Origin of the sequence: Pseudomonas sp. Pdm06, assembly GCF_014851795.1 — a bacterium.
In the GTDB taxonomy this organism is placed as follows: domain Bacteria; phylum Pseudomonadota; class Gammaproteobacteria; order Pseudomonadales; family Pseudomonadaceae; genus Aquipseudomonas; species Aquipseudomonas fluorescens_AA.
Map to the genome: position 1 here is coordinate 55,374 of NZ_JACVAH010000015.1, position 55,521 is coordinate 110,894.

The window sequence follows — 55,521 nt, forward strand, 5'->3', positions numbered from 1 at the left end:
CCAGGACAGTCTGCCGGCCAACATCCGCGTCCAGCAGTTCTTCATGCAGCCCGGCAGCCTGTTACACAGTGCATCCGCTCAACAGAGTTACGTCAGCAGCAACTACAGCCATGCGGCCCGGGACATCAACGCCGCCGGCTTGAACCTGGTGGCGCAACTGGTGGCGAGCGCCCCGGAACATCCGGATCGCCTGAGCCTGAGCTGCAACCCGGACATCACCCTAGACCTGCTGCCGATGATCGCCAAGCGCCGGGCGGCCGGGGAGACCATTCTCCTGGTCGGCCAGGTGCACAACGATTTGCCCTACATGCCGGGCGACGCGGAAGTCGGCATCGACGCTTTCGACCTGTTGATCGACGAGAAGGACAGCCACACGCTGTTTTCCACGCCGAACATGCCAGTGGGTTTCCAGGACCATCTGATAGGCCTGCATGCCAGTACCCTGGTGCGCGACGGCGGGACGCTGCAGGTCGGCATCGGCGCCATGGGCGACGCGTTGACGGCGGCGCTGCTGGCGCGTCAGGCCGATAACGCCGGTTACCAGGCGTTGCTGGCGGACCTGAACCTTAGCCAGTGGGCGCAACTGATCGAGCGCGAGGGCGGGGTCGAGCCGTTTGCCAAAGGGCTGTACGGTTGCAGTGAAATGTTCGTCAACGGTTTGCTGGTGCTGGCCGAGGCCGGGATCATCCGGCGCAAGGTCTACCCCGACGAGCCGACCCAGGAACGAGCGAACGCCGGAACCCTCGACGAGGCGGCACAACCCGACGGCATCTGCATACACGGCGGCTTCTTCCTCGGCCCGCGCAGTTTTTACGAGCGCCTGCGCGAGTTGCCGCAGAGCCGTCGTCTCGAATTCAACATGACGCGCATCAGTTACATCAACGAGCTCTACGGCCAGGAGCCGCTCAAGCGCCTGCAGCGCCTCGATGCCCGCTTCATCAATACCGTCTTCACCATGACCCTGATGGGGGCCGGGGTGGCCGATCAGTTGGAGGACGGGCGGGTGCTCAGCGGCGTGGGCGGGCAATACAACTTCGTTGCCCAGGGCCATGCGCTGGAGGGCGGTCGCTCGATCCTGCTGCTGCGCAGTTGGCGCGAGGCCGGGGGCGAGATCAGCTCGAACATCGTCTGGGAGTACGGCCATTGCACGATCCCCCGGCACCTGCGCGACATCGTGGTGACCGAATACGGCATCGCCGACCTGCGCGGCAAGACCGACGCCGCGGTGATCGAGGCGTTGCTGAACATCAGCGACTCACGCTTCCAGCCCAGGCTGATCGAGCAGGCGCAGAAGGCTGGCAAATTGCCGAAGGATTTCCGCCTCGATCCGCGGTTCGCCGACAACACGTCGGAGCGGTTGCAGGCAATCCAGGCTCGGCATCCGAATCTGTTTCCCGAATACCCGCTGGGCTGTGATTTCGACGGGGTCGAGCGGGACCTGTTGCGGGCGCTGAACTGGCTCAAGAGCAAATTCAAGCTCACCGAGATCCTGGAGTTGGGCAAAGCCGCGCTGGATGCGCCAGAGCCCTGGGAATATGCCGGGCATCTGGAGCGGATGCAGCTGACCAGCCCTGAAGGGCTGAAGGAGGAGCTGTTCCAGCGGTTGCTGCTGGCCGGGCTCAAGGCTACTGCACAACAACAATCAACCTGAAACCCCTGTGGGAGCGAGCTTGCTCGCGATGGCGGTCTGTCAGACACCTTTTATGTAACAGATACACCGCTATCGCGAGCAAGCTCGCTCCCACAGGGGGGATTGGGTCAGTCGATGAAGGTCACGACCCCACCCGCCAGCGACTGCACCCGGGCCAACGACTCGACGCGATAACCCTGGGCATCCAGTTCCGCGCGGCCGCCCTGGAACGACTTCTCGATCACGATCCCCAGCCCGGCGACGGTGGCGCCGGCCTGCTTGATGATGGAAATCAGCGCCTGGGAGGCTTTGCCGTTGGCCAGGAAGTCATCGATGATCAGCACCCGATCGCTGCTGGTCAGGTGACGCGGGCTGATGGCGACGGTGCTTTCGGTTTTCTTGGTAAACGAATACACGGTGGCCGACAGCAGGTTCTCCGTCAGGGTCAGGGATTGTTGCTTGCGGGCGAAGATCACCGGTACGCCAAGGTTCAGCCCGGTCATGATCGCCGGGGCAATGCCCGAGGCTTCGATGGTGACGATCTTGGTGATGCCCGAATCCTTGAACAGCGTGGCGAATTCGTCGCCGATCAGCTTCATCAATTGCGGGTCGATCTGGTGGTTCAGGAAAGCGTCGACTTTCAGGACCTGATCGGAAAGCACGATGCCTTGTTCACGAATTTTCTGGTGCAGGGCTTCCATGAAGCCTCCTCTGATGACGCCTTCAGCGCCTGAAGTCGTTGAAAAAAAGTAGTCGATTCTAGCGCTTTAGCATCGCGCGTATATCCGCCAGGGCACTGTTGCCGCGAACGACTTTGACTTCCGTCGGCGTGTCGTCGTTGCCTTCCCAGGCCAGGTCGTCCGGCGGCAGCTCATCGAGAAAGCGGCTGGGGGCGCAGTCGATCACTTCGCCGTACTGCTTGCGTTTGGCGGCGAAGGTAAAGGCCAGCGTCTGGCGTGCCCGGGTAATGCCGACATAGGCCAGGCGCCGTTCTTCCTCGATGGTGTCGGCCTCGATGCTGGAGCGGTGCGGCAGGATTTCCTCTTCCATGCCCATGATGAACACGTAGGGAAATTCCAGGCCCTTGGAGGCGTGAAGGGTCATCATCTGCACGCCTTCGGCGCCGTCTTCCTCTTCCTGCTGGCGCTCGAGCATGTCCCGCAAGACGAGTTTGCCGATGGCGTCCTCGACCGTCATCTCGCCGTCTTCGTCCTTTTCCAGGGTGTTCTTCAACGCCTCGATCAGGAACCAGACGTTACCCATGCGGTAATCGGCGGCCTTGTCGCTGGAGCTGTTGGTGCGCAGCCAGTTCTCGTAGTCGATGTCCATGACCATGCTGCGCAGCGCCGAGATCGGATCTTCCCCGGCGCACTGCTCACGTACCTTGTCCATGAAACGCTTGAAGCGCGCCAGGCGATCGGTGAAGCGGCTGTCCAGATGTTCGCCCAGGCCGATTTCATCGGTGGCGGCGTACATCGAGATCTTGCGCTCGGTGGCGTAGTTGCCGAGTTTTTCCAGGGTGGTCGACCCGATTTCCCGGCGCGGCACGTTGATCACCCGCAGGAAGGCGTTGTCGTCGTCCGGGTTCACGATCAGGCGGAAGTAGGCCATCAGGTCCTTCACCTCCTGGCGCCCGAAGAAGCTGTTGCCCCCCGACAGGCGATAGGGGATCTGGTGATGCTGCAATTTCAGCTCGATCAGCTTGGCCTGGTAGTTGCCGCGGTACAGGATCGCAAAGTCGCTGTACGGCCGGTCGGTGCGCAGGTGCAGGCTGAGGATTTCCATGGCCACGCGCTCGGCTTCGGCGTCTTCGTTGCGGCAACGGATCACGCGGATCTCGTCGCCGTGGCCCATCTCGCTCCACAGTTGTTTTTCGAACTCGTGGGGGTTGTTGGAAATCAGCACGTTGGCGCAGCGCAGGATGCGGCTGGTGGAGCGGTAGTTCTGCTCCAGCATCACCACTTTGAGCGACGGGTAGTCGTCCTTGAGCAACATCAGGTTTTCCGGCCGCGCGCCGCGCCAGGCATAGATCGACTGGTCATCGTCGCCCACCACGGTGAACTGGTTGCGTTTGCCGATCAGCAGCTTCACCAGCAAATACTGGCTGGCGTTGGTGTCCTGGTATTCATCCACCAGCAGGTAGCGGACCTTGTTCTGCCATTTTTCGAGAATGTCGGCGTGGTCCTGGAACAGCTTGACCGGCAACAGGATCAGGTCGTCGAAGTCCACCGCATTGAACGCCTTGAGGGTACGCTGGTAGTGGGTGTAGACGATGGCGGCGGTCTGTTCCTTGGGGTTGCGGGCGTTCTCCAGGGCTTCGGCGGGCAGGATCAGGTCGTTTTTCCACGAACCGATCATGTTCTTGATCTCGTCCACGCCGTCGTCGCCCGAGTATTCCTTTTGCATGATGTCGGTCATCAAGGCCTTGACGTCGGTCTCGTCGAAAATCGAGAAGCCCGGTTTGTAGCCCAGCCGCGCGTGCTCCTTTCGGATGATGTTCAGGCCCAGGTTGTGGAAGGTACACACCGTCAGGCCGCGGCCTTCGCCGGCGCGCAACAGGCCGCCGACCCGCTCTTTCATTTCTCGGGCGGCCTTGTTGGTGAACGTCATGGCGACGATATATTGGGCGCGGATGCCGCAATTCTGGATCAGGTGCGCGATCTTGCGGGTGATTACGCTGGTCTTGCCGGAGCCTGCACCGGCGAGCACCAAAAGAGGGCCGCCGACATAGTTCACGGCTTCTTGCTGCCGGGGATTGAGTCGGGACATGACAGAGTCAGGGAGTCGTTTGCGAAATGGGCCGGCATTTTAACAGGCTCTGAGAATTGTGCTGCTCTGTCCGACTTGTGACGCACACAGGATTGTCATTTGCCGCTTCTGCCACTTTCACGCAGGATGTGGAACCAATTGGGTCCCGCGCAGCATTTCGAGCGGGAAAAACCACCGAAAGCGCGTGTTTGAGAACCGTTGGCATTGGTCATTGCCCATCGGCAGGTCATAATGCCCGGCGCCTACCACCTTGCAGAGTCTAGGGAGTCAGCTTGTCAACGCCTGTCGAACCCTTGCGTTTGCTGTTATTGGCCCAAGAGCCAGAGTGGTCAGCAATACTGCGCGAGTGCCTGGTGCCCATGGGGCCCTCGGTCGTGTTGATCAGCGCCCCGAGCTGGGAGTCCGTCAGCAGCCTGTTCGAAGACAATCGCAACGCGGTGTTGCTGACTGTTGCGGCGTTGCAGCCGACGCCGGGCCGTTGCAGCCTGCCGACCATCCTGTTGCTCGAGCACGAGCCGGCGGTTGCCCCCGACGGTGCCAGCGACTGGTTGGTGCGCGATGTCCTCGACAGCGCGACCCTGCGCCGTTGCCTGCGCCATGTGCGCGAGCGCGGCGTGCTGGAAAACACCCTGCAGCGCCTCGCCGAGCAGGATCCATTGACAGGCATCGCCAATCGCCAGGGTTTCCAGACATTGCTGGCGGCGCGCCTGGCGGAAAACGACGGCCGAGGCCTGGCGCTCGGTCACCTGGACCTGGACAACTTTCGCCACGCCAACGACGCCCTCGGTCACCAGGCCGGCGACCGTTTGATCCTGCAAGTGGTATCGCGGCTCAAGGGGTCGCTCGAAGCCGGCGATCAATTGGCGCGGTTGGGCAGTGATGAATTTGCCTTGCTGATCGACACCCGCCGCGCACCGCAGCGGGCCGAATGGATGGCCGAGCGTATTACCGAAGCCTTGGCCGAACCCTATTGGGTGGACGGCGAAAGCCTGCTGATCGGTTGCAGCCTGGGCGTCGCCCATGCTCGCGCCCAGGCTGGCGCCGATCCGCTGATGTGGCATGCCCACATCGCCATGCAGCAGGCCAAGAGCACCCAGGGCTGCACCTTTCATATCTTCAACGAGCGCATCAATCGCAATGCCCGCAGCCTTGCCGACCTGGAAAGCGAACTGCGTCGGGCACTGCGCCGTGACGAGCTGGAATTGCATTACCAGCCGCGGCTGGACCTCGATGGCGGCCACATCGTCGGCCTCGAAGCCCTGGTGCGTTGGCGCCATGGCGAACGCGGCTTGCTGCCACCGAGTGAGTTCGTGCCGCTGGCCGAGCAGAGCGGTCTGATCGTGCCGTTGGGCTACTGGGTGATTTCCCGGGCACTGCGGGACATGCAGGCCCTGCGCGAACGGGGGCTGGCGCCGTTGCACATGGCGGTCAACCTGTCGTTCCGGCAGTTCCAGGACAGCCAGTTGCTGCCGACCTTGAGCCGACTGATTGCCGAGCGGGGTGTCGAGGCGCAATGGCTGGAGTTCGAACTCACCGAAACCGCCGTCATGCGCCGCAGCGAACTGGTCAAGCAGACCATGGATGCCCTGGGTCGCCTTGGGGTGCGCTTCTCCCTGGACGACTTCGGCACCGGGTTCTCCTCGTTCGTGCACCTCAACAGCCTGCCGATCGCCTTGCTCAAGATCGACAAGAGCTTCGTCGGCGGCATGGAGCAGCGCGAAGAGAACCGCAAACTGGTGCACGCCATGATCAACCTGGCCCACAACCTTAATCTGGAGGTGGTGGCCGAAGGTGTGGAAACCCAGGAACAACTGGACCTGCTACGCGGTTTCGGTTGCGACCAGGTGCAGGGCTTCCTGATCAGCAAGCCGTTGCCGTTGCCGGAATTGGTTGAGTATTTGACGTTCGAGGGTGATCAGCACTCCACACACGACGTCGTGGTCTGACACAAACCCTTGTGGGAGCGAGCTTGCTCGCGATAGCGGTGTGTCAGTCAAAATAGATGTGACAGACCTATCGCCATCGCGAGCAAGCTCGCTCCCACAAAGGCATGGATTTCACTTGGCCTGAATGGCTTCGAAACCGGGCTGCCCAGCCTCACTGCGAATCATCCGCTTCATCTTCCATTCAAACGCCAGGGTCAGGCTCACGGCCGCGCAGGCCAGCCCCAGGGCCAGGCCCCACCAGACACCGGTCGGTCCCCAGTTCAAGTGGAACGCCATCCACCACGCCGACGGTGCGCCGATCAGCCAATAGCAACCCAGGCCCACCAGGAAGGTGGTCTTGGCGTCCTTGAGCCCGCGAATGCAGCCCATGGCGATGGTTTGCGTGCCGTCGAACAGCTCGAACCACGCCGCCACCGCCAACAGGCTCACGGCCAGGTTGATCACGTCGCGGAACGCCGGGTCATCGTGGTCCAGGAACAAGCCGATCAATTGATGGGGCAGCAGCCAGAACACCATGGCGAACGCCAGCATCGCGGCCGCACCAAAGCCAATGCCGACCCGACCGGCCAGGCGCGCCCTCAACAGCTGCCCGGCGCCGTAGTGCTGGCCGATGCGCATGGTGATGGCGTAGGACATTCCGGCCGGCACCATGAACGCCACCGAGACGATTTGCAGGGCGATCTGGTGGGCCGCCAACGGCGTGCTGCCCATGGTGCCCATGCACAGCGCGGCGAACGCGAACAGCCCGACTTCCACCGCATAGGTGCCACCGATCGGCAGGCCCAGGCGCCACAGCTCCTTGAGGTATTGGCGATTGGGCCGCGACAGCCCATCCAGCAGCGGATAGGCACGGTAGGCCGGGTGCCGATGGATGTGCCAGGCCAGGGCCAGGGCCATGCAGTTGGCGACAATGGCCGTGACCAGGCCGATGCCCATCAGGCCGAGTTTTGGCAGGCCGAACATGCCGGTGATGAGCGCGTAGTTGAGCAGGAAGTTGGCCACTGTGCCGCCGAGGCTGATCACCATGACCGGCGTGGCCCGGCCGATGGCGCTGGTGAAGCCGCGCAAGGCCATGAAGCTCAGGTAGCCGGGCAGGGCGAACGGCAGCGCCAGCAGGAACTGGCCGGCGGACAACACGTTGGTTTCGGTCTGGCCGAACATCAGCAGTACGGGCTTGAGATTCCACAGCAGCAACCCGGCCATCAGCGCCATCAACCAGGCCAGCCAAAGCCCGGCCTGGGTCAGCCGGGTGGCGCCTTCGACATCGCCCGCGCCCTGGCGGATCGCGACCAGGGTGCCCACCGCAGCGATCACGCCGATGCAGAAGATCGACACGAACGAATAGGTGGCCGCTCCGAGCCCGCCCCCGGCGAGGGCTTCGGGGCTCAGGCGCGCCATCATCACGGTGTCGGTGAGCACCATGAGCATGTGCGCCAACTGCGAGGCAATCAACGGCCCCGCCAGCCGCAGGATGGCCCAGAGTTCGGTACGCACCGGATGCCGCATGATCATCACGCTCCATGTTCAAACAAGGCAGTAAAGCGACGATTCTCGGCGCTCTCGGCGGATTGCACAAAAGGATAAAAAAGATCGCTGGCATGATTAAAACTCATGCTGGATGGGTTTCTGGTAGGGTTTGCAGACCACGCCATGGAGCTTTTACGATGTCCCGTCGTCTTCCTCCTCTTTATGCGTTGCGGGCATTCGAAGCCGCGGCGCGCTATAGCTCGTTCACCCGGGCCGCCGAAGAGCTGTCGATCACCCAGAGCGCCGTCAGCCGGCACATCCGCACGCTGGAAGATCACTTTGCCTGCCGGCTGTTCCTGCGCAGCGGCCGCAACCTGCAGTTGACCGAGGCGGCGCGGTTGTTGCTGCCGGGCGTGCGCGAGGGTTTCATGGCGCTGGAGCGGGCCTGCCACACCTTGCATGGCGAAGACGGCATCCTGCGCATGAAAGCGCCTTCCACGCTGACCATGCGTTGGTTGTTGGCGCGCCTGAGTCGCTTCCGGCATTTGCAGCCCGGCAACGAGGTGCAACTGACCAGTGCCTGGATGGACATCGACTCGGTGGACTTCAACGTCGAGCCCTTCGATTGCGCCGTATTGCTGGGCAACGGGCATTTTCCGGCGGATTGGGAGGCCAGTTTGCTGTTCCCCGAGGAATTGATCCCGGTGGGCGCGCCGAACCTGTTGAACGATCAGCCCTGGGATGTGGCGCGGCTGGCCAGTGCTGAACTGCTGCATCCGACGCCGGATCGCCGGGACTGGCGCAACTGGCTGCAACGCATGGGCCTGTCCGACAAGGTTTCGCTCAAGGGTGGACAGGTGTTCGATACCCTGGAGTTGGGCATGATCGCGGCCGCACGTGGCTATGGAGTCTCCATGGGCGACCTGCTGATGGTGGCCGAGGACGTTGCCCAAGGGCGCCTGAGCCTGCCATGGCCGACGGCTGTCGCCAGTGGTGAACACTATTACCTGGTCTGGCCGAAAACCCGGCCGGGAGGTGAACGTTTGCGCCGGCTCAGCGACTTCCTTCAAGGCGAGGTCAAGGCCATGCAACTGCCTGATGTACAACGTCTAAGCTGAAACGTTGAAGTTGGCGAGCTAGCCACTTGGCACTAATCCGTGCAAACCGCTCAAGTATTTGGCTTTGCCGCCGAATCCGTGAACATGGAACCCTCGTTCAGAAAGGGTCTACTTATACCTCACCCGAATAAAATGCCGAGCGTGCGACGTGATCAGGATGATCCAGTCTCTCGGCCAGGAGCCGTCATGTCTCAACCCCGCGCCCGGATCGCCTCACAGCTAGGCCTTGCCCTTGCCGTGATACTGGCGATCGTGATCTCCGGCAGTACCGTCTTCGCCTTGCGTTCGCTGGACGCTGCCAACCTTGCCACCCGTGAAGAGCACTTGGCCAGCGAAGCGCGCCTGATGGCCGATCAGCTCAATACGTTCCACGGCACGTTGCGCGAGAGTACCCAGCGCCTGGCCGGTCTGTTCGAAAAGCGCTTCAGCGCGGGCCTGAGTGTGCATCCGGACCAGCCGGTGACGGTGGCGGGCGTACAAACCCCAGGCTTGAACCTGGGTAGCGAAGTGTTGAACAACAACTTCAAGGAAGTGGATGACTTCAAAGCGATGACCGCTGGGGTCGCCACGGTATTCGTGCGCAGCGGCGACGATTTCATCCGAGTCAGTACCTCCGTCAGCAAACAGGACGGTACGCGGGCCATCGGCACCGTGCTCGACCGCGCCGGCCCCGCCTACGGTCCGGTGATCAGCGGGCAGAGCTACATTGGTCGGGCCCTGCTTTTCGGGCGCTTCTACATGTCGCAGTACACGCCTGTACGTGACAACAGCGGCAAGATCATTGCCGTGCTGTACGTGGGCTTCGACTACACCGATGCGCAGAACGCGCAGTTCGAAAACCTCAAGCGCTTCCGCATCGGCCAGACCGGCTCCCTGGCGCTGCTGGACGAACAAAACAAATGGCTGGTGCCGCCCGCCGGCGTGCAGGCGCTGGACAACGCTACCACCGCTATCACCGGCTTGATCAAAAAGCCGGGCAAGGGTGCGTTCTGGGCCGATACCGCCGAAGATTTCTACAGCGTTGCCGTACCGTTCGAGGGTGGGCCGTGGGCGGTGGTGGCGAGCATGCCGAAAACCGAGATCCGCGCCGTGACCTGGAGCGTCGGTACGCAACTGGCCATTGGCAGCCTGCTGGCGATGCTGTTGGCGGTCGGTTCGGCAATGTGGTTGTTGCGTAGCAAACTGGCGCCACTGGGGGATCTGGTGCGCCAGGCCGAAGCGTTGGGCGCCGGCGACCTGAGCGTGCGCCTGAACGTGTCGAGCCATGACGAAATCGGTCAGTTGGCCCGTGCCTTCAATCAGATGAGCCAGGCCCTGTCGACCATGGTCGAGCACATCCGCAAGGCCTCCCAGGAGGTGAACAGCCGCGCCCAGGCCCTGTCCGGGTTGTCCAGCGGGGCGTACGAAGGCATGGAGCAACAATCCGGCGAAATCACCAGCATGGCCGGTGCGGTGGAAGAGTTCAGTGCGACCTCCTTGAACATTGCCGACAACATGGGCAACACCGAGCGTCTGGCTCAGGAAAACGCCCAGCAAACCCGCATTGGCCGGACCTCGATGGATGAAGCGTCGTCGTCCCTGGAGCAAATTGCCGGCGCGCTGAACAGCACGGCCACGGTCATCAATACCCTGGGCCAGCGTTCCCAGGAAATCGGCGGCATCGTGGGGGTCATCACCTCGATTGCCGAACAGACCAACCTGTTGGCCTTGAACGCCGCCATTGAAGCTGCCCGGGCCGGCGAGCAGGGCCGTGGTTTTGCCGTGGTGGCCGATGAAGTCCGCAGCCTGGCGTCCCGTACCCGCCAGGCCACTGACGAAATCTCCGGCATGATCAACAGCATCCAGCAGGAAACCGGCAATGCCATCAGCACCATGGAACAGGGCAACCTGTTGATGCAGGAAGGCCTGTCGCGCAACGCCAATGTGGCCTCGGCCCTGGCGCGAATCGACGAGCAGAGCCGTTCGGCTGGCCAGCAATTCGCGGCGATCACCACCGCCACCCAGGAACAAAGCAGCACCGCGACCCTGCTCAGCAGCAACCTGCAAAGCATCGCCATGGCCAACAGTGAACAGCGCCAGGTGGTCTCGAACCTGGCGGTCACCGCCAAGGAGCTGGAAAAACTGGCCCAGGACCTGCGCCAAGAGGTTGATCGGTTCCGCTGAAGCCTCCTCTCACAAGCCCGCTCCCAGAGATTCCCGGTGGGAGCGGGCTTGCTCGCGATGACGGCTGCGCAGCCAACATCACTTCAATCTGACCCACCGCTATCGCGAGCAAGCTCGCTCCCACAAATCGCTGTCGATCATGTAACCGTGATTTTTTAAGGGTATTGCTGTTTTTAAGCTTGCTGAAACGTTTCTTCAAGTCTATAAAAACCGCACAACTCCAATAAAAGGTCGCGTCCATGACTCCGCTCAAACTCCTCGTTACCCTTGGCGCCTTGGGCGCTGCCTCCCAGGCGATGGCTTGGGATTACGTCCTGCTGGATACCGATAAAGCCGCCCAACCCTGGCAAATCACCAGCCAGCAGCTCGGCGTGAAAACCGACAAACCTTTCTCCGTGACGATGCGCACCCTGCACGGTGGCCGGCAAGAGGGCGTCAGCATCGTTGATATCGACAACGGCACCCTGAAGCTTTCAGTCGTCCCGACCCGTGGCATGAATGTGTTGCAGGCGTCGGTCGGGAATGTGCGCATGGGGTGGGATTCGCCGGTCAAGGAAGTGGTCAATCCGGCGTTCATCGAGCTCAACGGCCGAGGCGGCTTGGGTTGGCTCGAAGGCTTCAACGAGTTGGTCACCCGCTGCGGCTACGAATGGGTCGGCCATCCCGGCATGGACAATGGCGAGCTGCTGACCCTGCATGGTCGCGCCGCCAATATTCCGGCCAACAAAGTCACCTTGCACATCGATGAAAAACCGCCCTACGCCATCACCCTGCGGGGCGAGTTGAAGGAGCAGGCGTTCAAGAAGGTCGATTTCTCGGTGCAGACCGAACTGGTCACCGAGCCTGGCAGCGTGACGTTCGCACTCAGCGACACGCTGACCAACAACGGCGATTACCCGAAGGAATACCAAGCGCTCTACCACAGCAATTTCAGCACGCCTTTCCTGGAGCAGGGCGCTCGTTTCGCGGCACCGGTCAAGCAGGTCTCGCCGTTCAACGACAAGGCCAAGGGCGACTTGCCCGATTGGCAAACCTACCGAGCCCCGACCAAGGATTACGACGAAACCGTCTATAACGTCGTGCCCTACGCTGACGCCAAGGGCGATACGCTCACGGTCCTGCACAACAAGGCCGGCAGCCTCGGTGTGTCGGTAGGCTTCAACACCAGCACGCTGCCGGTGTTTTCCCTGTGGAAAAACACCGATACCCAAGGCCAGGGCTACGTGACCGGGTTGGAACCAGGCACCAGTTTTTCCTATAACCGCCGGTATCAGCGGCCACTGGGCCTGGTGCCCACGATCGGGCCGAAAGAGCACAAGCAATTCCAGATCCACTACAGCCTGTTGGCAGACAAGGGCGCAGTGGATAAGGCGCTCAAGCGCATCGATGCGATCCAGAACGGTCAAAAAACCGAGGTCCGGGAAACACCGTTGGTAGACCTGAGCAAACCGTAAAACGGTTCACGCCGTAGCCGGCCGATACTGCAACGCTTCGGCCAGATGCTCGCGGCGAATGTTCCCCGCTTGCTCCAGGTCCGCCAGTGTCCGGGCGACCTTGAGCAAGCGGTGGGCGGCGCGCAGCGACAGGGTCAGCCGCTCGCAGGCGGTTTCCAGCCAGGTTTCATCGGTTGTGGATAACTTGCAATGCCGGCGCAACCCCGGTAGATCGAGGAAGGCGTTGGCGCAGCCCTGGCGGCGGTGCTGGCGCTCCCGGGCTTCGGCTACGCGCTCGGCGACCGTGGCCGTATCGTCCCCGGGTTCGAGCCTGGGGTTCAATGCCGTGGCTTCCCGGGCGACGGTCAAGTGCAGGTCGATACGGTCCAGCAGCGGGCCGGAGAGTTTGTTGCGGTAGCGCTGCACCATATCCGGTGTGCAGGCGCAACGGCCGCTGGGCTCGCCAAGATAGCCACAGGGGCAGGGGTTCATCGCCGCCACCAACTGGAAACGGGCAGGGAAGCGTACTCGGTCCCGGGCGCGCGAGACCACGATGTGCCCTGACTCCAGCGGTTCTCTCAAGACCTCCAGCACCTTGCGGTCGAACTCCGGCAGCTCATCCAGAAACAGCACGCCATGATGGGCGAGGGTGATCTCCCCTGGCTGCGGTTTTGACCCGCCACCCACCAGCGCCGGACCGGAAGCCGAATGGTGCGGCTGGCGAAACGGGCGTTGCGGCCAGTGGCTCAACGGCACGCAACTGGCCACCGACTGGATGGCCGCGACCTCCAGGGCCTCGCTCTCGGCCAGTGGCGGCAACAGCCCTGGCAAACGGCTCGCCAGCAAGGTCTTGCCGGTACCCGGTGGCCCGCTGAACAGCAGGTTGTGGGCCCCCGCGGCGGCAATCAGCAAGGCCCGCTTGGCCCCGGCCTGGCCTTGTACTTCATTCAGGTCGGGGTAGGGCTTGCTGGCCGAGAGCAGCCCATTGGAGACGAACGGCTCGACCGGCGTGTGGCCGTTGAAATGCGCCACCGCTTCGAGCAGGTGATCCACGGCGATCACCTTCAGCCCCGAGGCCAGGCAGGCTTCCTCGGCATTGGCCCGTGGTACCACCAGCATGCGCCCGGCCTTGCGCGCCGCCAGCGCCGCAGGCAATACCCCACGCACCGGACGTACCGCGCCGGACAAGGCCAGTTCACCAAGGCATTCCACGTCGTCCAGCGTCAGGGTCGGCACTTGCACGCTGGCCGACAGGATCCCCAAGGCGATGGCCAGGTCGAAGCGGCCGCCGTCCTTTGGCAGGTCTGCCGGCGCCAGGTTCAGGGTGATGCGCCGCGCCGGAAAATTCAGCCCCGAGTTGATGATCGCGCTGCGCACCCGATCCTTGCTTTCCTTTACCGCCGCCTCCGGCAGGCCAACCATCGTCAGCGACGGCAAGCCATTGGCCAGGTGGACTTCAACGGTAACGGCAGGAGCCTCGACCCCCACTTGGGCGCGGCTGTGGACAATGGCGAGCGACATGAATCGTTCCTTGAGTGAATGGGAGGCCGCGTCCTGCGACTTTTGAAGGGTAGTCGTGGGGATGAACTTGGGCGCAGCAATTGAGGGGAGAAAATTTGGCAGGATGTTTCGACTGCCAGTGACAGCCGAGGCGGCAAGCGCGATACGGTTCAGCCGATGCCATCCTTCACCCGCCCAGGCGAAATGCCCGGGACCGGCCTAGACTCCGACTTGCCCAGTCGGCACTTGGCGGTATCAACGGCACAGGGAGGAAGTGGCCATGAACGATCTGCTGGCTCTGTTAACTGACAAGCGCTTCATGCCCCATGGGCACTGCTACATGTGGCGGCCGGATCTGCTGTGGACCAATGTCATTGCCGATGGTTTGATCACCCTGTCCTACGTCACCATTCCCTTCACGCTCCTGTACTTTATCCACAAGCGCAAGGACGTGCCGTTCGACTGGATGCTGGCGGCCTTTGGCGTATTTATCCTGGCCTGCGGGACCAGCCACGTGATGGAAATCCTGACCATTTGGCAGCCTTATTACTGGTTGTCGGCGCTGGTCAAGGTGATCACCGCGATAGCTTCGGTGATTACTGCCATCCTGCTGGTCCGGCTGGTGCCGGCGGCCCTGAAGATCCCCAGCCCGCAGCAATTGGCCAAGGTCAACGAAGAGTTGCGCGAGGCGCAGGCCGAACTGGTGACCACCGCGCGCCGGGCCGGCATGGCGGAGATCGCCACCAATGTGCTGCACAACGTGGGCAATGTGCTCAATAGCGTCAACGTGTCAGCCCAGGTCCTCTACGAGAAGGTGCACACCTCCAAGGGGCCCGGGGTGGCCAAGGTCGTCCAGTTGATGAAGGAGCATCCCGACGACCTCGGCGACTTCATCAGCAGTGATCCGAAAGGGCGCGCACTACCGGACTATCTCGACAAGCTGGCCGACGCGCTGGCCATCGAGCAGCAAGGCATGATCGCCGAGTTGGCGCAGTTGACCCGCCGAATCGACCACATCAAGGAAATCGTCGCCACCCAGCAATCCTATGCCGGCAATGCCAGCGTTCTGGAGCCGGGCTCGTTGCGAGAGCTGGTCGAGGATGTCGTGCGCATTTGCGATGTGTCCCTGGCCCGTCACCATATCTCGCTGATCAAGGAGTTCAGCGATGTCCCGCAGATGCCACTGGACAAGCACCGAGTGCTGCAGATTCTGGTCAATCTGATCAACAACGCCAAGCAGGCGCTGGACGCGGGTGTGAACCGGCCGCCGCAGATCGTCCTGCGCCTGAAGGTCGTTGACGATGGGCGCGTGCGGGTCGAGGTCGAGGACAATGGCGAGGGGATTGCGCAGGACAATCTTGCGCGGGTGTTCGAGCACGGCTTCACCACGCGTGTCGACGGTCACGGCTTTGGTTTGCACAGCTGCATTCTGGCGGCGCACGAGATGGGCGGCGAGCTGACGGCGCAGAGCGCGGGGCCGGGCAAGGGCGCGCTCTTTATCCTGGAGCTGCCGCTGGCACTGACCCCGGCTCCCTCTCAGCGGGCGGCGGGTGGTTGAACAGGCCCTACACCTCCCTCAGCAATTGATCGGCGATACGAATGCTCAGTGCGGCCCCAGTCAGCGTGGGGTTCACGCAGGACGATGACGGCATCACGCTGGTCCCGGCGATAAACAGGTTGGCGTGGTCGTGGCTACGGCAGTCGCGGTCAACCACCGAGTTCTTCGGATCGTCGCCCATGATGGTGGTGCCCATGATGTGCTGACGGTTCTGGAAGTTGACGTCGGTGCTGAGGATGTCGGCGTCGAGCAGGTGGGCGAACTGCTTGAGGTCCTCCAAGGCCTTTTCCTTACCCGCGTGCCAGTAGTCGGGAACGCTGTAGTAGATCTCCGGTACCGGCAGGCCAATCGCGTCGAAGCGAGTCTTGCTCGGGGTGACGCGGTTTTCCGGCAGCGGCAGGGTTTCGAAGTCCACTGCCCAGTTCAAGGAGCGCGCCGACTGCAGGCGGATCTGTTCGTCGAGCTTGGAGCCCAACACTCCCTTGGCGATCAAGTTGGTGGTGATCTGCGAGGTGGGCACCGTGTTGCGAACCTTGATCTTGTAGCTCGGGTAGTCCTTGCGGAATGCGCCGTCGCGGCTGTTCAGGTAGACCAGCAACTGGGTCGGTCCCTCGCCGGGCCACATGTCCTCCTTGGTCATCACGTTCATGCTCACACCCGTGTGGTCCATCAGGTTGCGACCGACCTGATCGGAAGTATTGGCGATGCCGTTGGGGTATTTCTCGGACGTGGACATCAGTAGCAGCTTCGGCGATTCGATGCCATAGGCCGCCAGCACGAAGTACCGGGCGGTCAGGCGATGCTGGGTCTTGTCGGGGCGCATGTACCAGATCGCGCTGATCTTGCCATCGTCGCCGGCCTCGATCCGGTACACCACCGAGTTGTCCAGGACCTTGGCGCCATGGCGCTCGGCCTCGTCGATATGCATCGAGCCGTCGTACTTGGCGGCAATCGGGCAGACCGGGTTGCAGTTGTTGTTGCCCGCGCACGGTGGGCGTTTGCCATAGGGGCGGGTGGCGCGGCCATTGGGTTCGAGGATCGGGTTATAGCCGCCCTTGCTCAACAGGCTCGAGAGGCGCTTGAACATGTAGCTGGGCTTCAGGCCTTCCATCGGGTAGGGAATCGAGCGCGGTGGATAAGCCGCACCACCCTGGCCACTTTCATCCTGGCCGTCGACTCCGGACACGCCCAGCTCGGTCTCGGCGCGGGCGTAGAAGGGTTCCAATTCGTCATAGCTGATCGGCCAGTCACGCCCGCGTCCGTAGAGGGAGTTGAGGCGGAAGTCGTTGGGCAGCATGCGCCACAGCGAGGAACCGAAGTGCCAAGTGGTGCCGCCGACTACCCGCAGGTAGGAGGTGTTGTATTTCACCGGGCCGACCTGCTGCAGGTAGTCGCCATAGGTGGAAGGTGCATGAGGCAGGCTCGGATAGGGCGAGCCGGCACCCTGCAGCTTGGCGTTGGCCAGCGAGAGCTTGACCGGCGCATTGCGGAAGGTCTCGACGATGTCACGGCGGTTCACCCGTGGGCCCGCTTCGAGGACGATCACGGATTTGTTCGCCTTGGCCAGCTCGCTGGCAATCAAGCCACCCATCACGCCGGAGCCGATGACGACCACATCGGCGTCGTAAACAACGCTGCTCATAGTTTGAAATCCTGCGTGTCGGCTGGCTTGGCGCCCCAGGATTCGGGGCCGCCACCGTAGGTTGGAATGATGAGAATGCCGTGGGTCGGTCGATACATCAGCGCCTCGGAGTAACTGATCAGTTCGGCATCGGCGAGCTCGCCGACGATGCCCAAGTACCAGGCCGAGATGATGCTGGTGGCCGTCGCTTTCAACGATGGGTCCGGGTTGGCCTGGGCCAGGTATTCATCCACATGCTTGAAGCCCTGCCCATCGACCAGTTGCTTGAGGGCGCCGACATTGCCGCTGAAGTTCGGTGCGCGCCGGCTCAGGGCGCGGTAGTAGCGCGCCGCCAGGACCGGGTTGACCGGACGGCTGACAAGGAATTGCGACAGGGCGATAAAGTCCTGGTCGCCCTCGGCCATCACCGATTGCCAGGGGCCGAGGCCTCCGGCCAGGGCCACCAGGCCCAGGGTGACCGATCCGCGCAGCAGGCTGCGGCGTGACAGTCGGGCGGTGGGGGTTGATGAAGCGGGCATGTGGGTGTCGGTCATTGAAGTTTCCATTGCTCAGGCCTCCTGCAGCCGGCGACGAGCCTTGAGTCTGTAAAGCCCCAGGAGGATCAGCAGGCCGATCACAACCAGTGCCGGTACGCTGTAGCGCGCCAGCACGGCGATGGGGGCCTTGGGTCCGCCTTCGCGTACCTGTGCCACATCGGCGGCAGTCACGTTCAAGCCGGCGTTGCCGTAGCGGGACAGGACGTAGTTGCTGACGTCGGCGATCTGCTGGTCGTCGAGGCGATCGGTGAACAGCGCGCCCGGACCGAAGGCCGGCATGTCGATTGCCACGCCGTCGACTTCGCGATGCACGCCGTAGACGATGGTCGCGATCAGGTTGTCGCGGCGGCTGGTCGCGGTGTTGTGGAACAGTGACGGATACTCACGAGTGCCCTCGCCGTTGGCCTGGTGACAGTTGGCGCAGGTGCCGCTGAAGATGTGCCAGCCCGGATTGTCCTGCGGCTTGCCGCCGCGCAGGCTGAGTTCGTCGTTCGACGCCTGGCCGAAGGTATGGCGGGCCTGGCGTTCGCCGGTGGCGATTGGCTGGGTCTGCAGCAAGTAGGTGGCGATGGCCTTGAGGTCCTCCTCGCCGAGGTACTGCAGGCTGTGCTCGACCGCCTCGGCCATGGGCCCGGCAGCTTGCGCCTTGCCCTCCACATGGCCGCTGCGCAGGTAGGCAACGAGCTCATCGCTCGACCAGGCGCCGATACCGCTGGTCTTGTCCGAGGTGATGTTCGGGGCGTACCAGGCCCCCAATGAGCCACCGGAAAGCGCCTTGGCGTTATCCGCCGCCATCAGGACATTGCGTGGGGTATGGCAGGTGTCGCAGTGGGCCAGTGCATTGACCAGGTAGTCGCCGCGATTGACCTGCGCGGACTTGCCCGGATCCGCCTCGAAGCGTTTCTGGCTATGGAACAAGGCGTTCCAGCCGAGCATCGAGGCGCGGATATTGAACGGAAAGTCGAGCTCGGTCTTGGGGCTGGGCGTATCCACCGGCGCGACTTCATCCATGAAGTACTGGTACAGGGCGGCGACGTCGCTGTCGGTCATCTTTGCGTAGGAGGTGTAGGGCATCGCTGGGTACAGGTGGGTGCCGTCCGGGGTTACACCGTCGCGCACGGCGCGGGCGAAGTCTGCCTGCGTGTACTGGCCGATGCCGGCGCTCCTGGAAGGGGTGATGTTGGTCGAGTAGAGGGTGCCCATCGGCGAGTTGAGTGGGTAACCGCCGGCAAAGGGCTTGCCACCGACGGTGCTATGGCAGGCCACGCAATCGGCGGCCACCGCCAGCCGCTTGCCGGGCGAAGCGCTGGTGTCGAGTGTCTCGCCGTGGGTCGCCAGGCTGACCGTCATCAGGACCAGGCCGCCCGCGAGCATATTCATCATGGACTTCACCTTGCCCACGCCGGGCAATGGCTGATCCCTCCTCTGCGGATACATGTGTCACTCCTCATGGATTTCGACGCGTGGCCTTTGGCTCGGCTCGTTAAATTTTCATAGTTGTACGATGTCTTGCGTTGCGATAAAGATTTCACATGATGTAACATTTTGCAACGATTATGGCTAAGAGCTACTATCTGTTTGTTTTTATTGAACGGCTCTAGTACGGGCTTTTCAGAAATTGATGAGCAAAATCATCGTCAGCGAGACGGGCAAGAAAGAAAGGAAAATGCTTCATCCGGATTGAGGGTGAACAGAGGGGTGTGGCTTACATTTTCGTGATGTTGTACGACGTCGTGACGAGAAAACCATCAAGCGGCACGCCAACGATGCCCGGTCGGCAGACGAACCCGAGCGGCGATGGAATCAGGACACAGGCCCTTAACCTGGCGTTACGCGGGGCAGGGAAATGCACACATGACCGGGCTGCTGGACCAGCATCCCATGAGGATCCACCGATGAACTGGCTCAACGACGCAAAACTATCGACCAAATTGATCACCTCGTTTTTCCTCTGCGCCCTGATAACGCTCGCCGTGGGCATGCTTGGCGTCAGTGGGGTTTCCGCGCTGTCGACGCGTTTGCAGGGAGTGTTCAACAACAACCTGGTCTCGGTCGCCAATACGTCGCAGACCAAGACCAAGGCGGTCGGCCAGACGCGCGACATGTACCGGCTGTATGTCGCTACCGCCGGCAATGCTCCGCAGAGCATGAAGGATGAGTTTCTCGCTTCGATGAAAGCCAATCAGTTGGCCAGCGAAAAGGCTTTCGCCGATTACCGCAAAGGCAATCTGGCTGAAGACGAGCGCATCGCCGGCGATCAGATGGCCCGCGATTGGCCGGTCTACCAGGCCATTGTGCAGCAGTACGTGGCGATGATGGCGGCTGGCGACCTGGAAAACGGCCGCACCCTGTTGCTCGGTGACTTGCAGAAGACTTATCGCAAGGTGATGGACCAGTTGACCATCATGATCGACTCCAATGACCGTCAGATCAGCGAAGACGCCAAGGCCGCCACGCAGCAGGAGGTGACGGCCAAGACCGTGTTGTACAGCGGCATCGTCGTGGCGTTTATCGCTGCGCTGCTGTTGGGCATGTTTATCAGTCGCCTGATCAGTCGACCGATTGCCGTGGCGGTCGATTGCGCACAACGCATCGCCCAGGGCGACCTCACTCAGCACATCACCAGCAACAGTCGCGACGAGGCCGGCCAGTTGCTCAAGGCCCTGGGTGACATGCAGACGAGTTTGAAGACCACCATCCAGCAGATTGCCAGCGCTTCGGACCAATTGGCTTCCGCCGCCGAGGAGCTGACGGCGGTCACCGATGATGGCAGTCGTGCCTTGATCCGACAGAATGATGAAATCCAGCAGGCTGCCACGGCCGTGACCGAGATGACTTCCGCGGTCGAGGAAGTGGCCCGCAACGCGGTCTCCACTTCACAGGCTTCGCAATCGACCAGCTCACAAGCCAGCGAAGGGCGTGATCAGGCCCGTAGCGCGGTGCAGGCGATCAATACGGCAACCCAGGAAATCACCGCGTCCACCGGGCTGGTCAGGGATCTTGCCGTGCAGGTGCGCGATATTGGCAAGGTGCTGGATGTGATCCGCGGGATCGCTGAACAGACCAACCTGTTGGCGCTCAACGCGGCCATCGAGGCGGCACGCGCCGGGGAGCAGGGCCGCGGTTTTGCCGTGGTGGCCGATGAGGTTCGCGCCCTGGCGGCCCGCACCCAGGCGTCAACCGGTGAAATCGAGAGCATGATCCACGCGGTACAGGACCGTGCCGACAGTGCGGTTGATGCGATGGGCAAGAGCCAGGCGCTGGTGACCGAGACCCAGGGCCTGGCCCGGGCCACTGGCGAGGCGCTGGAGCAGATCGCCGACGGCATCTCGCAGATCAATGACCGTAACCTGGTGATTGCCACGGCGTCCGAGGAGCAGGCCCATGTGGCCCGCGAGGTCGATCGCAACCTGGTGAATATCCAGGATCTCTCGACCCAGACTGCGGCCGGGGCGAACCAGACCAATGCTTCGAGCCAGGAGCTGTCCAACCTGGCCCTGTCATTCAATAGCCTGGTTGGCCGTTTCCGTCTCTGACCCTTCAGGTTGAATACGCCTGGGTTACCGGGCGTATGTCGCAGGCGCGCGGCTTATTCCTGGGCTGGAGCCAATCGCGCTTCCAGCTCAGCGACCTTGGCCTCCAAACTCTCGAGCCGCGCTCGGGTCCGGGCCAGCACGACCATCTGGCTGTCGAATTCTTCCCGGCTTACCAGGTCCAGCTTGCTGAAGCCGCTTTGCAGCAGGGCCTTGAACTGGCTTTCGATTTCGCTTTTGGGCAGCGGCGTGTCGCCACTCAAGATACGGGAGGCGTGGCCGCTCAGGGCGTCGAGGAGGTCTTTGGGCGCAAGCATGTGCAGGTGTCCTGGAAACGATGGCGGGCAGTGTACCACGCAGTGTCTATAGTCAATTCGTCAGCCAGGGATGCACGCTTTTCGCGCATGGAGCCGGGCGGCGCTGCACTGTTGTTGTGCGTATCGCTGCGGTTCGTGGTGCGGTGCACGTCGAGCCGGTGGCCAAGGGGCTGAAATCAGAGGGTTTGGGTGCAGATGGCAAGGTTTCTGCTTAGAGGCTGATGACCCATGCACTGATGCAGTCGCTGTGACGAATGCAGTGCAGCAGGCGGAACGGGGAGTTTCGTCAGGATCGGTTAACTGGCACCTGTCGGGCAACTTGGGCCGACGACGCGTTACAAAGCCAGGCACTGCGCTTAGACTTGAGTCGGGTTTGTTTTCCTGGGGCAAGTCCACCAATTCGGGAGAAAGTTTCATGAAGCTAGTCACTGCCATCATCAAGCCGTTCAAGTTGGACGACGTGCGCGAGTCGTTGTCCGAGATCGGCGTGCAGGGCATTACCGTTACTGAGGTCAAAGGCTTCGGTCGGCAGAAGGGCCACACCGAGCTGTATCGCGGCGCGGAGTACGTGGTCGATTTCCTGCCCAAGGTGAAGATCGATGTCGCCATTGACGACAAGGATCTGGACCGGGTGATCGAGGCAATCACCAAGGCCGCCAACACCGGCAAGATCGGTGACGGGAAGATCTTTGTGGTCAATCTGGAACAGGCTATCCGCATCCGTACCGGCGAAACCGATACCGACGCTATCTAAGCCGCCAAACCCAACGCCCCAGGAGAAAACAATATGACTCTGCGTAAATTCGCAGGGCTAGGAGCCCTGTTGTCCTTCGCAATGCCTGGCCTGGCCATGGCAGAAGAAGCGGCAGCCCCTGTCCTGAACTCCGGCGACACCGCCTGGATGCTCACGGCCACGATTCTTGTACTGTTCATGACCATCCCCGGATTGGCGCTGTTCTACGGCGGCATGGTCCGTTCGAAGAACATTCTTTCCGTGATGATGCAGTGCTTTGCCATTACCGGTCTGATCAGCATCCTGTGGGTCATCTATGGCTACAGCATCGCGTTCGACACCACCGGCATGGAGCAGGGCGTCGTCAACTTCAACTCCTTCATTGGCGGTTTCGGCAAAGCGTTCCTGGCAGGTGTCACGCCAGCCAGCCTGACCGGCCCGGCGGCGCTGTTCCCTGAAGCGGTGTTCATCACCTTCCAGATGACGTTCGCCATCATTACCCCGGCCCTGATCGTCGGTGCATTTGCCGAGCGGATGAAGTTCTCCGCCATGCTGATCTTCATGGGCGTGTGGTTCACCCTGGTGTATGCACCGATTGCGCACATGGTCTGGTCCGGCAATGGCGGCCTGATGTGGGATTGGGGCGTGCTGGACTTCGCTGGCGGCACCGTGGTGCACATCAACGCTGGTATCGCCGGCCTGGTGGCGTGCCTGGTATTGGGCAAGCGCAAAGGCTTCCCGACCACGCCAATGGCGCCGCATAACCTGGGTTACACTCTGATGGGCGCGGCCATGCTGTGGGTCGGCTGGTTCGGCTTCAACGCCGGTTCCGCTGTCGCCGCCAACGGCACTGCCGGCATGGCGATGCTGGTGACCCAGATCGCTACCGCTGCGGCGGCACTGGGCTGGATGTTTGCCGAGTGGATCACCCACGGCAAGCCAAGCGCGCTGGGCATTGCCTCGGGCGTGGTGGCCGGCCTGGTTGCAATCACCCCGGCTGCCGGCACCGTGGGCCCGATGGGCGCCCTGGTCATCGGCCTGGCGGCGGGCGTGGTGTGCTTCTTCTGCGCCACCACCCTCAAGCGCAAGCTCGGTTATGACGACTCCCTGGATGCCTTCGGCGTGCATGGCATCGGCGGTATTCTCGGCGCGATCCTGACCGGTGTGTTCGCCGCACCGGCCTTGGGTGGCTTCGGCACCGTGACCGATATCGGCGCGCAAGTGTGGATTCAATTCAAGGGCGTGGGTTTCACGGTGGTCTACACCGCGATCGTCACCTTCATCATCCTCAAGGTCCTGGACGCTGTCATGGGTCTGCGTGTCACCGAGGAAGAAGAAGCTGTGGGCCTGGATCTGGCCCAGCACAACGAGCGTGGCTACAACCTGTAAGCACACGCAACAAAAAATGCCCGGTTCGCCGGGCATTTTTTTGTCTGGAGTTTGTCATTGCTCACAAGGTACGGCGGTTTTTCCGACGCCTTTTGTTGTGGATGCGACATGGGTTTTTATACCGCCAAAGGCTTACACCGAAGCAAGAATATTAGGGCCTTTGTTTTTTCCCAGAGCGCGCTAGAATGCGCGCCGAACGTGCGGAGATCTGTATGTGGCAACAGACGCTGATAACCCTGCGGGCAAGGCCCCGGGGCTTTCATCTGGTGACGGACGAGTTGCTGGCCGGCCTGCCTGACCTCCAGGCGTGTCGTGTCGGTCTGTTGCATCTGTGGCTGCAGCATACCTCGGCCTCGTTGACCATCAACGAGAACGCCGATCCGGCGGTACGTCGAGACTTCGAACGATTTTTCAATCGGCTGATCCCACAAGGAACAGCCGGCTATGAGCACAACGACGAAGGCTTGGACGACCTCCCGGCGCACTTCAAGGCCAGTGTGCTCGGTTGCCAGCTCAGCCTGCCGGTTACGGCGGGACGGCTGGCATTGGGAACCTGGCAAGGTGTTTATCTGGGCGAGCACCGTGATCACGGCGGTGCTCGTAAAGTCCTCGCCACCTTGTACGGTGAAGGGGCATAACCGCTGATTGCCAGCGGATGTTGAATTTTTTCTGGCAGCCTTCGAACAGATGGCGAAGCTGGGCTATAACTAATCTGCTTTTCGCAAGTCATGAGGTAGAACATGAGCGACGATGATCTGGAAAACGACGACCTCGAAGTAGGCGACGAAGACGAGACCGAAGAAGGCCTTGAAGTGGCGGCTGAAGACGTTGCCGAAGACGATGGCGCCGACGTTCCGGCACCTACCGCCAAGGGCAAGGCCAAGGCCGCGGTGTCGGTCGACGAGTTGCCGAGCGTAGAGGCCAAGAACAAGGAGCGTGATGCGCTCGCCAAGGCCATGGAGGAGTTCCTGGCCAGGGGCGGTAAGGTGCAGGAAGTGGAAGCCAACGTGGTCGCTGATCCACCCAAGAAGCCTGACAACAAGTACGGCAGCCGCCCTATCTGAGTATCGGCTTCTTGCTTGCTGAAAAAGCCCGCCGTCGCTGCGGGCTTTTTCATGGGCGCAACTCTACTCCGGGCCAGGCGCAGTCCCTGTGGGAGCGAGCTTGCTCGCGATAGCGGTGGGTCTGTTGGCATTGATGTTGGATGTGCCGCCGTCATCGCGAGCAAGCTCGCTCCCACAGGTTTTTTTGGTGGGCGGGGAGCTGCGGGACACAGCCGCTCCAGGGTGGGAGCGAGCTTGCTCGCGATAGCGGTGGGTCTGTTGGCATTGATGTGGATGTGCCGTCGTCATCGCGAGCAAGCTCGCTCCCACAGGTTTCTTTGCCGGGCGGGGAACTGCGGGACACAGCCGCTCCAGGGTAGGAGCGAGCTTGCTCGCGATAGCGGTGGGTCTGTTGGCATTGATGTTGGATGTGCCGTCGTCATCGCGAGCAAGCTCGCTCCCACAGGTTTCTTTGCCGGGCGGGGAACTGCGGGACACAGCCGCTCCAGGGTGGGAGCGAGCTTGCTCGCGATAGCGGTGGGTCTGTTGGCATTGATGTTGGATGTGCCGCCGCCTTCGCGAGCAAGCTCGCTCCCACAGGTTTCTTTGTCGGGCGGGGAGCTGCGGGACATAGCCGCTCCCACAGAGGGGCTTTGGCGGCTGTGAGGCAGGGTTCAGGGTTGGCTATGCCAACCCGCCAACAGCCCCGGCAGTTCGGTCAGGCTGCGAATTTCCGCGTCCGGCGCATGGTCGGCATTCCAGGGCTTGCCTGCCGGGTTGAACCACACCGCGCGCAGGCCGGCCTGTTGGGCGCCGGCGATGTCGTCGCCCGGGTGATCGCCAACGTGCACAGCGGTCTGTGCCGTGGCGCCGCCGCGCTGCAGGGCTTCGTGGAACAATCGGGCGTCAGGCTTGGCGATGCCGATGTCTTCGGCGCACAAGGCGAACTTGAAGTAGTCCGCCAGCCCCAGGCGTCGCACGTCGGCGTTGCCATTGGTGACTACGCCGAGGGCGAAATGATTGGCCAGGATTTCCAGGGTGGGCTGCACCTCGGGAAAAATCTCCAACTGATGACGGGCGTGCAGGAACGTCTCGAAGGCCTGGTCCGCCAGTTCAGAGGCGTGCCACTGGTCGTAGCCGGCTTCCTGCAAGGCACGGAACAGCACCCGCCGGCGCAGCGCACTGATGCGATGCTTGAGGTTGGGTTCTTCGCGCAACACTTGCTCGCGAATCGAAAAAAGATGCTCCACCGGCAGCCCGCCCAGGTTCGGTGCGTTGTCGCTCAGCCATTGGCGGAGTATGGCTTCGGCGCTGGCGATTACCGGGGCGGTGTCCCACAGGGTGTCGTCCAGGTCGAAAGTGATGAGTTCGATGGTCATGATTCGTCGCCCTTGATGCGTTTGGCCCTGGGGTGGGCACTGTCATAGACCGTCGCCAGGTGCTGGAAGTCCAGGTGGGTGTAGATCTGTGTCGTCTTGATGTCCGAGTGGCCCAGCAGCTCTTGAACGGCGCGCAGGTCCTGGGAGGACTCCAGCAGATGGCTGGCGAAGGAGTGCCTGAGCATGTGTGGGTGCAGGTTCTGCCCCAACTCGCGTTCGCCCGCGGCCTTGACCCGCAGCTGAATCGCCCGCGGGCCGAGGCGCCGACCGCGTTGGCTGACGAATACCGCGTCGTCGGCGGGGTTGGCCAGGGCCCGCAGGGGCAGCCACAGCTCCAGGGCTTCACGGGCCTTGCGGCCGACAGGCAGCAGGCGGGTCTTGCTGCCCTTGCCGAGCACCTGGACCATGCCGTCGGCCAGGTCCAGTTGATCCAGGTTAAGCCCCGTCAGCTCCGAAAGCCGCAGGCCGGAAGAATAGAACAGCTCGAGAATCGCCTGGTCGCGCCGGGCCAGGAAGTCATCTTCGACGGCGCCTTCAAGCAATTGCAGGGCGCGGTCGGTGTCGAGGGTCTTCGGCAGCCGGCGTTCGCCCTTGGGCGGTGCCAGGCCGGTGGCCGGATCGTGATCGCACAGGCCTTCGCGATTGAGGTAGTGATACAGGCCGCGCACCGCCGACAACAGTCGCGCCAGGCTGCGGGAGGACTGTCCCTGTTGATGCAGGCGGGCGATCAGGCTGCGCAAGCGCTGGATGTCCAGGGCCGACCAACTGCCGATGTTCTGCTTCTGGCACCAGCCCAGCACTTTTTCCAGGTCGCGGCGATAGGCCAACAACGTGTGGGGCGACACCTGACGCTCACTGCGCAGGTGTTCGCAGTAGGCGTCCAGTTGCCGCTCCATCATCAGCGTACCGAGCGCAGCGAACCGGCGACTCTTGGCAGCACCCGGCCGGTGACTTCGGCGATGTAGCTCAAGAACAGCGTGCCCACCGAACTCTTGTAGTGCTGCGGATCGCGGCTGGCGATGGCCAGCACGCCATGCACGCCCTGGTGGGCGATGGCGACGACGGCGGTGGAGCCGATCTGCTTGCGCTGTTCTTCGCCGAACAGGAAGTCCAACTCATGTTCGCGCAGGCTGCCGCTGACGCTTTTGTTTTCCGTGAGCAGGCCGCCGATGGCCGTCTGCGCTTCGACGTGGGTCACCCAGCGGCCCACCGGCATGGCGTTGTCGCCAAACAGGATCAGGCTGACAAAGGGCACCTGGAAATCCTGGCGCAGGCTGTCTTCGACGCTCATGACCAGGTCTTCGAGGGTGCTGGCGTCCATCAGGGCCAGGATCAGCCGACGGGTCTTGTCGAAGAGCCGGTCGTTGTCCCGGGCCACGTCCATCAGGTGCGAAAGACGATGGCGCATTTCGATGTTGCGCTCGCGCAGGATTTTCATCTGGTGCTCCACCAGCGACACGGTGTCGCCGCGCCGGTGGGGGATGCGCATCGTCGCAAGCAGTTCTTCATGCTCGACGAAGAAGTCCGGATGAGCCTCCAGGTAAGCGGCCACGGCCGCGACTTCTGGAAGGCTGGGAGATTCGTCGGGCTGTGGGGCTGGAACCTGTGGCTGATCGGTCATGGGTTTGGCTCACTCAAAGACGAACTTGTCCTTCGTATACGCGCACTGCCGGGCCGGTCATCATCACCGGTTGGCCAGGGCCCGCCCATTCGATGGACAGACGCCCGCCGGGCAGGTCGATCAACAATGGTGAATCCATCCACCCCTGGCTGATCGCAGCGACGGCAGCGGCACAGGCGCCGGTACCGCAGGCCTGGGTTTCCCCGGCACCGCGCTCCCAGACGCGCAATTGTGCGCGGTGACGGTCGATGACTTGCAGGAAACCGACATTCACCCGCGCGGGGAAGCGCGGGTGGTGTTCGATTTTCGGCCCCAGCTCATGCACTGGGGCGCTGTTGATATCGGCCACTCGCAGCACGGCATGGGGGTTGCCCATGGAAACTGCCGCCAGTTCCACCGTGTTGCCATCGACTTCCAACGGATAGCTCAGGGCCTGGGCCGGCGCTTCGAATGGAATGTCCGCCGGTACCAGGCGCGGAGCGCCCATGTTGACGCCGATCTGGCCGTCGCTGCGCACATCCAGTTCGATGATGCCGCTCTTGGTCTCGACGCGGATCTGCCGCTTGGCGGTCAGGCGCTTGTCCAGCACGAAGCGGGCGAAGCAGCGCGCGCCGTTGCCGCATTGCTCCACTTCCGAGCCGTCGGCGTTGAAGATCCGATAACGGAAATCCACGTCCGGGTTGTTGGGCGCCTCGACGATCAGCAACTGGTCGAAACCGATACCGGTGTGCCGGTCTCCCCATTGCTTGGCATGCTTGGGCAGGATATGCGCGTGCTGGCTGACCAGGTCGAGGACCATGAAGTCATTGCCCAGGCCGTGCATCTTGGTAAAACGCAGCAGCATGGTTTTACTCCGGCAGCAGGCTTTCGCCGGCAAACAACTCGGCTACCGTCTCGCGGCGACGCACTTCGAATGCCTGATCACCGTCCACCAGCACCTCGGCGCAACGGCCGCGGGTGTTGTAGTTGGAACTCATGACAAACCCGTAGGCACCGGCCGAATGCACGGCCAGCAAGTCGCCTTCTTCCAGCGCCAGCTCCCGACCCTTGGCCAGGAAGTCACCGGTTTCGCAGATCGGCCCCACGATGTCGTAGGGGCGGGCCGCGGTGTCACGAGGGCGCACGGCGGTGACGTCCATCCACGCCTGGTACAGCGCCGGGCGGATCAGGTCGTTCATCGCCGCATCGACGATGGCGAAATCCTTGTGCTCGGTGTGCTTGAGGTATTCGACCTGGGTCAGCAGCACGCCGGCATTGGCCACGATATAGCGGCCGGGCTCGAACATCAGCGCCAGGTCACGGCCTTCGAGGCGCTCGCGCACCGTCTTGATGTAGTCGGCCACCAGCGGCGGCTCTTCATCGCGATAGCGCACGCCGACACCGCCACCCAGGTCGATGTGGCGCAGGTAGATGCCGCAGTCGCCGAGGCGATCGACCAGCGCCAGCAGGCGGTCGAGGGCATCGATGAACGGTTCGAGGGTGGTCAGTTGCGAGCCGATGTGGCAATCGACACCCAGCACTTCGAGGTTCGGCAGCTGGGCGGCGCGTACGTACACGTCCTCGGCGTCGGCAATGGCGATGCCGAACTTGTTTTCCTTCAGGCCGGTGGAGATGTACGGGTGGGTGCCAGCGTCGACGTCCGGGTTCACGCGCAGGGAGACCGGCGCGCGAACGCCCAGCTCGGCGGCGACAACCTGCAGGCGCTCCAGCTCATCGGTGGATTCGATGTTGAAGCAGTGCACGCCGACTTCCAGGGCACGGCGCATGTCTTCGCGGGTCTTGCCGACGCCGGAGAACACGATCTTGTCGGCGCTGCCGCCCGCGGCCAGCACACGCTCGAGCTCGCCACCGGAGACGATGTCAAAACCGGCCCCCAGGCGCGCCAGGACATTGAGCACACCCAGGTTGGAGTTGGCCTTGACGGCGAAACACACCAGGTGCGGCACCCCGTCGAGAGCATCGGCGAACGTCCGATACTGGGCTTCGATGTGGGCACGGGAATAGACGTAGGTCGGCGTGCCGAAACGTTCGGCGATCGCGGACAGGGCAATCCCTTCCGCGAACAGCTCCCCGCCACGGTAGTTAAAAGCGTCCATGGCGTTCCCTTAGTAAGTGGTGTGGGTGTCGTGCGAGTGTGTCTTGGATTGCGACGACTTGGCCTGTTCTTCAGGGGACTTGCTGTCATCAGGCAGGTACAGCGGACCTTTTTGACCACAGGCTGTCACGAGGCAGGCAACCGCGACGAGCGCAGCAAGGGAAGAGATCAGGCGCTTCATGGCGAAATCCTTGAAAATGCGTTAATTGCGCCGGAGTATACCGGCCACCCGTCAGCTTGCCTATGCAACGGGGCGCCCGTCCGGCGGCACTGTTGTCGTTGATCGGTATATCCTTTGCAATCGCCGGGCGGCGTCCGTATCTTGCGGCGCTTGAGCATGAGCAGACATTTTCGAGGTTGCCGCAAATGAGTTTGACTGAAGCCCGTTTCCACGATCTGGTCGATGCGACCCAGCAAACGCTGGAGGATGTGTTCGATGACAGTGGCCTGGACATTGACCTGGAAATCTCCGCCGGTGTACTCACCGTCAAGTTCGAAAACGGCAGCCAACTGATCTTCAGTCGCCAGGAGCCGTTGCGGCAGCTGTGGCTGGCGGCGGTCTCCGGCGGCTTTCATTTCGACTACGACGAGGAAAGCGAGCGCTGGATGTGCGACAAGAGCGAAGAGCAACTGGGCGAGATGCTCGAGCGCATCGTCAAGCAGCAGGCGGGCGTGGAACTCGAGTTCGAAGGCCTGTGACGGCGTGATCCAGACCGCCCCGCCACGGCCCCCCAAGCCGCTCTACAGCAACGTCAGCCCCGCCGTGCCGTCGCCGTGCACCAGCGTGTGCAAGCTGGATGAACAGAAGGTCTGCCTCGGCTGTTTCCGCCATGTGGAGGATATCCGCGAATGGCGCTCGGCCGATGATGAGCGCCGGCGGGTCATCTGTGCCGAGGCGCTCAAGCGCAGATCCCTGTAGGAGCTGCCGAAGGCTGCGATCTTTTGTTCTTGATCTTTGCGGTTTTCGCTTGAGGCTCAATTGCTCGGATCAAGATCGCAGCCTCGTTGCACTCGTCAGCTCCTACTGATAGTGTCCGGCTACGCCTCAATTCGTCGAGGCCCGTGAAAACCCCGCCTTTTTGTGGCGGGGTTTTGCTTTTTTTGTGCAGAAGAAAGGAGTCTGCCTGGATCATGACCGCACCTTCCATCACCCTTACCCGCCTGGACGTACAGCGTCTGGAACGCCTGATCGACAGTCTTGATGAAACGCTGCCAGGCGTGATTGCGTTGCAAACCGAACTGGATCGCGCCGAGAACGTGGTGGGCCACGAAGAAGTGCCTGCCGATGTCGTGACCATGAACTCGCGTGTGCACTGCCGCGAAGAAAGCAGCGGCAAGGACTATCACCTGACATTGGTTTATCCACAGGACGCCAATGCCGACGAAGGCCGGATCTCGATCCTGGCGCCGGTGGGCAGTGCCTTGCTGGGCCTGAAGGTCGGCCAGCACATCGACTGGCCGGCCCCGGGCGGCAAGACGTTGAAGCTGACCTTGCTGGACGTCGAATACCAGCCCGAAGCAGGCGGCGACTTCCACCTCTGAGTGCCCGGGCGCTTCAGACCAGGGCCAGCGCCTCGTTCAGGGCGCGTTCCAGGTCGGCCTTGTAGCGCAGGTACAAATTGCTTGAGCAGGCCCCGTCGTCCACCAGCCCCGAGAGGTCCAGGTCGGTGATGTAGCAGCGATAGCGCTGGGCTTCGCGGCGCTGTTCGACGATCTCCCTGGCGACCACGCGGAACAGTTGGTCGCCATGTTCCAGTTCGGAAAACTCCTGCTGATCGCAGTACAGGGTGACGTGCACCTGTCCGTGCGCCGCCTTGCCGATGATCGCCTGCACGTCATAGAACGGCTTGTTGACCGGTGTCTGTGGGGCTTGCCGCGCTTCGATCCGGCGCGCCCGGCCACCTGAAGGCAGCAACTGGTAGTACAGGGTTTCCAGGGTCAGCGGCTGGGCGGCGTCCAGCGGCAGCAGGGCGTCGCGGCGGTACAGCACCGATTGCAGAAAGCGCTGCAGCGGCACCAGCAGGCTTTGTTCGTCGTGATAGGGCAGGTGTTGTTGCCACAGCGCGTTGAATTCATCGAGCACGTACAGATCGGCTTCGTCCTCGTTGGTCCGGTAGAACACCTGGATGCACTCGGGCTGGCCCATGGGCAGGATCAGCGCCAGGTCGTGGTCTTCCAGGGCCATCGGGTCCAGGTGCAAGGGGCTGTAGGCCGTCAGTTCCTCGCCCAGGTAATCCATCAGCGCCGACAAACTGCCCAGGGCCACGTGATTGACATGACCGGGCACCAGTTCCAGCACGTGGTAATGCTGCTGGACCTGAAGCAGGTAGCGGTGATTGAGCCTGCTCAACAGCAGGGTCTGCGCCGTTTCGATCACTTCCTCGACACGCCGCGCGATGAATTGGGCGCGGTTGTGGCAGAAGCAGCGCACCTGCAAGCGCGGTTGGCGCTGGGTGACGGGCAGGTCGTTGAGGTAGTCGCGCAGGCAGTCGAGCAGGGCGTGTTCGCCGTCGAAACGGTTGACCAGCACTTCATTCCAACTGTTGAGCGTAACCTGGTCGAGGGTCAGCACCAGGTTTTCCCGGACCCCGGCGTAGCTCAGGGAGTCGGTACGCTCGGTGGTCATCAGGATATTCAGGTCGCGATGGTGCTTGAGCGGGTCGACGCCGACGTTCACCAGGATCAGCACTTCGCTGGGCACGCTGGCGCGCAGCAACTGCGCTTCATCCACCGTGACCAGGGGCAGGGCGATGGACTGTTGCAGGCTGCCCAGCAGGTTGAACAGCTCGAACTCGCTCAGGTCGCTGTCACCTGGGTGCAGCGCCAGGCGCGTGCTGCTGTCGATCACGCCGTTGCGATGGCACCAGGTCAACAGCTCCAGCAACTCGCGGCAACGCTTGATGGGCGCGAAGTTCTCCCACTCCAGGGCGTTGAGGCTGCCGTTGTACAGGCCCCACTGGTTCTGCCCCGGTTCCTTCTTGTTGGGTGACTGGACCAGCGTCAGGGTGTCTTCGGCCAAGTCCGGCGCGATACCGGGGTTGATGAACTCGACCTTGTCGGCCTTGCGCTCGAAGGCGGCATACAAGCGCCTGCCAAGCACGTTGAGATCGCGCTTGTTGATCAGGCTGACGGTTTGCTCGGTGCGGGCGAACTGGGTCAGGAAGCGGTAGCTGTGGGTGAGTTCGTTGACCAGTGCGCGCCGCTCGTGGCTGACCTGGCGGACTTTCCACTGGCTGCGGCTGTCCAGCAATGCCAGTTGACGCTGGTCCCAGCCCCATTCCCGGGCCAGTCGCTCAAGCAGTACCCGCTGCCAGCCACTGCTGCGCGCCTGGCCGGTGAGTTTGCGATTGACCTTCAGGTACAGCGCGCGGCGGATCAACTCCAGGCGTTCGGGTTCGCCACGGGCATTGAGGTATTCCTCGATGCGGCGGTAAACCAGCATGTACGGGTCCAGCTCTTCCAGGTCCAGGCGATTGGCGAACACAGCCTGTTTGAAGCGCAGGCTCAGGCAGCGCACGTTCGGGTGTTCGCTGGCATAGACCTCGGTCAGCAGCAGCTTGAGCACGGACTTGTAGGGCGATTCGATACCCTTGAACAACTGCCAGAGCCCGGCGCCGACGAATTCGCCCGGCGGAATGTAGGCCAGGTGTCCCAGGTCCAGGGTTTCATCCGCGCGAATGAAGCGCTTGGACATCAGCGTATGGGTGTACTGCTCGTAGTTCTCTTCTTCATAGACCGGCACCAGCCACCAGATCGGCGTGCGCCCGGCCAGCCAGATCGCAGTGCGGTAGAACTCGTCCAGCAGCAGGTAATGCTGGGTGGTGCCGCAATCGTCGGAGCTGAGCTGGTTGTCCCGCTCGCCCCGCACGAAACGCGCCGGGTCGATCAGGAAAAAGTGGGCTTCGGCGCCCTGGGTCGCCGCCCAGATCTCCAGCAACTGGCATTTCTTGCGCAGCTCGGCCAGTTCATCGTCGCTCAGGTCCGGCCCGTGGCACACCCACACGTCCATGTCGCTCTGGTCGGCCTGGGCCAGGGTGCCGAGGCTGCCCATCAGGAACAGGCCAAGAATCGGCCGCGGCGGGTTGCTGCCGTGCCGGGGCTTGTAGGAAAACGAACGGGTCAGCCGTTGGGCTTCGGCAAGGACGTTGGCGTCAGGCTCGTAGTTCGACAGCCCGGCGGGCGTGCTGCCGGAGACGTAGCCGGGCAGCAGCGGATGGTTGACGTGGAAAAACAGCGGCAGCAGCGTCAGTACGCCTTGCTGGCGGGGCGACAGGCCTTCGAGGGCGCGCTCCAGCCGCACGGTGTTGAGCTTGAGAAAACGTGCGCGCAATTGGCTCAGCACCTTGCGGTCGATTCCCTCGTCCAGATCGGGGCGTATTTCGTGATTGCGGGTCATGTCTGCTCAAACCGGCTTGCGGCGTCGAACGTGGGGTGATGGCAGGTTAGCGCCCGGTCTTGGGAATACTTAAGCTGAAAACAGGATTTTTGATGCCGGTTCTTTACGCCGGGCGCCAGTGCGCCTGCGGAAATCCCGTAGAGGAGATTTCCGTGGGCGGCAGGGGGATCAGGCGGCTTCTTGTTGAACGCTGAGTATCGTCAGGACGGTTTGGACATTTTGGGCGGCATCCCGTCCCAGGCTGGTCAGGTAACCACCGTCCGGCTGGGTGATCAGGTCTTTCTCGTACAAGCGTTGGGCAGCGGCAATCGCTTTAGGGGCAGCGGTCTGATGAATTTTCAGGCCTTCCTGGGAACTGTCCAGGTTGAAGAGTGCAAGGATTTCCAGTTCGGCAACCAGCTCAGGGGTAAGCGACATAAGGACTCCAGACTTTCTAGGAATTTGGTCGACAGCGTCACTAAGGTGAGCGCACTCGGCCGAGCTGTCCAGTGTCAGTGGCATGCTTTTTTTGTTTTGGGGGGCAAGAGAAGCCATTTGTCGTGGCGAGGGAGCTTGCTCCCGTTCGGCTGCGCAGCAGTCGTTAAGCTATTGGGGCCGCTTCGCGCCCCAGCGGGAGCAAGCTCCCTCGCCACAGAAGCAACTTTGCCTGTCGGTTCAGTGCTTTTCCGGCGGCAACTCGGGAAGGGCGCGCAGCGCCGTTTCGTACCACTGGGTGTCGAACGGGCGGTCTTCTTCGAGGATGGCGTCGATCTCATGGGCCAGTACATGAGCCATGAGGTTGAGGATTTCTTCGCGCTCGTAGCCCACCAGGGTCAACTTGTTGAACGTGGCCTTGGCCGCTGGCGGGTTGTCGCTTTCGATCTGGTTTTCGATGGCTTCGATCAGCGTGTTCTCGACAAAATCTTCTTCGTCGGTGTCGATATCGGTTGGCTCGCTCATGGCAGGCTCCTGTAAGAAAGGTCGCCAGTTTACCTGCATTCAGCGGCGTGATGCGCCTGGCAAGAAACCCCTCGACGGTCTATAACGCAAGGCTGCCAACCCCCCGCACGGCCTGGAGGCATTTGTAATGCTCAAGCTTTATGGTTTCTCTGTCAGTAATTATTACAACATGGTCAAGCTGGCACTGTTGGAGAAGGGCGTGCCTTTCGAAGAAGTGCAGTTCTTTGGCAACCAGACCCCGGAAGCCCTGGCCATCAGCCCGCGCGGCAAGGTGCCGGTGCTGAAGACCGAGCAGGGTTTTATCAACGAGACCAGCGTCATCCTCGAATACATCGAGCAAACCCAATCGGGTAAAGCCCTGCTGCCGACCGGCCCGTTCGAGCGCGCCCAGGTGTTGGCCTTGTGCCGGGAAATCGAGCTGTATATCGAGTTGCCGGGGCGGGCCTGCTATGGCGAGGCGTTTTTCGGCATGACGGTGGCCGATGCCATCAAGGAAAAGTCCAAGTCCGAATTGCTGCTGGGGTTTGCCTCGCTCGGCCGGCACGGCAAATTCTCGCCCTATGTGGCGGGCGACAGCCTGAGCATTGCCGACCTGTATTTCTACTACAGCCTTTCGCTGGCCTTGCAAGTGGGCAGGAAGGTCTTCGATATCGATTGGCTGGCGGACATGCCGGCGGCCAAGGCGCTGATGGAGCGCTTGGAGCAGAATCCGAACGTACGGCGGATCGCTGCGGACAGGGAGGCAGAGATGCCGGCATTTTTGGCGATGATTGCCGCCAAGAAGTGAGCTTTTCGGTGATTTGAAGTCAGCTATCGCGAGCAAGCTCGCTCTCACATTGGATCTCTATATGTTCACAAGATTTGTGTCCACTGACGATCTACTGTGGGAGCGGGCTTGCTCGCGAAGCTTTTAGCGGCTGGCGAGCAACGCCTGGCCGCGCACAACCGCTGCCTTTACCTGCGCCGGCGCGGTGCCGCCGATGTGGTCACGGGCATTGACCGAGCCTTCGAGGGTCAGCACGGCAAACACGTCCTGCTCGATCTGGTCGCTGAACCGGCGCAGTTCGTCCAGGCTCATTTCCGCCAGGTCCTTGCCGGTGTCCACGCCGTACTTCACGGCATGGCCGACAATCTCGTGGCAATCACGGAACGGCAGGCCACGGCGCACCAGGTAGTCGGCCAGGTCGGTGGCGGTGGAGAAGCCGCGCAGGGCCGCTTCGCGCATCACCGCGTGCTTGGGCTTGATGGCCGGGATCATGTCGGCGAAGGCCCGCAGCGAGTCGCGCAAGGTGTCGGCGGCGTCGAACAGCGGCTCCTTGTCTTCCTGGTTGTCCTTGTTGTAGGCCAGCGGCTGGCCTTTCATCAGGGTCAACAGGCCCATCAGTGCGCCGAACACCCGGCCGCTCTTGCCGCGCACCAGTTCCGGCACGTCGGGGTTTTTCTTTTGCGGCATGATCGAGCTGCCGGTGCAGAACCGGTCGGGCAAATCGATGAATTGGAACTGCGCGCTGGTCCACAGCACCAACTCTTCGGAGAAGCGCGACAGGTGCATCATCGCGATGCTCGCGGCGGCGCAGAATTCGATGGCGAAATCGCGGTCCGAGACGTTATCCAGCGAGTTGCCGCCCACGGCGTCGAAGCCCAGCAGTTGCGCGGTGTATTCACGATCGATCGGGTACGTGGTGCCGGCCAGCGCAGCGCTGCCCAGGGGCATGCGGTTGGTGCGCTTGCGGCAGTCCACCAGGCGCTCGTAGTCGCGGCTGAGCATTTCGAACCAGGCCAGCATGTGATGCCCAAACGTTACAGGTTGAGCGGTTTGCAGGTGCGTGAAGCCCGGCATGATGCTCTCGGCCTCGCGCTCGGCCTGTTCCAGCAGGCCTTTTTGCAGGCGCGTGATTTCGCCCAGGATCAGGTCGATTTCATCCCGCAGCCACAGGCGGATGTCGGTGGCGACCTGGTCGTTGCGGCTGCGGCCGGTGTGCAGCTTCTTGCCGGTCACGCCAATGCGGTCGGTCAGGCGTGCTTCGATGTTCATGTGCACGTCTTCAAGGTCGACGCGCCAGTCGAACTGGCCGGCCTCGATTTCCGTCTCGATGGTCTTCAGGCCATCGATGATGCTGTCGCGCTCGGCATCGGTCAGCACGCCGACCTTGGCCAGCATGGTGGCGTGGGCGATCGAGCCCATGATGTCGTGGCGATACAGGCGCTGGTCAAAGTTGACGGAGGCGGTGAAGCGGGCGACGAAGGCGTCGACGGGTTCACTGAAGCGGCCGCCCCAGGACTGATTGGTCTTGTCAGTGCTCATGAATTCGCTCGTGATCGGCTGTGGAAAAAGTAGCGGTTAAAGGCTGCGGCGGATGATAGCAGGGTTGCCGGGACTGGCGCTGGCACTGGTCGGCAGGTTTTTTCGATCGAGGCCTGGGATCCAACCGGGTTTTCGCACAACGATATTTTTCGATTGAGCAATATCGTCGTGGCAACCGTCTACAGTGGACGGTAGGACTTTTGCTTTTTCCATCCATGGCGCACCGGACACATAGAAAAAGGGGGAGCTCATATTGGTCAGATCGACAGTTAATAATCCCTACGGCAACGCCGTGCGACAACGGGCCTCGGGCATCGGTCGGCAAGCGCTGGTAAAGATAGGCAACCGCCTCGCGGCACTTTTTGGCCCTCGAGCGAGTCTTAGCGTGGATCGCGGTGACGGATGTCACTTCCCCTGTCTACGCTATCCTTGTGCGAGACTCACGCAGGAATCCAGCGCAATATGAATGTCCTGATCGTTGATGACGAACCACTGGCCCGCGAGCGCCTGAGCCGAATGGTTGGCGAGCTCGAGGGTTACAGTGTCCTGGAGCCGAGCGCCACCAATGGCGACGAGGCATTGGCCCTTATTGACAGCCACAAGCCGGATATCGTGCTGCTCGACATTCGCATGCCTGGCCTGGACGGCCTGCAGGTGGCGGCGAAGTTGTGCGAACGAGAGTCGCCGCCCGCCGTGGTGTTCTGTACCACCCGGGACGACTTTCCGCCCGAGGTGTTGCAGGCCGGTGCCGTGGGCTACCTGGTCAAGCCGGTGGCGTCCGAGGCGTTGCTCGAAGCCTTGCGCAAGGCCGAGCGACCCAACCGCGTGCAACTGGCGGCGCTGACCCGTCCGGCCGCCGAAAGCGGCAGTGGCCCACGCAGCCACATCAGTGCGCGCACCCGCAAAGGCATCGAGCTGATCCCCTTGAACCAGGTGGTCTACTTCATTGCCGACCATAAATACGTGACCTTGCGCCATGAGAGTGGCGAGGTGTTGCTGGACGAGCCCCTCAAGGCCCTTGAAGACGAGTTCGGCGAACGCTTCGTACGCATCCACCGCAACGCCCTCGTGGCCCGCGAGCGCATCGAGCGTCTGCAACGCACCCCCCTTGGGCATTTCCAGCTGTTCCTCAAAGGTCTCAATGGCGACGCGCTGATTGTCAGCCGGCGGCACGTGGCCGGCGTGCGCAAGATGATGCAGCAGCTTTAAGCCAGGCGGTCCAAGGCGTTCAAGGCGTTTCATTTCCAGGATCTGGCGGCCAGGGAGGCCTTGGGGTCGTGATTCAAATCAAAGCGGTTTTGACTGAGCTGTTATTATCTGCCGTATCTTTTAAGTACGGATTGATCCATGTCCCCTCGCGAGATCCGCATCGCCACCCGTAAAAGTGCCTTGGCCCTCTGGCAGGCCGAATACGTCAAAGCCCGCCTGGAAGCGGCCCATCCCGGCCTGATCGTGACCCTGGTGCCCATGGTCAGTCGCGGTGACAAGCTGCTGGACTCGCCGCTGTCGAAAATCGGCGGCAAGGGCCTGTTCGTCAAAGAGCTGGAAACCGCGCTGCTGGACAACGAAGCCGACATCGCCGTGCATTCGATGAAAGACGTGCCCATGGACTTTCCCGAAGGCCTGGGCCTGTTTTGCATCTGCGAGCGGGAAGACCCGCGCGACGCGTTCGTCTCCAACACGTTTTCCAGCCTTGAGGCGTTGCCTGCCGGGAGCGTGGTCGGCACGTCCAGCCTGCGTCGCCAGGCTCAATTGCTGACGCGTCGTCCGGACCTGCAAATCCGTTTCCTGCGCGGCAACGTCAACACGCGCCTGGCCAAGCTCGATGCCGGTGAGTACGACGCCATCATCCTCGCCGCCGCCGGCCTGATCCGCCTGGGCTTCGAAGACCGCATCACCTCGGCCATCAGCGTCGACGACAGCCTGCCAGCCGGTGGGCAAGGGGCGGTGGGTATCGAGTGCCGCAGCGCCGACAGCGACATCCATGCCCTGTTGGCACCGCTGCACCATGCAGACACCGCCACGCGAGTATTCGCCGAACGCGCGCTGAACAAACACCTCAATGGCGGCTGCCAAGTGCCGATTGCCTGTTACGCCGTGCTGGAAGGCGAACAGGTCTGGTTGCGCGGCCTGGTGGGGGATCCCAACGGGGGCCGGCTGCTCAGCGCCGAAGCCCGGGCACCGCGCCAGGATGCCGAGGCGTTGGGCGTGCGGGTGGCTGAAGACTTGTTGAGCCAGGGCGCCGCCGACATTCTCAAGGCGGTCTACGGCGAGGCCGGCCACGCGTGACGGGTTGGCGGCTGTTGCTCACCCGGCCGGCGGACGAGTCGTCGGCGCTGGCGGCTGTCCTGGCCGAAGCGGGGGTCTACAGCAGCAGCCTGCCGTTGCTGGATATCGAGCCGGTCCCGCTGTCCGATGCCGGGCGGGCGATATTCCAGGCACTGGATCAATACTCTGCCGTGATCGTGGTCAGCAAGCCGGCCGCACGCCTGTGCGTCGAGCTGCTGCGCCAACACTGGCCCCAGCCTCCAGACCAACCCTGGTTCAGCGTGGGCGCGGCCACCGGACAGATCCTTGCCGATGCCGGCCTCACGGTGTTTTATCCCGATAACGGCGACGACAGCGAAGCCTTGCTGGAGCACTTGGTCTTGCGCCAGGCGGTTTCGCGGCCCGACCCCAAGGTCTTGATCGTGCGGGGCGAAGGCGGGCGTGGCTTGCTGGCAGAGCGTTTGCGCGAGCAAGGTGCTAGTGTCGATTATCTGGAATTGTACCGCCGCCACTTGCCCAGTTACGGTGAAGGGGCGTTGCCGGCGATAGTCGAAGCGGAACGCTTGAACGCACTGGTGGTCAGCAGTGGGCAGGGCTTCGAGCATCTGCAGCGGTTGGCCGGCGATGCGTGGCCAGCCCTGGCGCGGTTACCGTTGTTTGTTCCAAGCCCAAGGGTTGCCGAGATGGCGCGTGCCGCCGGGGCCCGAACAGTTGTGGATTGCCGTGGCGCCAATGCCGCGGCTTTGCTGGCGGCGTTACGGGAACACTCCGTGCCGTTTTCTAATGCAAAGGATGGATACGTGAGCGAAACAGCCTTGCCAAAAGAAGATCTAGACCAGCCAGCGATCGATGCGCCGGTTGAACCCCCGGCCCCAGTGGCGCCGCGCCGCGGCAACGGGCTGGCCATTGTTGCCTTGCTGCTCGGCGCCGCCGGTGTCGCCGTGGGCGGTTGGGGCGTGTGGCAGGTACGTCACCTGCAAACCAATAACCAGCAGCAGTCCGCCCAGGTCCAGGCGCTGAACGACCAGGCCCAGACCCTCAAGCTCAACGAGCAACGCCTGAGCGAGCGCCTGGCGCAATTGCCCCCTGCCGAAGAGCTGGAGGAGCGGCGGCGCCAGGTGGCCCAGTTGCAAGGTGATCAGCAGCACCTGAACCAGCGCCTGGAAACCGTGCTGGGTGCCAGCCGCAAGGATTGGCGCCTGGCGGAGGCCGAGCACCTGTTGCGCCTGGCCAGCCTGCGTCTTTCCGCCCTGCAAGACATCGACAGTGCCCAGGCGCTGGTCCACGGCGCTGACGAAATCCTGCGCGAACAGAACGACCCCGGCTCGTTCGCCGCCCGCGAGCAACTGGCCAAGACCCTCGCTGCGCTGCGCAGCACCGAACAACCGGATCGTACCGGGCTGTTCCTGCAACTGGGCGCCTTGCGTGACCAGGTGCTGCAACTGACCGAACTGGCACCCGAGTACAAGGATCGTGGAGAGTCGCTGCTGGGCCTGACCGCCGACGGCGATGGGGCCAGCCGGTGGGCGCAGTGGTGGGACCAGATCTCGCGCTACATCCGCATCGACTTCAACGCCGACGAGAATGTCCGTCCGCTGCTGGCCGGACAAAGCCTCGTGCAAGTGCGCCTGGCCTTGAGCCTGGCGCTGGAGCAGGCGCAATGGGCCGCCCTCAATGGTCAGGCGCCGGTATACACCCAGGCGCTGACCGAGGCCCGGGACGTATTGACGAGCAACTTCAACCAGGACAATCCGCAAAGCAAAATCATGCTCGAACGCGTGGGTGAGTTGTCCAAGCAGCCGGTGACGGTGGTCACCCCGGACCTCACGGGCACGCTGAGCAGCGTCCAGGCCTACCTTGAGCGTCGCAACCTCAATGCCCAGGAGTCGGTCAAGCCGCTGCCCGCGCCAAGCGCGCAGGAGGCCACGCCATGAAGCGTCTCTACGTGATTCTGTTCGTGGTCATCGCTGCCGCAGCTTTGCTCGGCGTAGCGATTGCCGAGCATTCGGGTTACGTGCTGGTGGCGTACAAGAACTTCCGTTATGAAGCTGGCCTGTGGGTCACCCTGGCCCTGGTGGCGGTGCTCTGGCTGGTGTGGCGAGGCCTGAGGGCGCTGATTGGGTTGGTGACCACGTCCAGCGGCGTGGTCAACCCGTGGTCGCGGCGCAACCGCAGCCGTCGGGTGCAAGTGGCGATCGAACACGGCCAGTTGGACCTGGCCGAAGGTCGCTGGGCCAGTGCCCAGCGCCATCTGCATCGTGCCGCCGAAGCCGAGCGCCAGCCGCTGCTGTATTACCTGGGGGCCGCCCGCGCGGCCAACGAACAAGGGCTTTACGAGCAAAGCGACAGTTTGCTCGAGCGTGCTCTGGAGCGTCAGCCCCAGGCGGAACTGGCCATTGCCCTGACGCACGCGCAATTGCAGACGGATCGAGGTGACACGGATGGCGCATTGAGCACGCTGCAGGCCATGCATGAGCGTCATCCCCATAACGCCCAGGTCCTGCGCCAATTGCAACGGCTGCATCAGCAGCGCGGCGATTGGTCGGCGGTGATCCGGCTGTTGCCGGAGCTGCGCAAGGATAAAGTCCTGCCACCGGCCGAGCTGGCTGAACTGGAGCGGCGTGCCTGGGGCGAGAACCTGACCCTGGCGGCCCACCGCGAGGAGGACGGCAGCGTCGGTTTGCAGTCGCTCAATCGCGCCTGGCAACAACTGACCTCCGCACAGCGCCAGGAGCCGGCGCTGGTGCTGGCCTATGCAGAGCAATTGCGTCAGTTGGGCGCCCAGGTCGAAGCCGAAGAGGTGCTGCGCGGCGCGCTCAAGCGTCACTATGACAGCCATCTGGCGCGCCTGTACGGGCTGGTGCGCGGCAGTGATCCGATCCGCCAGTTGCAAGCGGCCGAAGGCTGGCTCAAGGACCACCCGGCCGATCCGAGCCTGTTGCTGACCTTGGGGCGCCTATGCCTGCAGAACAGCTTGTGGGGCAAGGCGCGGGATTATCTGGAAAGCAGTTTGCGCGTCCAGCGCAATCCCGAAGCCTGCGCCGAACTGGCGCGCCTGCTGGCGCAACTGGGGGATGCCGAGCGCAGCAACCAGTTGTTCCAGGAGGGGTTGGGGCTGTTGGATGAGCGTCTGCTGGCCGCGCCGCTGCCGGTTCCGGCCCAGGTCTTGTCCACTTGAGATGAGTCATTGTGGCGCTCCCGCATGGGTGGGAGCAAAGCTTGCTCGCGAACAGGCACCTCGGTTTCTCAAAAGACCGCGTCGTCTTCATCGCAGGCAGCCTTGCTCCCACCGGTGACACCCGTTTGTTTTTGGAGCTTTGGTCATACCTTCAGCAAAGTCCTACAGCTGACCGCGCCGAATCCTCTTCGACCTGTCGGGAATTCCCTACACCCCTGATGAAGTGTCTGCGCGGGGCTGCCTTGAAAGGCCCGAGGGCTTTCCTCTACCGTAACTGCTTGTCTCTTCTGTTACGGAATCGCCATGTCTTTGGCCAGCTCACGCTTCTCGTTTCTCATGGCTTCCATCGCCGCCGCCCTGGCTTTGGGCATCAGCACTTATCTGGAGTATTCGGCCGGCCTGACGCCTTGCAGTCTGTGTGTCTTGCAGCGGTTGTGCCTGATGCTGTTCCTGGCGAACAGCCTCGTAGCGTGCGTACACGGTCCAGGCCAACGAGGCAGTCTCTTCTATGGCGCCGCAGGATTGGTTTTTGCGACCGGGGGCATGACCCTGGCGTGGCGTCAGGTCCTGATGCAAAGCCGCTCGTTCGAGTCGTTATCCGATTGTGCCGCACAGCTCAACCCGACGAGGTCATGGTGGTGCGCGTTGCATCGTGTCCTCGACGGCGACGTCGACTGCGCGAATATCACGTGGACGCTGTTCGACCTGAGCATCCCCGAGTGGAGCCTGTTGTTTTTTCTCGCGGTGTCCAGCGCCATGACTTACCTGCTGCTGCGCCTTGCCTGGAGTGCTCTGGTACGACCGCTCAGCGGCGAGACGTCGCAGTTGGTCCGGGCCCTGGATTAAACACTTGTATGAACTTTATCTCCTGCGTACCTTGAAGCCGTTGTCGTGCGGGCATAATCTGGCCCGCACGTGTTATTGGAATTGTGCCGCTCGATCATGTTGTGTCTGGCTTGTCCCTGGTCATCAGGCGTGCACAGGCTGCGAGGGGGCATGACTCACAAGGGAAGAAATCACCATGCTCGAAAGTTGTCAGAATGCTCAGGAACGCTGGGGTGGAGTGCATCTGCTGATCGATCGCTGGTTGCAGGAGCGTCACGAACTGGTTCGGGCCTACGATGATCTCGGCGCCAAGCCTGAAGCCCTGAGCGAAAGCCGCAAACCCTTGCAGGATTTCTGCGGCGTGCTGGTCGACTATGTGTCTGCCGGTCATTTCGAGATATACGAACAACTGACGGGCGAGGCCAAGGCCTTCAACGACAAGCGCGGCCTTGAACTGGCCGAGACGATCTACCCGCGCATCGATGTCATCACCGAGAAGCTGCTGGCGTTCAATGACCTGTGCGATGAAGGCAAGTGCGTAGCGGAAAAATTCAAGGAGCTGGGCGGTTTGCTGCACGAGCGTTTCGAGTTGGAAGACTGCCTGATCGAAGTGCTGCACAACGCTCACAAGGAAGAAGCTGCGGTCCAGGCCTGAGGGTTCGCGGTCATGAAAAAACGGTGCGCATTGCGCACCGTTTTTCGTTGGGCCAGGGCCGGCGTCAGGTCGTCGCGCCCAGCAACTCGATTTCAAACACCAACGGTGTGTACGGCGGGATCACATCCCCGGCCCCTTCAGCGCCATAGGCCAGGGACGACGGAATCACCAGCCGCCATTTCGCGCCGACCGGCATTTGCGGCAATGCACTGCGCCAACCATCAATCACACTGTCAAGATTGAACCACTGTGCCTGGCGGTTTGAATCGAAGACGGTGCCGTCTGGCAATCGACCGGTATACAGCACCTGGACCTTGCCGTGAGGGCTGGCTTTGGCGCCATGGCCCGGCTTGATTTCGGTCAGCAGAATGCCGTCAGCCAGTTGCTGGACACCGGGCCGGTTTTTTTCTTCGGTGAGAAATTTCTGCTCGGTTTTCAACGCAGCTTCGGCCTGCGGCGTTGTCGATGGCGCGTTCAGTTGCGCCTGGTGCTCGGCCAGGATCTGTTCGATGCGTTCATCTTTCAGGGCCAGCGGTTTGCCCAGGTAGGCCTGTTGCAAACCTTCGACCAAGGCTTTGATCTGCAAGTCCGGCACGTCCTGGCGCAGGCGTTCGCCGAGGCTGGCGCCCAGGCTGTAAGCCAGATCGTGGGCATCGTTTGCGCTGGTTTTTTCAACGGCCTGGACCGTGGCGCAAGCCATGCACAGGAATAAAAACAGGTGACGCGACATGTGTGCTCTCCGGCCTCGAATCGAGGAATTATGCCAGTGTCGATATCTGTAGAGGTGGATTGCCAAGGCACTGGCGCAGAAGATTTTTCGTCCCTTGCAACGCAACGTCTTGTGTACTGTCAACATGCCCTAGCGGCGGTTGCAGCAGAGGTCTAGTATGAGCCGCACTCACGTCAGTCAGGAGGTAAACCATGTCGGCCACCAAGAAGCCTGTAAACACTCCGTTGCACTTGCTCCAACAACTCTCGGGCAGCTTGCTCGAACATCTGGAAAACGCCTGCTCCCAAGCCCTGGCTGATGCTGAAAAACTGCTCGCCAAACTGGAAAAGCAACGCGGTAAAGCGCAGGAAAAACTGCACAAGTCGCGCACCAAATTGCAAGACGCAGCTACCGCTGGCAAGGCCAAGGCGCAAGCCAAGGCCAAAGATATCGTGAAAGAGCTCGAAGACCTGCTCGATGCCTTGAAGGATCGTCAGTCCGAAACCCGCGCCTACATTTTGCAACTCAAGCGTGATGCCCAGGAAAGCCTGAAACTGGCCCAGGGTGTCGGTCGTGTGCAAGAAGCTGCGGGCAAGGCGCTGTCGCTTCGTGCTGCCAAGCCTGCCGCTGTATCGGCCAAGAAGCCGGCGGCTAAACCCGCCGTGGCAAAAGCACCGGCCAAAGTCGCTGCCAAGCCCGCCGCCAAAGCACCGGCCAAGGCGGCGAGCAAACCGGCTGCCAAACCCGTCGCTGCCAGCGCTGCAAAACCTGCGGCAAAAAAACCAGCCGTCAAGGCTGCTGCCAAGCCCGCCGCAAAAACGGCGGCCGCTAAACCTGCCGCTGCCAAGCCCGCTGTAAAAGCCGCCGCTAAACCTGTCGCTAAACCTGCGACAAAAGTTGTAGCCAAGCCTGCCGCTAAAACCGCCGCCGCGAAACCTGCCGCGACGAAAACCGCTGCTGCTAAACCGGCTGTCAAAGCGGCGGTAAAATCCACTGCCAAACCTGCGGCCGCCAAACCTGCTGCCAAGCCTGCGGCAACCAAAACGGCTGCGGCCAAGCCTGTTGCGAAAACGGCTGCCAAGCCCGTCGCTGCCAAAGCGGCGGCTAAACCCGCTGCCAAGCCTGCTGCCGCGAAACCAACGGCTGCCAAACCAACGGCTGCCAAACCAGCCGCTGCCAAGCCTGCTGCCGCGAAGCCAACGGCTGCCAAACCAGCCGCTGCCAAACCTGCTGCCGCGAAGCCAACAGCTGCCAAGCCCGCTACGGCCAAGCCAGCTGCCGCCAAGCCCGCCGCTAAACCGGCCGTGAAAAAGCCAGTCGCTGCAAAACCTGCGACTGCGCCAGCCGCCAAGCCTGCGACACCGGCTCCGGCTCCGACCGCGACGCCTGCGCCTACCGCCAGCACTCCGGCCTCGGCGACCAGCCCAGCCGCCGTTGCGCCGACCACCAGCAGCACCCCAACCAGCGCTTCCTAAGTGCCGGACACCGCGACGCGCAGCTGATGCAGCGCGTCGCGGCTCGCTGGTTCGGCATTCGCCGCCAGCCCTTGCAGCCATAGCGCTGAATCGTTCCCTTGTTCCTCAGGCCAATCCTCGGCCGCCGCCTGCAATCGTTCCAGCAATCGTCGTTCGGCTTCCAATTCCAGTCGCTTGACCTGTTCGCGCAGGCTATCGAGTGCCGTGTCTTGCCGGGCACCGGTTTTCCACTGGCTGCGAAGCGCGCGCAAGGGCCTTACCACCTCTGCCTCCCAAGGCTCGGTCAATTGTCGAAGCTGTTGCAGCCGTTGTTCATTGCAGGCCACGCCGCGTCGTTCCAGCCACAGTCCGCAAAGCAGCAGGCAGACATTGACGCCGGCGCTCTGCAGCGTCAGGCACGCAGGCTCTACGCCAGGCTTGGCATAGAGGTCGAGGGAGAAACTCCACAGGTCAGGGGACATCGTGCTACTCGCGCCAGTTGCGAGCGAAGCTGGTAGACTCCGCCGCCATTATGATCCGACTTCAGAACCTGACTTTACAGCGTGGCCCGCAACGTCTGCTAGAAGACGCCGAGCTGACCCTGCACGCCGGCCACAAAGCCGGCCTCATCGGTGCCAACGGCGCCGGCAAATCGAGCCTGTTCGCCTTGCTGCGAGGCGAGCTGCACCCGGACTCGGGCGATTGCCTGCTGCCGGCCGACTGGCGTATCGCTCACATGCGCCAGGAGGTCGACACCCTCGATCGTCTGGCGGTGGACTACGTGCTCGATGGCGACCTGCGCCTGCGCCAGGTGCAACACGACCTGGCGGCGGCCGAAGCGGCCCACGACGGTGCCGCACAGGCCCGCCTGCACGCGGAACTCGACAGTGCCGACGGCTATACCGCCGATGCCCGAGCGCGCAAGTTGCTCGCCGGCCTGGGCTTTACCAATGAACAGATGGACCGCCAGGTCGGGGACTTCTCCGGTGGCTGGCGGATGCGCCTGAACCTGGCGCAGGCCCTGATGTGCCCTTCGGATCTGCTGCTGCTCGATGAACCGACCAACCACTTGGACCTCGACGCCATCATCTGGCTCGAAGACTGGCTCAAGGGTTACCCGGGCACGCTGCTGCTGATTTCCCACGACCGCGATTTCCTCGACGCGGTGGTGGATCACGTGGCCCATGTCGACCAGCGCAAGCTCACCTTGTACCGCGGCGGCTACAGTGCCTTCGAGCGCGCCCGTGCCGAACGCCTGGCCCAGCAACAGCAGGCCTACGAGAAGCAACAGGCGCAACGTGCGCACATGGAAAGCTACATCGCCCGCTTCAAGGCCCAGGCCACCAAGGCCCGCCAGGCCCAGAGCCGGATCAAGGCGCTGGAGCGGATGGAAGAGCTGTCGGCGGCCCACGTCGATTCACCGTTCGATTTTGTCTTCCGTGAATCGACCAAGATTTCCAGCCCGTTGATCGATCTGTCCGACGCGCGCCTGGGTTATGGCGACAAGACCGTGCTGGAGAAGGTCAAGCTGCAACTGACCCCGGGTGCACGGATCGGTCTGCTGGGCCCCAACGGTGCCGGTAAGTCGACCCTGATCAAGAACCTTTCGGGCGAACTCCAGCCATTGGCTGGCCGCCTGACCCGAGGCGAGAACACCGTCGTTGGCTATTTCGCCCAGCACCAGCTCGACTCCCTGGACTCCAAGGCCAGCCCGCTGCTGCACCTGCAACGCTTGGCGCCAACCGAGCGCGAGCAAACCCTGCGCGATTTCCTCGGTGGTTTCGATTTCCGCGGGGCGCGCATCGACGAGCCGGTGTTGAATTTCTCCGGTGGCGAAAAGGCGCGCCTGGCGCTGGCGTTGATCGCCTGGGGCCGGCCGAACCTGTTGCTGCTCGACGAACCGACCAACCACCTGGACCTGGAAATGCGCCTGGCCCTGACCATGGCCTTGCAGGAATTCACTGGCGCGGTGCTGGTGGTGTCCCACGATCGGCATTTGCTCAAGAGCACCACGGATAATTTCTTCCTGGTCGCCGACGGCAAGGTCGAGGAGTTCGACGGTGACCTGGAAGACTATGCCCGTTGGCTGGTGGAATACCGCCAGCGCAACGCGCCGGTCAGCAGCACGCCGGTCAATCCGGACAAGACCGACAAAAAGGCCCAGCGCCAGGCCGCCGCCGCATTGCGCCAGCAACTGGCGCCGCACAAGCGCGAGGCCGACAAGCTCGAAGCCGAGCTGGGCAAGCTGCATGAAAAGCTGAAGAAAATCGAAACCAGCCTGGGCGACAGCGGTCTCTACGAGGCGGCGCGCAAGGATGAGTTGCGTGACCTGCTGGCCGAACAGGCCAAGCTGAAGGTTCGGGAAGCGGAGCTCGAGGAGGCGTGGATGCAAGCGCTGGAACTGCTGGAAAACCTGCAAGCGGAGCTGGAGGCGTTGTCCTGATGGAAGCGTTGGCGTTGCCTGTCCCTGTCATGTGGATCGAGCCGATCTGGCTCGGTGTGCAAATCCTGCTGATCCTGGTGGCCGGTTATGTCTCGCAGCGCTTCGTCGCGCGTGCGCTCACGGGCCTGGGTGAGCGTTACCCGCTTCCACCCCAACTGGTGATTATCCTGCGTGGCGTGCTGCGCTGGCTGATCATGGGGACTGCGGTGCTGGTGGTGCTCGAACGCCTGGGCGTCTCGGCCACGGTGCTGTGGACGGCTCTGTCGGGTTTTGTCGCGGTGGCAGCGGTGGCGTTCTTCGCCATCTGGAGCGTGCTGTCCAACCTGTTCTGCGCCGTGTTGATCTACACCGTCGGACCGTTTCGCCTGGGCGATGTGGTCGAGTTGGTGGATACCACCGACAAGCCCGGCATCAAAGGGCGTGTGGTGGCGATCAATCTGCTGTACACCACGCTGATCGAACCCGAGGAGCTCGGCACCGGCAGCGCCATGGTGCAAGTGCCCAACAGTCTGTTCTTCCAGCGTTCGGTACGGCGCTGGCGTGGCAGCGAAGCGTTTCCGGTGGGTGGGTTCGTCGAATAACCTGGCCTCGCCGATAGGCTTTTTTTTGCAAAAAAGCGATGGTCAATCCTGCGGCGGCGCATTAGCTTAGTCGTTTTCGACGAGTCCGAGCCGAGGTGTGCAATGGTGCTGGAAACATGGCTGGCGTTTTTCGCCGCCTGTTGGGTGATCAGTCTTTCCCCGGGCGCCGGTGCCATTGCATCGATGTCCAGTGGCTTGCGCTACGGGTTTTGGCGCGGTTACTGGAATGCCCTGGGCCTGCAACTGGGCCTGGCGCTGCAAATCGTGATCGTCGCCGCCGGTGTTGGCGCGATCCTCACGGCGTCGGCCACCGCGTTCTATGCGATCAAGTGGTTCGGCGTGGCCTACCTGGTCTACCTGGGTGTCAAGCAGTGGCGAGCCATTCCCGGTGACATGACTGATGACGCGGCCCCGCGGCCCATCGGCAAACCCCTGGCACTGGTGTTTCGCGGCTTTCTGGTCAACGTCAGCAACCCCAAGGCGCTGGTGTTCATGCTGGCGGTTTTGCCGCAGTTCATCAATCCCCATGCACCGTTGATCCCGCAATACCTGATCCTGGGCGTCACAATGATCGTCGTCGATCTCATCGTCATGGCCGGGTACACCGGGCTGGCGTCCAAAGTCCTGCGCCTGTTGCGCACACCGAACCAGCAACGGCGGATGAACCGCGCCTTCGCGGGTATGTTCATTGGCGCGGCGGGCTTGCTCGCGACGATTCGCAAGGCTGCGGTGTAAAGCAAAACCTGTGGCGAGGTTACTTTGTGGGAGCAAGGCTTGCCCGCGATGCAGGCGACTCGATTTCTGGAAGAACTCATCGCCTGTATCGCGGGCAAGCCTTGCTCCCACAAGACCTCTGCGCCACAGAGCATTCGCTCAGCTATTCAGCGCAGGATCACCGGCGCGGTATCCCGGGGCAGATTGTTGCGCTGCATCGGCTCGCCGGGCTGTTGGTAGCTCGGGCCACCGAGCTGTTCGCTCAGCTGCCGCGCCACGTCTTCACCCAGGGCCTTGGACACTTCGCGCACCACCCGTGGACGGTTGAGGCTGATGCGCACGTCCCGGTGGTTCAACAACTTGGTGTCCTGGCCTTCGCCCATGGCCGTAAAGGCCGAGGTGATTTCGTAGGTCTTGGTGTTGATCAGGCTGAAGTCCGCCACCAGGGTCAGCGCCAGCACGGCCGAGTAGCTGTCGGTGTTGGCCAGTTCGTTGATGTCGCGGGTGAAGTCGATGTCCGACACCGTGCCGAACAGCACGTAGTCGGCACCCTTGAAGTTACCGGCCTTGATGCGCTTGATGACGTCATAGACGTCGCCATTGGACGCCGCCGTGTGGGGCGTGCCCTGGGTCAGCTGGAACATCCCGCTGCGCAGGATCTCGCCCTTGATGTCGCCGGTGAACTTGCGCAGTTCGCCCTGCTCGATGTAGCTGCTGGTGGCTTCCATCTCGTCGTAGCTCGAGGAAGCGCTGGCACTGTAGGGGTTCGCCTGGAAGTTGCTCTGCGCTGAAACGGTGTGGATGTATTCCTCCACCCGCTCCTGGTACGCCAGGTCGGTCACCGCGACTTTTGGGGCCGCCTGCGCGCTGAATGCGCAGGCCAGGGCCATGATGCCTATCCATGTGCGCATGGCTTAGCGCTCCGTGGTCTTGCGGATTTCTTTTTCGTCCATCCACTCGGCCAGACCGCTCTCGACGTCGATCAATTGCAGGCTGAATTTGTAGAAGACGTCCTTGTAGTCGCTGCTGCGCTTGACGATCGAGCTGATGGAGCCCTCGAGGCGGTACTTGGCAGCGATCATGTTGCCGGTCTTGGCCACGGTGCTTTTCTTGTACAGGCCGCTCTGGTTCTGCAGTTTGAGCTGGTCGACCTGGCTGTCCATGGCGGTGTTGTCGCTGGCGAAACGGGCAGCGCCGGTCTTCATCAGCTGGGTCTTGATGCTGGTGGTGATTTCGCGGGTGTCGATGTATTCGCTGGTCTTGTTCTTCACGTCATAGACCTGGACCACCGGGCGACCCTGCAGGATGCCGGACTGGGCCAGGGAGCGGGTCATGGACTCGGCGATCATTTGCAGGTCGGTGGAGCCGAACTCGTTGGTCACGGTTTCCACGGCCTTGGTATCGCCGTAGCTGATGTTCTTGTTGCCCAGGACCGGCGAGTTGTTGGCACAGCCGCTGACCAGCAGGGCGGCGAGGGCGAGGGATGAAATGCGTACGAACATGTAAGGGCTCTCGAAAACTGAAAAAGGGATAACGCGTCACTCGGGCGTTTGTTGTGGGAGCGAGCTTGCTCGCGATAGCCGTGTGTCAGTCACATCATGGCTGGCTGATCCAGCGCTATCGCGAGCAAGTTCGCTCCCACAGTTTTTTTGCGTTTTTAAGGGGTATTGATTTCCAAGCGGAAGTCCACGGCCTTGGGCGTCGGGGCGATGGCCGGCAGGAAGCTGGTCTGTTCGCCGTACAGCGTCAGGCTTTTCCAGGTTTCTTCCTCGGCGATCGGAAAACCTTCCGGCCCCAACCAGGCAAAGCGGTAGTACATCGTCTTGTTGTTGTAGCTGGTGTTGCTCAGCTGGACATTGACGGTCATGTAGCCGTTTTCCCGGGCCACGCGCATGGCGCCGACCACGATGTTCTTGGTCTTGCCCATCGCCACGACCTTGCTGGCGGCGCTGCCCGGCTCCGGTGGCGGAGGGGTGGCGCAACCGGCCAGCAAGGCCAGGGCGCCGACGGCGATCAGTTTTAAACGCATGTGAACAAGACTCCGTTCTTAAGGTTGCTTGAGGGCAATGGCGGTCGGGTTGGCGCTTGGCATCACCTGGGCCGCGAGGCCGCCGGCGAACACTTGGTTACCCACCGCGCGAAGGCTGATGACCTGGTAGCGCTGGTCGACGGTGACCTTGACCACCGAGCCGCCCACGGCACTTGGCAAGGTGACCTGGTGCTCGCCTTTCTTCAGGCGCAGGCGCACCACCTGGGTGTAGTCGGGCAGGGTGCGCCAGGTCCGGGTGTCGGCCCCTTCGAATACCGCCGAGGTGAGGCCGACGGCCAGGCCGGCCAGGGGATTGGTCTCGTTGATCTGCTTTTGCGCCACGCCACGGGTGACGGCGCGCACGGTGGTGCGCAGGATGATGCCCGGCATGTCGTCGCGTAGGGCCCGACGGGACATGGCGGTGGTGCTGTTGAGTTGGGTCAGGTCCAGCTGGCGGCCGTCGACACCGATCTGGCCGAAGGTGGCCGTGGAAGTGTCTGGCTTGATCAGTGGGAACGACAACGGCGTGATGACCAGGTTGCCGCTGATTGGCAAAGGCAAGGGAATGCGGATCGAATCCCGGGACGGTGCCAGGCCACTCTGCACCACGATCAGGATGTCGCTGTCGTCGCTCTTGGCGGCGGGCTTGTCGAGGTCACGCAGGGCCTGCTCCAGCAACGGTGTGTTGGGGCGCAGTTCGGCGGCCTTGCGATAACCCGGTGCGGCCAGGTCCTTTTCACCCAGGGCTTCGTAGACGAAACCGGCCAGGTAATGGCTGAACGCGCTCTGGTAACTGTTCTTGAGGCTGACCACTTCCGGGGCGTCGAGGCTGGCCACCGGGTACCCCTGGAGGTCCTTGTATTCGGTCTTGACCCCTTGTTTCTCGGCTTCTTCCTCGCGCTTGAGGTATTCCTTGTCCCGCAGGTCGGCGATCACCGCTTCGCGTTCGTGGGTCTTCTTGATCTGGGTCCGCGCGCCGTCGAAGTCATTCACCGCCAGCAGATTCAGGGCCATCTGCGTGGTCAGCATGACCTTTTCGTAGTCGTAGCCTTCGTAGCGGCGGACTTTATCGTTGACCAGGAAACTGCCGAACTGGGCCAGGTACTTGGCCGTGTCGAGCTTGACCGCATCTTCCCACTGGGCAACTTGTTGGTCGGCGCTGCTCCAGGCGGTCTGGCTGCCGGACAAGTCGCCCTTGGCACGCAGCAGCTCACCTTTCTCGAAGTAATACAGCAGGTCCTTGTCTTGGCTGGAGTTGTTCTTTTCCAGCAGGGTCAACGCGCCGTCGACATTGCCGGACGCCAACTGCTGGTTGGTCTGGGCCAATTCGCTGTCATAGTTGCGAAAGGCCGAGCAGCCGGACAACAAGGTGATCGCGCCGAGGGCGACCGAAAGAACGGCACGGGATGCCATGAACATTTTCTTCCCTGATAGCAGCCGGGGTGTGCGGGTCGGGCTGGAGCGATCCCACGGACAAGCGTCGGTACGCTGTCGGTTCCTCATTAAAAGAGGAGCTTTTATGCCATCTAACAATAAGAAGGCGGCGGGATTATAAACATGGCGCTTGGCTATGTAATGGCTTTTCAATTCCTAAATGCTGTTTTTGTGACATCACCTCCAAAGCATGAAAATCCGATGAAAATCGGCTCCCAAGCCACATCCGCCCTTGAGCCGAAGCCATTGGAAGTGAACAATGTGTTACTTCTTATTACCAACTGAGAGTCATTCATGACTGCGCCGTACCGTTTCCTGGCCTGGCTTGTACTGCCATTGCTTGCTTTGTGCAGCACTGCGCTGCAGGCCGACACCCTCGAGAGTGCCCCCCAGGCGCTGCATTTACTGGATTACATCGGGGCGGATTACCCGGCGACGGTCGAGGCGGGCAAGGTCATCGACGAGGCGGAGTACCGCGAGCAGTTGGAATTTACCCAGGCGCTGGAAGGGTTGGTCGCCGGGTTGCCGGCCAAGCCGGAAAAGACTGAGCTGGTCCAGGGCGTCGGTACCTTGCGCACGGCGATCACCCAGCGCCAGGACGGCGGCGATGTTGCGCGCCTGGCGCGGCAACTGGGGGCCAAGCTGGCGGTAGCGTATGAAGTCAGCCAGGCACCGGTCATCACGCCCGACCCCACCCGTGGCGCGCCGCTGTATGCGCAGAATTGCTCGGTGTGCCACGGCGCCAACGGTGCCGGCGACGGTCCTGCCGGTGTTGGCCTGGAACCGCCGCCCGCCAACTTGCGCGACGCCCAGCGCCTGGATCGCCTGAGTCTCTACGCAATCTATAACACCCTCGGCATGGGCATCGAAGGCACCGACATGCCGGCCTTCGCCGATCAGCTCGACGACCGTCAGCGCTGGGACCTGGCAACCTATATCGCCAGCTTCAGCGCCGACCCGGCCGCGGCCAAAAGCGAACAGGTCTTCAATCTCGCTGACCTGGCGCGCCAGACCCCGGCCGAAGTGCTCGCCGCGCAAGGCCCCGCAGCGGCGGCGACATTCCGTGCCCAGCGCGCCCAGCCGCCGCAGGTGCAACGTGGCCCGGCGCAGTTGCTCGACTACACGGCCGCCACCCTGGATAAAAGCATCGCGGCGTATCGCGCCGGTGACCACGACCAAGCCTATGACCTGTCGGTAGCGGCTTACCTGGAAGGTTTCGAGCTGGTGGAAAGCTCGCTGGACAACGTCGATGCCAACGTGCGCAAGGACACCGAAAAGGCCCTGATGGCCTACCGTCAGTCGTTGCAGGACGGTTTGCCGGTGGAGCAGGCCGTACAGCGCCTGGACGCGGCCAAGGCCAAGCTGAAGGAGTCCGCCGGCCTGCTGGGTGGCGATGGCTTGAGCTGGTCGCTGAGCTACATCTCCGGGTTGCTGATCCTGCTGCGTGAAGGGTTGGAGGCGATCCTGGTGCTGGCGGCGATCCTGGCGTTCCTGCGCAACACCGGTCAGCAGTCGGCGGTGCGCAGCGTCAACGTCGGTTGGGGCCTGGCGCTGCTGGCCGGCCTGGCGACCTGGGGGCTGGCGGCGTATGTGATCGACGTCAGCGGCGCCCAGCGCGAGCTGCTCGAAGGCGCGACGGCGTTGTTCGCCAGTGTGATGGTGCTGTGGCTGGGTGTCTGGATGCACGACCGTCGTCACGCGGCGGCCTGGCAGGATTAC

General features: G+C 62.4%; 51 protein-coding genes and 2 pseudogenes (2 of these 53 running past the window's edge). 29 read left to right on the plus strand and 24 right to left on the minus strand.

What is annotated here, in order from left to right:
- Window positions 1-1,651: the 3' portion of an acetyl-CoA hydrolase/transferase family protein gene (locus tag IB266_RS22600; RefSeq protein WP_192262508.1), read on the plus strand. 284 nt of this gene lie to the left of the window's left edge; the window shows 1,651 of its 1,935 coding nt (coding positions 285-1,935); the start codon falls outside the window, past its left edge; the stop codon is at window positions 1,649-1,651.
- 107 nt (window positions 1,652-1,758) lie between these two features.
- Here IB266_RS22600 and IB266_RS22605 read toward each other — a convergent pair whose 3' ends face one another.
- The gene (locus IB266_RS22605; protein WP_192262510.1) at window positions 1,759-2,331 is read right to left on the minus strand and encodes a xanthine phosphoribosyltransferase; all 573 of its coding nucleotides are present in this window, start codon (window positions 2,329-2,331) and stop codon (window positions 1,759-1,761) included.
- A 58-nt stretch (window positions 2,332-2,389) separates the two neighbouring features.
- Window positions 2,390-4,399 (minus strand): DNA helicase Rep, encoded by a 2,010-nt coding sequence (gene rep / locus IB266_RS22610; RefSeq protein WP_060740076.1) that lies wholly within the window; start codon window positions 4,397-4,399, stop codon window positions 2,390-2,392.
- A gap of 272 nt (window positions 4,400-4,671) precedes the next feature.
- Here rep and IB266_RS22615 point away from each other — a divergent pair, with 272 nt between their 5' ends.
- Window positions 4,672-6,345 carry a putative bifunctional diguanylate cyclase/phosphodiesterase gene (locus IB266_RS22615; RefSeq protein WP_060740077.1) on the plus strand — a complete coding sequence of 558 codons (1,674 nt, stop codon included), beginning with the start codon at window positions 4,672-4,674 and terminating at the stop codon, window positions 6,343-6,345.
- A gap of 111 nt (window positions 6,346-6,456) precedes the next feature.
- On the opposite strand, the gene IB266_RS22620 is transcribed toward IB266_RS22615, so the two are convergent.
- On the minus strand, window positions 6,457-7,851 hold the full coding sequence (locus tag IB266_RS22620) for a NorM family multidrug efflux MATE transporter (RefSeq protein WP_081015468.1): 1,395 nt from the start codon (window positions 7,849-7,851) through the stop codon (window positions 6,457-6,459).
- Window positions 7,852-8,009: 158 nt separating this feature from the next.
- On the opposite strand from IB266_RS22620, the gene IB266_RS22625 reads away from it, so the two are divergent.
- The 4 genes and pseudogenes from IB266_RS22625 to IB266_RS22635 all read left to right on the plus strand — a co-directional run bounded on the left by IB266_RS22625 (window position 8,010) and on the right by IB266_RS22635 (window position 12,547).
- Entirely contained in the window at window positions 8,010-8,930 is a 921-nt protein-coding gene (locus tag IB266_RS22625) for a LysR substrate-binding domain-containing protein (protein ID WP_060740079.1), read from the plus strand.
- A gap of 345 nt (window positions 8,931-9,275) precedes the next feature.
- Window positions 9,276-10,190 (plus strand): annotated as a pseudogene (locus IB266_RS31255) (Cache 3/Cache 2 fusion domain-containing protein); the annotation flags it as partial.
- 180 nt (window positions 10,191-10,370) lie between these two features.
- Window positions 10,371-11,093 carry a methyl-accepting chemotaxis protein gene (locus IB266_RS31260; protein ID WP_371914151.1) on the plus strand — a complete coding sequence of 241 codons (723 nt, stop codon included), beginning with the start codon at window positions 10,371-10,373 and terminating at the stop codon, window positions 11,091-11,093.
- 239 nt (window positions 11,094-11,332) lie between these two features.
- Entirely contained in the window at window positions 11,333-12,547 is a 1,215-nt protein-coding gene (locus IB266_RS22635) for an aldose 1-epimerase family protein (protein WP_192262515.1), read from the plus strand.
- Between the two features lie 6 nt (window positions 12,548-12,553).
- Here IB266_RS22635 and IB266_RS22640 read toward each other — a convergent pair whose 3' ends face one another.
- A complete protein-coding gene (locus IB266_RS22640) occupies window positions 12,554-14,047 on the minus strand; it encodes a YifB family Mg chelatase-like AAA ATPase (protein WP_192262516.1) in 1,494 nt (497 codons plus the stop codon).
- Window positions 14,048-14,306: 259 nt separating this feature from the next.
- Here IB266_RS22640 and IB266_RS22645 point away from each other — a divergent pair, with 259 nt between their 5' ends.
- Window positions 14,307-15,584, plus strand: a complete 1,278-nt coding sequence (locus IB266_RS22645) for a sensor histidine kinase (RefSeq protein ID WP_192262518.1) — start codon at window positions 14,307-14,309, stop codon at window positions 15,582-15,584.
- Window positions 15,585-15,591: 7 nt separating this feature from the next.
- Here the strand turns inward: IB266_RS22645 and IB266_RS22650 are convergent, their stop codons facing one another.
- Genes IB266_RS22650 through IB266_RS22660 form a run of 3 tightly spaced genes read right to left on the minus strand, consistent with a single transcriptional unit; the run spans window position 15,592 to window position 19,145 of the window.
- Window positions 15,592-17,226: a GMC family oxidoreductase gene (locus IB266_RS22650; RefSeq protein WP_092204741.1), complete on the minus strand. Its 1,635-nt coding sequence runs from the start codon at window positions 17,224-17,226 to the stop codon at window positions 15,592-15,594.
- Entirely contained in the window at window positions 17,223-17,771 is a 549-nt protein-coding gene (locus IB266_RS22655) for a sorbitol dehydrogenase family protein (RefSeq protein WP_192262520.1), read from the minus strand. The genes IB266_RS22650 and IB266_RS22655 overlap by 4 nt, the downstream gene beginning before the upstream one ends.
- 3 nt (window positions 17,772-17,774) lie before the next feature.
- Window positions 17,775-19,145, minus strand: coding sequence for a cytochrome c (locus IB266_RS22660; protein ID WP_192262648.1), 1,371 nt, complete (start codon window positions 19,143-19,145; stop codon window positions 17,775-17,777).
- Between the two features lie 512 nt (window positions 19,146-19,657).
- On the opposite strand from IB266_RS22660, the gene IB266_RS22665 reads away from it, so the two are divergent.
- The gene (locus tag IB266_RS22665) at window positions 19,658-21,298 is read left to right on the plus strand and encodes a methyl-accepting chemotaxis protein (RefSeq protein WP_192262523.1); all 1,641 of its coding nucleotides are present in this window, start codon (window positions 19,658-19,660) and stop codon (window positions 21,296-21,298) included.
- Between the two features lie 53 nt (window positions 21,299-21,351).
- Here IB266_RS22665 and IB266_RS22670 read toward each other — a convergent pair whose 3' ends face one another.
- Window positions 21,352-21,612, minus strand: a complete 261-nt coding sequence (locus IB266_RS22670; protein ID WP_060740084.1) for an accessory factor UbiK family protein — start codon at window positions 21,610-21,612, stop codon at window positions 21,352-21,354.
- Window positions 21,613-22,027: 415 nt separating this feature from the next.
- Between IB266_RS22670 and glnK the strand changes: the two genes are divergently transcribed.
- The 4 genes from glnK (at window position 22,028) to sutA (ending at window position 24,798) form a co-directional block, all read left to right on the plus strand.
- Complete coding sequence (gene glnK / locus IB266_RS22675) at window positions 22,028-22,366, plus strand: P-II family nitrogen regulator (protein ID WP_002555808.1); 339 nt, start codon at window positions 22,028-22,030, stop codon at window positions 22,364-22,366.
- A 33-nt stretch (window positions 22,367-22,399) separates the two neighbouring features.
- On the plus strand, window positions 22,400-23,734 hold the full coding sequence (locus IB266_RS22680; protein ID WP_060740085.1) for an ammonium transporter: 1,335 nt from the start codon (window positions 22,400-22,402) through the stop codon (window positions 23,732-23,734).
- A 212-nt stretch (window positions 23,735-23,946) separates the two neighbouring features.
- Window positions 23,947-24,372: a secondary thiamine-phosphate synthase enzyme YjbQ gene (locus IB266_RS22685; protein ID WP_192262525.1), complete on the plus strand. Its 426-nt coding sequence runs from the start codon at window positions 23,947-23,949 to the stop codon at window positions 24,370-24,372.
- 102 nt (window positions 24,373-24,474) lie between these two features.
- The gene (sutA, locus tag IB266_RS22690; RefSeq protein WP_072406034.1) at window positions 24,475-24,798 is read left to right on the plus strand and encodes a transcriptional regulator SutA; all 324 of its coding nucleotides are present in this window, start codon (window positions 24,475-24,477) and stop codon (window positions 24,796-24,798) included.
- Window positions 24,799-25,451: 653 nt separating this feature from the next.
- Here the strand turns inward: sutA and IB266_RS22695 are convergent.
- Genes IB266_RS22695 through lptM form a run of 6 tightly spaced genes read right to left on the minus strand, consistent with a single transcriptional unit; the run spans window position 25,452 to window position 30,053 of the window.
- A complete protein-coding gene (locus IB266_RS22695) occupies window positions 25,452-26,156 on the minus strand; it encodes an HAD family hydrolase (RefSeq protein ID WP_060740087.1) in 705 nt (234 codons plus the stop codon).
- The gene (gene xerC, locus IB266_RS22700; protein ID WP_060740088.1) at window positions 26,153-27,052 is read right to left on the minus strand and encodes a tyrosine recombinase XerC; all 900 of its coding nucleotides are present in this window, start codon (window positions 27,050-27,052) and stop codon (window positions 26,153-26,155) included. Before xerC ends, IB266_RS22695 begins: the two co-directional genes overlap by 4 nt.
- A 2-nt stretch (window positions 27,053-27,054) precedes the next feature.
- Window positions 27,055-27,777, minus strand: coding sequence for a DUF484 family protein (locus IB266_RS22705; protein ID WP_192262526.1), 723 nt, complete (start codon window positions 27,775-27,777; stop codon window positions 27,055-27,057).
- 13 nt (window positions 27,778-27,790) lie between these two features.
- Window positions 27,791-28,621: a diaminopimelate epimerase gene (dapF, locus tag IB266_RS22710; RefSeq protein ID WP_060740090.1), complete on the minus strand. Its 831-nt coding sequence runs from the start codon at window positions 28,619-28,621 to the stop codon at window positions 27,791-27,793.
- Window positions 28,622-28,625: 4 nt separating this feature from the next.
- Window positions 28,626-29,873, minus strand: a complete 1,248-nt coding sequence (lysA, locus tag IB266_RS22715) for a diaminopimelate decarboxylase (RefSeq protein ID WP_192262529.1) — start codon at window positions 29,871-29,873, stop codon at window positions 28,626-28,628.
- Between the two features lie 9 nt (window positions 29,874-29,882).
- Window positions 29,883-30,053 carry an LPS translocon maturation chaperone LptM gene (gene lptM / locus IB266_RS22720; protein ID WP_072406122.1) on the minus strand — a complete coding sequence of 57 codons (171 nt, stop codon included), beginning with the start codon at window positions 30,051-30,053 and terminating at the stop codon, window positions 29,883-29,885.
- Window positions 30,054-30,238: 185 nt separating this feature from the next.
- On the opposite strand from lptM, the gene cyaY reads away from it, so the two are divergent.
- The 3 genes from cyaY (at window position 30,239) to rnk (ending at window position 31,414) form a co-directional block, all read left to right on the plus strand.
- A complete protein-coding gene (cyaY, locus tag IB266_RS22725; protein WP_092443009.1) occupies window positions 30,239-30,571 on the plus strand; it encodes an iron donor protein CyaY in 333 nt (110 codons plus the stop codon).
- A gap of 4 nt (window positions 30,572-30,575) precedes the next feature.
- Complete coding sequence (locus tag IB266_RS22730) at window positions 30,576-30,791, plus strand: DUF1289 domain-containing protein (protein ID WP_103310269.1); 216 nt, start codon at window positions 30,576-30,578, stop codon at window positions 30,789-30,791.
- 212 nt (window positions 30,792-31,003) lie between these two features.
- Window positions 31,004-31,414, plus strand: coding sequence for a nucleoside diphosphate kinase regulator (gene rnk, locus IB266_RS22735; protein ID WP_060740094.1), 411 nt, complete (start codon window positions 31,004-31,006; stop codon window positions 31,412-31,414).
- 13 nt (window positions 31,415-31,427) lie between these two features.
- On the opposite strand, the gene IB266_RS22740 is transcribed toward rnk, so the two are convergent.
- From IB266_RS22740 to IB266_RS22750, 3 genes are all read right to left on the minus strand, one after another.
- Window positions 31,428-34,268: a class I adenylate cyclase gene (locus IB266_RS22740; protein ID WP_192262531.1), complete on the minus strand. Its 2,841-nt coding sequence runs from the start codon at window positions 34,266-34,268 to the stop codon at window positions 31,428-31,430.
- 168 nt (window positions 34,269-34,436) lie between these two features.
- Window positions 34,437-34,685: a TIGR02647 family protein gene (locus IB266_RS22745; RefSeq protein ID WP_060740096.1), complete on the minus strand. Its 249-nt coding sequence runs from the start codon at window positions 34,683-34,685 to the stop codon at window positions 34,437-34,439.
- Between the two features lie 237 nt (window positions 34,686-34,922).
- A complete protein-coding gene (locus tag IB266_RS22750) occupies window positions 34,923-35,207 on the minus strand; it encodes a hypothetical protein (RefSeq protein WP_192262533.1) in 285 nt (94 codons plus the stop codon).
- 127 nt (window positions 35,208-35,334) lie between these two features.
- Between IB266_RS22750 and IB266_RS22755 the strand changes: the two genes are divergently transcribed.
- On the plus strand, window positions 35,335-35,994 hold the full coding sequence (locus IB266_RS22755; RefSeq protein WP_192262535.1) for a glutathione S-transferase family protein: 660 nt from the start codon (window positions 35,335-35,337) through the stop codon (window positions 35,992-35,994).
- A 123-nt stretch (window positions 35,995-36,117) separates the two neighbouring features.
- Here the strand turns inward: IB266_RS22755 and argH are convergent, their stop codons facing one another.
- Window positions 36,118-37,512 (minus strand): argininosuccinate lyase, encoded by a 1,395-nt coding sequence (argH, locus tag IB266_RS22760; protein WP_092174831.1) that lies wholly within the window; start codon window positions 37,510-37,512, stop codon window positions 36,118-36,120.
- A 462-nt stretch (window positions 37,513-37,974) separates the two neighbouring features.
- On the opposite strand from argH, the gene IB266_RS22765 reads away from it, so the two are divergent.
- The 7 genes and pseudogenes from IB266_RS22765 (at window position 37,975) to IB266_RS22790 (ending at window position 44,438) form a co-directional block, all read left to right on the plus strand.
- Complete coding sequence (locus IB266_RS22765; protein WP_060740100.1) at window positions 37,975-38,721, plus strand: LytR/AlgR family response regulator transcription factor; 747 nt, start codon at window positions 37,975-37,977, stop codon at window positions 38,719-38,721.
- A gap of 138 nt (window positions 38,722-38,859) precedes the next feature.
- Entirely contained in the window at window positions 38,860-39,801 is a 942-nt protein-coding gene (gene hemC, locus IB266_RS22770; protein ID WP_122567522.1) for a hydroxymethylbilane synthase, read from the plus strand.
- Window positions 39,798-40,544 (plus strand): annotated as a pseudogene (locus IB266_RS30780) (uroporphyrinogen-III synthase); the annotation flags it as partial. The gene hemC and the pseudogene IB266_RS30780, both read left to right, overlap by 4 nt.
- 36 nt (window positions 40,545-40,580) lie before the next feature.
- Window positions 40,581-41,714: a uroporphyrinogen-III C-methyltransferase gene (locus IB266_RS30785; RefSeq protein WP_318646601.1), complete on the plus strand. Its 1,134-nt coding sequence runs from the start codon at window positions 40,581-40,583 to the stop codon at window positions 41,712-41,714.
- Entirely contained in the window at window positions 41,711-42,958 is a 1,248-nt protein-coding gene (locus IB266_RS22780; RefSeq protein ID WP_192262540.1) for a heme biosynthesis protein HemY, read from the plus strand. Before IB266_RS30785 ends, IB266_RS22780 begins: the two co-directional genes overlap by 4 nt.
- A 303-nt stretch (window positions 42,959-43,261) precedes the next feature.
- A complete protein-coding gene (locus IB266_RS22785) occupies window positions 43,262-43,804 on the plus strand; it encodes a disulfide bond formation protein B (RefSeq protein WP_192262542.1) in 543 nt (180 codons plus the stop codon).
- A 175-nt stretch (window positions 43,805-43,979) separates the two neighbouring features.
- A complete protein-coding gene (locus tag IB266_RS22790; RefSeq protein ID WP_060740104.1) occupies window positions 43,980-44,438 on the plus strand; it encodes an Rsd/AlgQ family anti-sigma factor in 459 nt (152 codons plus the stop codon).
- Window positions 44,439-44,502: 64 nt separating this feature from the next.
- Here the strand turns inward: IB266_RS22790 and IB266_RS22795 are convergent, their stop codons facing one another.
- The gene (locus tag IB266_RS22795; protein WP_192262544.1) at window positions 44,503-45,168 is read right to left on the minus strand and encodes an FKBP-type peptidyl-prolyl cis-trans isomerase; all 666 of its coding nucleotides are present in this window, start codon (window positions 45,166-45,168) and stop codon (window positions 44,503-44,505) included.
- A 191-nt stretch (window positions 45,169-45,359) separates the two neighbouring features.
- Between IB266_RS22795 and IB266_RS22800 the strand changes: the two genes are divergently transcribed.
- A complete protein-coding gene (locus IB266_RS22800; protein ID WP_192262546.1) occupies window positions 45,360-46,622 on the plus strand; it encodes an AlgP family protein in 1,263 nt (420 codons plus the stop codon).
- Here IB266_RS22800 and IB266_RS22805 read toward each other — a convergent pair.
- Entirely contained in the window at window positions 46,619-47,083 is a 465-nt protein-coding gene (locus IB266_RS22805; protein ID WP_192262548.1) for a TIGR02444 family protein, read from the minus strand. The two genes, IB266_RS22800 and IB266_RS22805, sit on opposite strands and share 4 nt — an antisense overlap.
- A gap of 50 nt (window positions 47,084-47,133) precedes the next feature.
- On the opposite strand from IB266_RS22805, the gene IB266_RS22810 reads away from it, so the two are divergent.
- The 3 genes from IB266_RS22810 to rhtB all read left to right on the plus strand — a co-directional run bounded on the left by IB266_RS22810 (window position 47,134) and on the right by rhtB (window position 50,360).
- A complete protein-coding gene (locus IB266_RS22810; RefSeq protein ID WP_192262556.1) occupies window positions 47,134-49,044 on the plus strand; it encodes an ATP-binding cassette domain-containing protein in 1,911 nt (636 codons plus the stop codon).
- Complete coding sequence (locus IB266_RS22815) at window positions 49,044-49,625, plus strand: mechanosensitive ion channel family protein (RefSeq protein WP_060740109.1); 582 nt, start codon at window positions 49,044-49,046, stop codon at window positions 49,623-49,625. Before IB266_RS22810 ends, IB266_RS22815 begins: the two co-directional genes overlap by 1 nt.
- A gap of 102 nt (window positions 49,626-49,727) precedes the next feature.
- Complete coding sequence (rhtB, locus tag IB266_RS22820; RefSeq protein WP_192262558.1) at window positions 49,728-50,360, plus strand: homoserine/homoserine lactone efflux protein; 633 nt, start codon at window positions 49,728-49,730, stop codon at window positions 50,358-50,360.
- Window positions 50,361-50,506: 146 nt separating this feature from the next.
- Here rhtB and IB266_RS22825 read toward each other — a convergent pair whose 3' ends face one another.
- The 4 genes from IB266_RS22825 to IB266_RS22840 all read right to left on the minus strand — a co-directional run bounded on the left by IB266_RS22825 (window position 50,507) and on the right by IB266_RS22840 (window position 53,781).
- Window positions 50,507-51,250, minus strand: coding sequence for a penicillin-binding protein activator LpoB (locus IB266_RS22825; protein WP_072405997.1), 744 nt, complete (start codon window positions 51,248-51,250; stop codon window positions 50,507-50,509).
- Window positions 51,251-51,253: 3 nt separating this feature from the next.
- On the minus strand, window positions 51,254-51,841 hold the full coding sequence (gene lpoB / locus IB266_RS22830; protein WP_003177333.1) for a penicillin-binding protein activator LpoB: 588 nt from the start codon (window positions 51,839-51,841) through the stop codon (window positions 51,254-51,256).
- Window positions 51,842-51,996: 155 nt separating this feature from the next.
- Window positions 51,997-52,368, minus strand: coding sequence for a YcfL family protein (locus tag IB266_RS22835; protein WP_003206754.1), 372 nt, complete (start codon window positions 52,366-52,368; stop codon window positions 51,997-51,999).
- 18 nt (window positions 52,369-52,386) lie between these two features.
- The gene (locus IB266_RS22840; protein ID WP_060743111.1) at window positions 52,387-53,781 is read right to left on the minus strand and encodes a COG3014 family protein; all 1,395 of its coding nucleotides are present in this window, start codon (window positions 53,779-53,781) and stop codon (window positions 52,387-52,389) included.
- Window positions 53,782-53,925: 144 nt separating this feature from the next.
- Between IB266_RS22840 and IB266_RS22845 the strand changes: the two genes are divergently transcribed.
- Together IB266_RS22845 and IB266_RS22850 are read left to right on the plus strand one after the other, a co-directional pair.
- Complete coding sequence (locus IB266_RS22845; protein WP_160320217.1) at window positions 53,926-54,087, plus strand: hypothetical protein; 162 nt, start codon at window positions 53,926-53,928, stop codon at window positions 54,085-54,087.
- A 9-nt stretch (window positions 54,088-54,096) separates the two neighbouring features.
- Window positions 54,097-55,521, plus strand: the 5' portion of a protein-coding gene (locus IB266_RS22850) for a cytochrome c/FTR1 family iron permease (RefSeq protein ID WP_192262560.1). It continues 474 nt past the right edge of the window; 1,425 of the gene's 1,899 nt are visible here — the first part of the coding sequence; its start codon is at window positions 54,097-54,099; its stop codon lies beyond the right edge, outside the window.

Coding starts and splice junctions, on each gene's coding strand:
- IB266_RS22670 (WP_060740084.1), bottom strand. CDS start 21,612: ATGCTTGCGCCCAAAGACCTCCTCGACGCCCTGAGCGGCCACGCCTCC.
- IB266_RS22640 (WP_192262516.1), bottom strand. CDS start 14,047: ATGTCGCTCGCCATTGTCCACAGCCGCGCCCAAGTGGGGGTCGAGGCT.
- IB266_RS22705 (WP_192262526.1), bottom strand. CDS start 27,777: ATGACCGATCAGCCACAGGTTCCAGCCCCACAGCCCGACGAATCTCCC.
- lptM (WP_072406122.1), bottom strand. CDS start 30,053: ATGAAGCGCCTGATCTCTTCCCTTGCTGCGCTCGTCGCGGTTGCCTGC.
- IB266_RS22685 (WP_192262525.1), top strand. CDS start 23,947: ATGTGGCAACAGACGCTGATAACCCTGCGGGCAAGGCCCCGGGGCTTT.
- IB266_RS22740 (WP_192262531.1), bottom strand. CDS start 34,268: ATGACCCGCAATCACGAAATACGCCCCGATCTGGACGAGGGAATCGAC.
- IB266_RS22625 (WP_060740079.1), top strand. CDS start 8,010: ATGTCCCGTCGTCTTCCTCCTCTTTATGCGTTGCGGGCATTCGAAGCC.
- IB266_RS22780 (WP_192262540.1), top strand. CDS start 41,711: ATGAAGCGTCTCTACGTGATTCTGTTCGTGGTCATCGCTGCCGCAGCT.
- IB266_RS22800 (WP_192262546.1), top strand. CDS start 45,360: ATGTCGGCCACCAAGAAGCCTGTAAACACTCCGTTGCACTTGCTCCAA.
- IB266_RS22755 (WP_192262535.1), top strand. CDS start 35,335: ATGCTCAAGCTTTATGGTTTCTCTGTCAGTAATTATTACAACATGGTC.
- IB266_RS22660 (WP_192262648.1), bottom strand. CDS start 19,145: ATGATGAATATGCTCGCGGGCGGCCTGGTCCTGATGACGGTCAGCCTG.
- cyaY (WP_092443009.1), top strand. CDS start 30,239: ATGAGTTTGACTGAAGCCCGTTTCCACGATCTGGTCGATGCGACCCAG.
- IB266_RS22795 (WP_192262544.1), bottom strand. CDS start 45,168: ATGTCGCGTCACCTGTTTTTATTCCTGTGCATGGCTTGCGCCACGGTC.
- IB266_RS22665 (WP_192262523.1), top strand. CDS start 19,658: ATGAACTGGCTCAACGACGCAAAACTATCGACCAAATTGATCACCTCG.
- IB266_RS22655 (WP_192262520.1), bottom strand. CDS start 17,771: ATGGAAACTTCAATGACCGACACCCACATGCCCGCTTCATCAACCCCC.
- IB266_RS22765 (WP_060740100.1), top strand. CDS start 37,975: ATGAATGTCCTGATCGTTGATGACGAACCACTGGCCCGCGAGCGCCTG.
- hemC (WP_122567522.1), top strand. CDS start 38,860: ATGTCCCCTCGCGAGATCCGCATCGCCACCCGTAAAAGTGCCTTGGCC.
- IB266_RS22680 (WP_060740085.1), top strand. CDS start 22,400: ATGACTCTGCGTAAATTCGCAGGGCTAGGAGCCCTGTTGTCCTTCGCA.
- IB266_RS22650 (WP_092204741.1), bottom strand. CDS start 17,226: ATGAGCAGCGTTGTTTACGACGCCGATGTGGTCGTCATCGGCTCCGGC.
- sutA (WP_072406034.1), top strand. CDS start 24,475: ATGAGCGACGATGATCTGGAAAACGACGACCTCGAAGTAGGCGACGAA.
- IB266_RS22745 (WP_060740096.1), bottom strand. CDS start 34,685: ATGTCGCTTACCCCTGAGCTGGTTGCCGAACTGGAAATCCTTGCACTC.
- IB266_RS22840 (WP_060743111.1), bottom strand. CDS start 53,781: ATGGCATCCCGTGCCGTTCTTTCGGTCGCCCTCGGCGCGATCACCTTG.
- argH (WP_092174831.1), bottom strand. CDS start 37,512: ATGAGCACTGACAAGACCAATCAGTCCTGGGGCGGCCGCTTCAGTGAA.
- dapF (WP_060740090.1), bottom strand. CDS start 28,621: ATGCTGCTGCGTTTTACCAAGATGCACGGCCTGGGCAATGACTTCATG.
- IB266_RS22785 (WP_192262542.1), top strand. CDS start 43,262: ATGTCTTTGGCCAGCTCACGCTTCTCGTTTCTCATGGCTTCCATCGCC.
- IB266_RS22635 (WP_192262515.1), top strand. CDS start 11,333: ATGACTCCGCTCAAACTCCTCGTTACCCTTGGCGCCTTGGGCGCTGCC.
- IB266_RS22835 (WP_003206754.1), bottom strand. CDS start 52,368: ATGCGTTTAAAACTGATCGCCGTCGGCGCCCTGGCCTTGCTGGCCGGT.
- rep (WP_060740076.1), bottom strand. CDS start 4,399: ATGTCCCGACTCAATCCCCGGCAGCAAGAAGCCGTGAACTATGTCGGC.
- IB266_RS31260 (WP_371914151.1), top strand. CDS start 10,371: ATGGCCGGTGCGGTGGAAGAGTTCAGTGCGACCTCCTTGAACATTGCC.
- glnK (WP_002555808.1), top strand. CDS start 22,028: ATGAAGCTAGTCACTGCCATCATCAAGCCGTTCAAGTTGGACGACGTG.
- IB266_RS22815 (WP_060740109.1), top strand. CDS start 49,044: ATGGAAGCGTTGGCGTTGCCTGTCCCTGTCATGTGGATCGAGCCGATC.
- IB266_RS22645 (WP_192262518.1), top strand. CDS start 14,307: ATGAACGATCTGCTGGCTCTGTTAACTGACAAGCGCTTCATGCCCCAT.
- IB266_RS22790 (WP_060740104.1), top strand. CDS start 43,980: ATGCTCGAAAGTTGTCAGAATGCTCAGGAACGCTGGGGTGGAGTGCAT.
- IB266_RS22810 (WP_192262556.1), top strand. CDS start 47,134: ATGATCCGACTTCAGAACCTGACTTTACAGCGTGGCCCGCAACGTCTG.
- IB266_RS22750 (WP_192262533.1), bottom strand. CDS start 35,207: ATGAGCGAGCCAACCGATATCGACACCGACGAAGAAGATTTTGTCGAG.
- IB266_RS22845 (WP_160320217.1), top strand. CDS start 53,926: ATGGCGCTTGGCTATGTAATGGCTTTTCAATTCCTAAATGCTGTTTTT.
- xerC (WP_060740088.1), bottom strand. CDS start 27,052: ATGGAGCGGCAACTGGACGCCTACTGCGAACACCTGCGCAGTGAGCGT.
- lpoB (WP_003177333.1), bottom strand. CDS start 51,841: ATGTTCGTACGCATTTCATCCCTCGCCCTCGCCGCCCTGCTGGTCAGC.
- rhtB (WP_192262558.1), top strand. CDS start 49,728: ATGGTGCTGGAAACATGGCTGGCGTTTTTCGCCGCCTGTTGGGTGATC.
- IB266_RS22825 (WP_072405997.1), bottom strand. CDS start 51,250: ATGCGCACATGGATAGGCATCATGGCCCTGGCCTGCGCATTCAGCGCG.
- IB266_RS22620 (WP_081015468.1), bottom strand. CDS start 7,851: ATGCGGCATCCGGTGCGTACCGAACTCTGGGCCATCCTGCGGCTGGCG.
- lysA (WP_192262529.1), bottom strand. CDS start 29,873: ATGGACGCTTTTAACTACCGTGGCGGGGAGCTGTTCGCGGAAGGGATT.
- IB266_RS22805 (WP_192262548.1), bottom strand. CDS start 47,083: ATGTCCCCTGACCTGTGGAGTTTCTCCCTCGACCTCTATGCCAAGCCT.
- rnk (WP_060740094.1), top strand. CDS start 31,004: ATGACCGCACCTTCCATCACCCTTACCCGCCTGGACGTACAGCGTCTG.
- IB266_RS22695 (WP_060740087.1), bottom strand. CDS start 26,156: ATGACCATCGAACTCATCACTTTCGACCTGGACGACACCCTGTGGGAC.
- IB266_RS22605 (WP_192262510.1), bottom strand. CDS start 2,331: ATGGAAGCCCTGCACCAGAAAATTCGTGAACAAGGCATCGTGCTTTCC.